The sequence below is a fragment of the Sporomusa rhizae genome (assembly GCF_041428845.1).
Taxonomy (GTDB): domain Bacteria; phylum Bacillota; class Negativicutes; order Sporomusales; family Sporomusaceae; genus Sporomusa; species Sporomusa rhizae.
Genome location: NZ_CP156925.1, coordinates 787,361 through 845,031, shown reverse-complemented (window position 1 = coordinate 845,031; position 57,671 = coordinate 787,361). Strand labels below are relative to the sequence as shown.

Below are 57,671 nucleotides of genomic sequence, written 5' to 3'. Positions count from 1 at the left end.
TTGATGTAAAAATTGGCTTAAATAATTCTGACTTTGTTAGTAAAAGAATTGTCGTATTTGATGGATTTTCCAAAGTTTTATATGCTGATTTATTTTTTGAAGTTCGAGTATGTCGCATACCTTATAAAATAAACCTTGACAGAATAGAAGTTATGCTTAATCAAATAAGAACTTATGCGACAACAAACAGCGTTCAAGCTAAATTGATATTTATTAACGCTATTTATGACGACGATAGATCCGATAACGAAACCATATTTTTGAGAAGAACTCTAAACCACCATTTAGAGCCTGCTATAAAACAGGGCTTGTTAGAGATTGATACATTTGAAGCAACGCAAAGTAATATTCTTGATGTTTTTAGGCTAAACTGCGAAGCCGCAGCTACCAATCTAAAGTAAATCAGAATAGAACGATACATCATAGCCATAGGTATGTCAAAATATAATCGACTAAAGAAAGGGATTACTCTCTCGTCTTTAGTCGATTATTGTTCTAGAGAATACCAAAAGGTACCGTCAAGATAGTTTCGCACGCTTACTGTCTAATTTCATTTCGGGACTAAAGAGTTAGGCATAAGAAAAACTGCCCTTTTAAGTTGGGCGGTAAATAATTTTCTCCACTTTAATTAATGACAAATGTGCTTCTATGTATAAAAATTTATTTTCCTTTTCCTCTTGTAAAAACCATCATAACAACCGGGGCGACTGCTAATGCAATCTTACAAGCTTTTTTTATTGCTCCACCGGCTAAGTTTCCCTTTTTCGTTAAACAATGCTTACAGATAACCCCATCATTTTCTTTTTGACAAAAGATACATCTACTCATCTCGGTCCCTCCAACAGCAGTTTATTTCCAGGTATTTCAAACATTACATTTTCGACGTTTTGAGGTATGTTAAATCGGTTAACTAGACTTATGTCCCCAAAAGCTTCTTAGGGTTATCATACCAATATTCATTAGTTATGTTCCCATCGTGAACTAATCCAGACATTACTTTCATTTTTTCATAACTAATTTTTATTATATCTTTAGCAGGTTCTAATACTTTTTTAAGTGTATCTTTATACCCAATAACTGAATAAGCTAATATCAATAATCTTGTTGCCTCAAAATATGCATACATTCCTTCTTGAATTGTAGAGTATCGCCCCTCGACTTCTTTATAAAAATCAGAATAAAAAAAGGACTTCATAAAAAGCATAAATTTGCTTTCAGGAATAGCAATTTCTGTTATTTTATGTTTCCACAAAAAATATTTTCTGAAAGATTAAAACACTTACGCACCGAACGCAAGGTTTCTATGCAGAAACTTGCTGAAGAAATCGGATTAAAAAACAAAGGAACAATTGGACAATTTGAAACTGAGATAACAGCACCATCTGCAGATACGCTTATTAGACTCGCAGATTATTTTAATGTGTCACTTGATTACTTAGTAGGGCGCTCCAATAACTCTATGAGACGATAAATAAGTGAAAAAACAATATATCCGCTATAATAAAAACGCCTAAAGCATTTTAAACCGGGAAAGTTCCGGTAGCTTTAGGCGTTTTTTATGTTGGAAAAGGTTTCACCAACAGTACAAACTAAATTTCGTGACACGATAATTGCGTCATGCAATCAACTCTACCGTAATGGAAACCATCCCATACACTTTTTCCCTGACACATATGAATGGGCTAGTAATATGTTTGTTTGTTAACGCGTTATATTCCTGGCAGGTTTAATGTGCAAGTTAACACCCTGTTGCTTGCATAGTAGTTTCAATTCCTTATAGGTAGCCTATCAATTGGTTACGCCCTTTCGTGTCGTGTTCGGCGGGTTTCAAATCCTTAAGGTTGCCTAACAACGAACAGAGTCCAGGCCATGTTGCAGAACGTTGTGAGGTTTCAAATCCTTATAGGTAGTCTATCAACATAAGAGATGTATCAGATACATTAAACCCGAGTTTATCGTTTCAAATCCTTATAGGTAGCCTAACAACTCTATAGCAAAACCTAAAGATATAGTCGCAAAGGTGTTTCAAATCCTTATAGGTAGCCTAACAACAAAGAAAAACTTCGCCGGACAAGAGAAGAATACGGGTTTCAAATCCTTATAGGTAGCCTAACAACTTTTTTAGTGTTTCATAGTCTAGCCCCCATTTATCAAAGTTTCAAATCCTTATAGGTAGCCTAACAACGCGACTTCTCTTAGACGCCTGGTGCAGCTTCTTTGAGTTTCAAATCCTTATAGGTAGCCTAACAACGCGACTTCTCTTAGACGCCTGGTGCAGCTTCTTTGAGTTTCAAATCCTTATAGGTAGCCTAACAACCGGTTGCCGAGATAAGGAAACTATGCAAATTACAAGGTTTCAAATCCTTATAGGTAGCCTAACAACTTTGGACCTTCGATTCCGCTTATAGTTAGTGGAAATTGTTTCAAATCCTTATAGGTAGCCTAACAACTTTGGACCTTCGATTCCGCTTATAGTTAGTGGAAATTGTTTCAAATCCTTATAGGTAGCCTAACAACGCACCGCGCCCATCCTGGTAGCGCGGTACATAGTGAGTTTCAAATCCCTATAGGTAGCCTAACAACCAGCCTGTAACTATTAATGGAGCTATTCCTAACACAAGTTTCAAATCCTTATAGATAGCCTAACAACTGCTGGTTAGAAATAACTGGATTCACTTGCGATTTGTTTCAAATCCTTATAGGTAGCCTAACAACGTTTCTAAGCCGCTCGGCAAATCGGCTTCGTTATTGAGTTTCAAATCCTTATAGGTAGCCTAACAACATGTTAGCAATAACTCAGTTAATGTAGACATAGCGTGTTTCAAATCCTTATAGGTAGCCTAACAACGTACAGCAACTATTAGAAATACCTTCACAAATGCGATGTTTCAAATCCTTATAGGTAGCCTAACAACAAATCTGGTACTGAATTAGTTGCCGGTCTTGTACCAGTTTCAAATCCTTATAGGTAGCCTAACAACGGGATATTTATTTCGCTGGCAATGATGTTGTTTAAAGTTTCAAATCCTTATAGGTAGCCTAACAACCAATTTTGAAATCAAAAAACATTTTATAGATTGCAGTAAGTACAGGATTTCTAGCCTATATAGTATTAACATGATAAGGCGATTCTCATCGGTATATAAAGCAATCCTAAATTTGCAGAAGTACTACTGAAACCAGGTAAATTCTAGGAGTTCAGGCTTTTTTTATTTGTCGTCGCCCCCCCGGCATTTTTACGCTATTATAGGTCGACAGCAAAAAACTGAATTATATTACTTGTGGGCATTCGTTCAAGTCCGATAATTTCCCGGCTTGAGTATTTCGTTGTCCACATGCTGTACACAAGACTTTAGGAGCACTTTAGTTGCCAAAACAGGAACGTCACTTAGTATCACCTTCACAACTTTTCTTTTTAAAACACAATCCTATTTGAGTTTGACAATATAAGGTTTCTTTCCTTTTTCTACACTTAATTAGGATCAATTTAGGTAGCAAAATAGAAATGTACTTAAGCAATATAGCTTCTAACAAAACCGTCCATATTCAACTTTTCCTTAATTACCTTTAAAGCTGCAAAGTGAGCGGCTTCCGCAATACTTACAGATTGAGCATGCGGACCGATATCTAAGCAGGTAATAGAAATATTGTTAAACCATTTCTTTTATCATAGGCGATTCTAACATTTTCTATCGGCTGTGGAATGGACCGTAGAAATTTTGCTTGTTTTGATCTTCCATCCAAATCTAAACTTATAAAAGCCCCTCCACATGCATCTAGCATTTGGTTTCCATGTTGTGCTTTTCTTCTTAATTCGCTACATTTATCCATTGCTGCTTCGGAAGCTTTCTCTAAAGCCAGTTTCATAACAGATTTTAATGTTTCTTCTGTAAGATTATTCATTCCTTGCCCTCCTATTTATTATGATAATTATTCCAACTACTTCATACGTTTAATGTCCTAAGGATTTTTAGCAGCATATCTAGCTAAAGATTCTTCTTCCATAACTCGCGGATTTATAAAAACCCCTCCATACTATAACCTATTGAAATTACACTTCGTTTCGAAATTATCAAATCCTTCCTAATATGACAAAGTTTTCTTTTTCTAATAAAAGAATGAGTCATTTTATGTTATACTTATGGAAAAAGTTATATCTTCAGGGTGTATTTTCCACGAAAAGAAACAAACGATAACGATGTATTGTCTTACTAATCTGAGTCACCCGTTTTATCATCCAAAACTAGATTAATAGCCGGATTATAAAGTAGTAAAGCTTTAGTAATTTGAAAGAAAAGGTAGCTATTTGATGTTCTCAATTCCTCGATCGGAGATCATCAAGATACAAATTAGTAAAGGTGGAACTATGAACTTAAAGACACTACAGTATTGGCATAAGTTGGAGCATTTTTATCCATATATTTTGAATGAGCAGAACAGCCCTTATATAAAGACTTTTTCGGTCAGCGACGAATCCCAATTTCCAGATTTACAAAATCCTGCTGTTTCAGCTACTAAGATAGTTAGACGCTATGCTGTTTATCTTGGAATTTTTCGGATGGACAGCGCACTACGCGCCTTGGAAAATGGTATGCAAAAGCCGATGAAATTTCAGGACGCCGGAGATGATGAAAGCTGCTTTTGCATGTTCACATTATCATCTGATGGTGTTTTCGAACCCGAGAGTTTTCGTATCTCGTCTTTCCCTTGGGCCATACACAGAGTAAGCGATGGCAATATTACCATCGACAAGTGGGATGACGACTTTAATGCTTTTGAGCAAAAGCTTTTCCACTATCTTAAGGACAACAAAGAGCCATGTACTTATACTTTTTTAGAGACCACTCGGGATTACTTTGCGTCACAAATAAACTGGAATCTTGACTTTTCTGAATGCTGGCTGCGGGTTGATATGATTTTAGGCGATGCTAACCTAACAAATGAACAAGACGCTGAAATGACTTCCGATGGTAATGAAGACAACACCTCTGAGGACTTATTCGAAGAGGCAAAGTCTGAAAATGAAAATACTGATGAATTGGTCAAACAAAATGACCTGCTTAATAGTTTCTATGTCAGAGATCTCGAGCGAATTATTCAAGCCCTGCAAGAAAATAAGGATGACTATGGGCAAGCCTTTGAGAAATACATAACACACGACTCAGAACCAAAAGTAAATGTTGAATCTGACACTAAGGTTTTGTTTGACTTAATGTCTCCCGCACATCTACCATTTGGTCGATGGCCCAGCAAATACGGTATGCGTTTTATGCAGCAAGTGGATGTCAGCACGTTTTTGTGTAAAGATTCCAAATATCAACAGGCTCTCTTTTCGGTAAATGGCCCTCCGGGAACTGGCAAAACGACGCTGCTCAAAGATATCATTGCAGCAATTATTGTAGAACGCGCCATGGATATGGCTAAGCTCGACACACCAGATTCTGCTTTTGGAAAAGAAATTTGCCAGATTACATATAGAGGCTTTACCAACCGGGTGCGAGACATTATCCCCCCGATTAAAAACCACGGGATTGTAGTAGCATCAAATAATAACGGTGCGGTTGAGAATATCACCAATGAACTGCCTTCCATGGAGGAACTGCCGGAAAAATACCGCGGCGGAAAGTATCATTATTTTTCGGAAGTCTCTGACATGATTTTGGGTAAAGAAAAAACCTGGGCACTCAATGCTGCTTCCCTCGGCAATAAGCGTAAGCGAAGCGCTTTTATTGAAAAGTTTTGGCCACTCTCCGGCAAAGGCGATGAATATAACTTAAATCAGGACCTACGTGAAAAGATCAAAAGCTCGTCACCAGAGAGATGGAATAAGGCAAGACAGTCTTTTGCGCAAGCACTGGAGGCTGTAAAAGTTGAGTATGTGCATATCAAGAAAGCATATTGTCAGACACGCCTGTTGTTGAAGAACAGAGATAAGCTAGCTACATTGGCTGAAGATCTGCGAAATTTGGAGTCACAGATTCGTACCATGGAGGAACAGGTTAGTACCTATAAAGATGCAATAGCCAATTATACACAACGAAAAGAACTTCTAATCCAGCAGAAAGCGGATCTGAACAGCACTGACCAATTTTTGTGGTTGAAAAAGCTGGTGTTTCCTAATCAACCGCTGGTTCAAAAATATAAAGAGATTGTTAATGCACTGACACAAAACAGTATCGACCTGGTAAATACTCGAGATAAACTTGCTTCCGCCAAGCAACAGTTGCCTCCCTCAATCGAACAAAAACAGATTTTGCTGAAAGAAATAGAGAAAATCCGACAGATAATTGCTCTATTTGAGGCGGACTTGGAGGTTTTCCGTACTCAAACAGACTCCCCGTACCGGATTGATGAATATTTTACCGGCAATGCTAATGATGGAGTAAGCAAGTCCTCCCCATGGGGATATTCCGCGTTGAATATACTGAGAGAGCAACTCTTTTTGGAAGCGCTTCAACTTCACAAAGCATTTATATACAATTCAAAATATCTACGGGAAAATCTTGATGCTTTTGGAAAAATGATGCGTGGAAAAATCCCAGCAGGGCAGCTATCCATTGCGTCACCAATTCTACTTCAAAGCCTATTTCTGATTGTTCCCGTCGTGTCGACCACCTTCGCGTCAGTTAGCAGCTTTTTAAGAGATATTCCTAAAAATGAAATCGCCTATCTTTTTGTGGATGAGGCTGGACAGGCTACGCCTCAATCAGCCGCCGGAGCTGTGTGGCGAGCAAAGAAAGTGATTGCTGTGGGTGATCCACTTCAAATTGAACCTGTCGTAACCCTGCATGACACTGTGATTCAGGCATTAGCTGAATATTACCATCAAAGCCAGTTAATTGCTGACAAATATACCAGTATGCAAAGTCTTGCAGATCTCGCTAACACTTTCGGCGGGTATCGAGAATTCGATAATAACAAATTGTGGATTGGTGCGCCACTTGTGGTTCATAACCGTTGCCAACGGCAGGTTTTCCGCATTTCCAACAAAATCGCCTACGACAACAAAATGGTGTACGCCACAGAGGATCATCAAGATGCCGTTTGCCAATGGATTCATGTGTCTGGAAGCAGTCAAAACGGCCATTTTGTAATAAATCAGGCTAAAGCAATAACAGGAATTGTACTTGATAGCTTTAAAGTGTTTGCACAGACTGATAAGAAAAAGACGAAACTGCCTTCCCTGTTTTTGATTACTCCTTTTAGAAGCGTCAGGGCTGGAATGGCTAATCACTTCCGTAAAGTACTTCCAGATTTACTAACGCAAAAAGGAATAGACATCTCAAAGGAAGAGCTACGTAAATGGATTAGTACATCTATCGGCACAATTCATACATTTCAAGGTAAACAGGCGGATATCGTCATACTATGTTTAGGTGTAGGTTCTGATGGCAAGAACATAGGAGCTGTAAACTGGGCCAGCGAGCGGCCTAACATCCTCAACGTTGCCGTTACCAGAGCAAAAGTACAGTTATACATTGTAGGCGATAAAAATATTTGGAGTAATAAATCTTACTTTGATATAGCATATCGGTATTGTTGTGATATAAAATGAGAAAGAAACTCATACAATAGCTTCATTTAATCTCATCCTTTGGGCAGTAGGAAATGCCATTCACAAAACCCTTTACGCTTATTATGGTCGGACTGGCACATCTTATGGAGCGGCTCAAACTACCGCATGTCCAACTGCTCGCGCAACGGGTAGTCAGCGTTATGCAATGAAACCACTCTCCAAAGAAGAAGTTGTTTTTGCTGCAAGCCTCGGAGGCTGGGCTTTAAATGTTAATCACCCCGTATCACAAAAGTTGTGTCTGGGGTGATTTTTTGTGCAAAAAATTTTGCATATTAGCCGCAGCAATTTGCAAAGTTTCTATCGGGGATACGGTTTTTTGCAAACTTCTCACAATGCATCTGATTCCCGGTAGGTTTAATGTGCAATGAGAATACCGTTTTAACGCGCAAATTAACACCTGCTACTTGCATAATAGCTTCAATTCCTTATAAGGCCCTAACAACCCTCCCTTCAGATGCAACACTTCGACACTAACCAAGTGTCAAATCCTTATAGGTAGTCTAACAACGAGCAGGTGAACTGGCTATTTACCACCCTGCATTATAGTTTCAAATCCTTATAGGTAGCCTAACAACCCTAAACGCAATTCGTAGTACTTTATATCCGGTTCGTGTTTCAAATCCTTATAGGTAGCCTAACAACGTCCTCTCCCCTTCTCGCTCAAGGACTTATAAGCCCGTTTCAAATCCTTATAGGTAGCCTAACAACGTTTTAGATTTGTCACCCAGCCTTCTGCCGGCGCAGTTTCAAATCCTTATAGGTAGCCTAACAACATAATTCTGTAATCTTGGCAATCCCACGGCGTTAAAGTTTCAAATCCTTATAGGTAGCCTAACAACTAAATTCCATCATAATACTTGGCAGGCTGTAGATAGTTTCAAATCCTTATAGGTAGCCTAACAACGATTGTTACCGAGACTGGTCAAACACTAAAAACTGTGTTTCAAATCCTTATAGGTAGCCTAACAACCCATATAATGCCTGAATCTATCGGCACTTTACGCATCTGTTTCAAATCCTTATAGGTAGCCTAACAACATTGATTGTTTTTACAAGGACTTCTATTCTGTCTCTGTTTCAAATCCTTATAGGTAGCCTAACAACACACTCACATTCATGCAGTAGTCACCGGGTAACTGTAGTTTCAAATCCTTATAGGTAGCCTAACAACCTACGGCACCTCTGGTCAATGCATCTGCCGGAGTACCCGGGTTTCAAATCCTTATAGGTAGCCTAACAACCTATTAGCGGCATGAGCATACCGCGTAATTCTTCTTGTTTCAAATCCTTATAGGTAGCCTAACAACCTACGGGGTAAACTCGAAGCTGTGCTTGGTGGTCCGGTTTCAAATCCTTATAGGTAGCCTAACAACGAAGATGCAATCCAGGAAGCCGCTAACTGCCGCGAAGGTTTCAAATCCTTATAGGTAGCCTAACAACCCCCAGTCGGAATTTTACTCCATTGCCAGAGCAAAGTTTCAAATCCTTATAGGTAGCCTAACAACCAATTTTTAAATCGAGAAAACATCTTATAGATCCAGTAATTACGATGCTTCTGGCCTATAAAGTATTAATGCGGAAAATGCTCCTTCTTAACAGTATATAGCGTAACCATAAATTTCCATCAACGCTGCTGAGACCAAGTAATTTCTAGGAGTTCAGGCTTTTTTTATTTGTCGTCGACCTCCCGGCCTTTTTACGCTATTATAGGTCGACAGCAAAAAACTAAATTATATTACTCGTGGGCATTCGGATGATACAACCCCAGCATTTTCATTTATTGCTGCTTTACCTAAAAAACAAGCTTTTCATCAGATATTGGTCGAAATACAGCTTCTCCGTCCTGAGGGTAACGGGGGTATCAGGGGAACGGGATTACTGACTTTAGGTAGCCTATCAACTGAATTCTTGCAGATTTGGAAAAATCCTGCAGCTTAGGTTCCAATTCCTTATAGGTAGCTTAACAACTTAACGTTCCAAATGTTTATTCCTGACGGTTATCTTGGTTTCAAATCCTTATAGGTAGCCTAACAACTCCATAGCTTGTACTGTAGCAGGTGATATTTTTGCATGTTTCAAATCCTTATAGGTAGCCTAACAACCTTGATTATATTATACCGTACATTGTACGTACAGTGTTTCAAATCCTTATAGGTAGCCTAACAACTGCGGGATATATATGCATGGGGGCCGGAAGATGATGTTTCAAATCCTTATAGGTAGCCTAACAACCTTGTGATCGTCATTATTTATGTACCTCCATCCCGTGTTTCAAATCCTTATAGGTAGCCTAACAACAAGAGGTTGCAAGGGCGAATATGCTGCTGAATCACATGTTTCAAATCCTTATAGGTAGCCTAACAACTGTGCTACCCTTGCCGACGGGAACAGGAGTATTTGGTTTCAAATCCTTATAGGTAGCCTAACAACGATGGCAGGAAGCTAATTGACATGAATATATCAAGGGTTTCAAATCCTTATAGGTAGCCTAACAACTTTAGCCATTTTCTTTTCCTCCATCTTCCGAGCTACGTTTCAAATCCTTATAGGTAGCCTAACAACGCAGTTGTACCGGCTTGGATGCACTCGGCCAAAATAGTTTCAAATCCTTATAGGTAGCCTAACAACTCCGGCAGCACTCCTGTACCGACCTTCATTTTTGTGTTTCAAATCCTTATAGGTAGCCTAACAACGTGCCGCGCTGCTGGTATCTGTATTGTGGCGGCTACTGTTTCAAATCCTTATAGGTAGCCTAACAACACATGAGTCAAAATAGCACTGGCTTCCCTATAGGTGGTTTCAAATCCTTATAGGTAGCCTAACAACGCAGTCTGCTTGAGTGGCGTGGGCAGTCGGTTGGTAGTTTCAAATCCTTATAGGTAGCCTAACAACCTGCATGCTAACCGGCATTGACTATGAAAAACTGGGTTTCAAATCCTTATAGGTAGCCTAACAACGTCAGCAGAAGTGAATTTGACAAGGTAGCCGATCAATGTTTCAAATCCTTATAGGTAGCCTAACAACGGAAGGCGCCATTACTTTATGGGTTGATTTATGGGTGTTTCAAATCCTTATAGGTAGCCTAACAACCAATTTTGAAATCGAAAAAAACATCTTATAGATCCAGTAATTACGATGTTTCTGGCCTATAAAGTATTAATGCGGAAAATGCTCCTTCTTAACAGTATATAGCGTAGCCATACATTTGCATCAACGCTGCTGAGACCAAGTAAGTTCTAGGAGTTCAGGCTTTTTTTATTTGTCGTCGACCTCCCGGCCTTTTTACGCTATTATAGGTCGACAGCAAAAAACTAAATTATATTACTCGTGGGCATTCGGATGATACAACCCCAGCATTTTCATTTATTGCTGCTTTACCTAAAAAACAAGCTTTTCATCAGATATTGGTCAAAATACAGCTTCTCCGTCCTGAGGGTAACGGGGGTATCAGGGGAACGGGATTACTGACTTTAGGTAGCCTATCAACTGAATTCTTGCAGATTTGGAAAAATCCTGCAGCTTAGGTTCCAATTCCTTATAGGTAGCCTAACAACAAGTCTCCAGCTTCTACGACTCGCCTGGCGCATGGTGAAGTTTCAAATCCTTATAGGTAGTCTAACAACTCTTCGCTTTCCCGAATCGGTACTTGCGTTATACCTTGTTTCAAATCCTTATAGGTAGTCTAACAACACTGCGGCAGATGTCGGATGATACTGGTATGTGGACGTTTCAAATCCTTATAGGTAGTCTGACAACTCAGCCTTACGAGCTAGTGAAGCTCCCCTTTGACCACGTTTCAAACCCTTATAGGTAGTCTAACAACTCAAAGTGATATATGCAAGAGTACCGCAAGACTGTAGTTTCAAATCCTTATAGGTAGCCTAACAACCAAATAGTATTGATTTTGTTGAGTTATTAAAAGAGCGTTTCAAATCCTTATAGGTAGTCTAACAACGGAAGGAGGCATTGCATGAACGTAAAACAAGAAAAGTTTCAAATCCTTATAGGTAGTCTAACAACACGTGCAAGGTCAGGCAGATATTGAATCCCAAATGATGTTTCAAATCCTTATAGGTAGTCTAACAACGACTAATACAGGCACCATCTTATCACCCCTTTTCTAAGTTTCAAATCCTTATAGGTAGTCTAACAACATATGCCATCCTCGGCATACTGCGTGAGATACCATCGTTTCAAATCCTTATAGGTAGTCTAACAACCCGGGGTTGGAATTTATACCCGGATTGGTCAGAATCAAGTTTCAAATCCTTATAGGTAGTCTAACAACATATTGACCGTCTTGGCCGTGGCGATATGGAAGAGGTTTCAAATCCTTATAGGTAGTCTAACAACCCCAACGATCTAGCCATTCACCGGTTGCGGTTCTGAGAGTTTCAAATCCTTATAGGTAGTCTAACAACCCGTCAGGTGTTGCAATCTTTGTACCTGCAACAAAGGTTTCAAATCCTTATAGGTAGTCTAACAACACTTCCCGCAGTTGGAAAGGAGCAAGTTCATAATGGTTTCAAATCCTTATAGGTAGTCTAACAACGTAACCCGGCCTAGCCGGGGTCGTGCTGAAAGGAGCGGTTTCAAATCCTTATAGGTAGTCTAACAACTAACTGTATGTTTCTTCAGCATTGTCAGTTAAACGCGTTTCAAATCCTTATAGGTAGTCTAACAACGTGACGAAGTAGCTGAAACACTAAAAGTAAAAAGAAGTTTCAAATCCTTATAGGTAGTCTAACAACGTATGGGCAAGGGGTTTGGTGATGTCCGTAGTGCCTGTTTCAAATCCTTATAGGTAGTCTAACAACTCTGGTGCCGACTTTGCGATTGTAACTGATCCGAAAGTTTCAAATCCTTATAGGTAGTCTAACAACTTCCTCGTATGGAGATATAACCAAAGTAATAGAGAAAGTTTCAAATCCTTATAGGTAGTCTAACAACGCCCTGATTCGTCGGCGCGTCGAAAGCTTTGACGCAATAGTTTCAAATCCTTATAGGTAGTCTAACAACGCAATATGGTCATGGTGCAAACGTAGAGGATTGACGGGTTTCAAATCCTTATAGGTAGTCTAACAACACTGAATCAATTCCATATACAGAAGATATGTTGGCTCAGTTTCAAATCCTTATAGGTAGTCTAACAACACGGACTGTCTGACGGTGAGAAACTAGAAGCCGCTTTGTTTCAAATCCTTATAGGTAGTCTAACAACATGACCTATCGCAACCCCCGCGATCAGGCCAACAATGTTTCAAATCCTTATAGGTAGTCTAACAACGAATTGTACATATCGTGGTACGGAGTGCTGTACCGGTTTCAAATCCTTATAGGTAGTCTAACAACAATATGAGGAAAGATGAAATGACTGTCGCGAAAATGTTTCAAATCCTTATAGGTAGTCTAACAACCCATGTATTTGTAACTATTAGCAGTTTTTGAATAGGTTTCAAATCCTTATAGGTAGTCTAACAACCAGCACAGAAAAAGCAGTTACAGCTGCTGATTCATCAGTTTCAAATCCTTATAGGTAGTCTAACAACGGTGTTAACCAGAGTCATTACAACAGATGGGAGAATGTTTCAAATCCTTATAGGTAGTCTAACAACCCATCGAACACAAGAAAACATGGGGCTTTATACTTTTTTTTGTTTTGACTATATCCTTCTCACTTGAGCTTAAAGCCCAGAAAAGCTGAACTGTCTTGTCGTCGGCCTCCTGGCATTTTTGCGCTATCTTATATCGACGACATGTTTTAATCCTGGCTAGGTTTATGAAATATATTCCGGCATAACCCAATGTTTTCCTGCTGATTTTTTTTGTTTTTTACTGGTAGCACCCTATAACCCTTGAGTTATTTAAGGTTGTCTGAGGGGACGGAATTCCAGCCCCAGATCCACCTCCTATCTCGCTGCTCTCTAGGAATGTCACCAACTCCGTCATCTGACATCCCCCGAAATACGCAGTGGCGAAAGTTTAGATAATCAAGTCCTGCCCTCCCTTGCAAAGTCCCATAATCTCCCGCTGAGAATAACGAGTGGTCCGTAAGGTATAAAAGATTACTGAGTCTTCGTTGTCAACAATAATCCTGTCCAGTTCCATTTTTAGCTTAGCCAGATTCGTCTCTGATATTTCACCTTCAAACACAGAGTTTTGCACCCAGTTTAAGTATTTCCGGCAACGTTTCAAAGCCTTTGTCACCCGTTTTTCTCCCACATCATAAACCAGGATTACAAACATAACAGTCCCCCGCTTCCGCGTATTTATCTCAGTTATTAGGAAGATCATCGGCTATATCGGCGACAATCGAAATACCATCCTCTCAAGCTCTCAATAATGCAATGTTCACATTTCTGCTGTGTATAAATCATACCGTGACAATGCGTTTTATGTGAAAGGCCCCTCTGATCTCTACCATTGTGAAACGAACGGCTCATAGGCCGTCTCCCCCATCAAGTGTTTTTCCAGCTTGTACAGTTCCAGCCGGATTAGACGCCGGTAGGATACCGGACTGCCGATATCGCGATGAGTTATGGTAGTTTTCAACCGGCTTTCCATTTCTTCGACAAACACCCGCCGTCCGCTCTCCTTAAGCAGCAGACCGCCTGACTCTTTTTTAAAATCTTTCTTGCTAATCATTTTTTTACCGATTAAGGTAAAAATTACTCTATCCACCAGAATGGGCTTAAAGATTTCGGCAATATCAAGATTCAGGCTGAACCGCCGGAAATTGGTCGAGTGCAGGTAACCGATCCGCGGATCGAGATGGGTTTTGTAAATTTCGCTCAATACAGTAGAGTAGACAATCGAGTTACCAAAGCTGATCAGCGTATTCATTTCATTCTTTGGCGGTCGCTTCGACCTGCCTTCAAAAATAAACTCTTTCAATCCGTGGATGGCATCGAAGGCTTTATAATACTGCTCTCTGATGTTACCCTCAATCGCCATTAGTGTCGGAATTTCCTGCGTATCTCCGATCTTTCCCCTGAGTTCCTCAATAGTTGCCAGTTGCAGAGCAACATCTTTGTCGCGGTTCTGGTAATATTTTAAGACCTGGCGAATATTTTGCGCAGCGCCGGTGACAAATTGACGAGCCAGTTGTATTCTCGCCGTTTCATCCAGATATGCTCCGGCCTGACGCAGGATCATGTAGCCGGAATTATAATGTTCTCGCGGATAAAATGTACCGCTATAGTAGCCGTAATTATTAAAATAGTGAATCATGATTTCCTTTTGCGAGCAAAACTCCAGAAAACGCTTATTGATGTCCACCTCGCCGAATACCATCAATTCGGAAGTGTCTTCAACCGGAATATATTTTTGTTCTCCCTCTTCATTCATGAAAAAAATTGTATTGTCCTTGCGCCTTAGCTGTCCGCTCGAAAAGATATACAGCGTCTTTTTCATCACTTGTCCTCCACTATGCCCAGCAGAACTCTTTATAGGCACAGTTTCTGCAAAGGGCTATTTTTTTTGCCTGCGGCGGTCTTGTCTCGGTGGCAAGCTTCCGGATGGCCGCTGTCGTTTCCGCCAGTTCCTGCTCAATATCCGCAGTCAATATAACCTCTTCCTTTTTCTTTTCTTTCGGAAAAAGCAGTTCGCCCCGTGCCTCAATGCCGCGTCCTTTTAACTCCAGCAGATAAAATGCCAGTTGCATCCGGGCACTGGTTATGTATTTAGAACTTTTTTTGACTTCGCCGATAACCATGCCATCTTTCTCCTGCCGCACAATGTCCAGACGGATATTGCCCAGGGTAATTTCTTTACTCCGGTCCCTGGCATAGGTTATTTCGTGTAGAAACCGCCCCAAATCCATGTTGGCGTCATCTTCATCCGGGTTCACCTGATGCAGCATCAGCCAGACTTCTCTTTTGCAGCAGTAATAATACCAAATATGGGTGCCAGTAACAGCAAACTCCAACGCATCCATCCTTTTCGCCCCCTCTTCCATCCAGTGTTAAATGAATGAATCAAATCCTTCCACTTTGCGTTTAGCTAGGCCGCAAACCGGATGATAATCACTTTTATTCAGCAGACAGGGTATCCGCTTCTCGATGTATGCTTCCCGCCCTACAAGCGAAAGAGCTAAATCGGGCGGCACGTTGATGACATAGTGATTCATCAAGATCATAAACTCTTTTTTCTCTTGAAATGTCATGCCGGTATAATAGTCCCGGTCTGCATAACGTTCATAAATTTGTTCCGGCGTCTCCAGGCTGAGACGATGCTGTAAATCGACAAAGTGTGAAGGAAAGAAGGCTACATCTTCGGCTGTCGCCTGCCAGGGAACAAAGACCGGTAGACGGTAGGCGTCCTCGTTGCCAAACGGCTTGAATTTCTGACCCAGTTCGGGCCAGTTCCCCTCATAAGCGGCTTGAATAGCCTGCGTGCCCGCTCCATAGGTATTGTGGGCGAACATGCGCCGGTAATATTCTTTGATAAGTTCCAGCAGTTCCGACTCCTGCCACACCTCCTGCTGCTGCAGCAATTCATCCGTTAATTTCTGCAGGAAAGGGGCATAAATGCAGCCACGGGTATTTTTTTCACCGTTACGCAGAAACAGCATCAAGGTCAGCAAACCTATTGCTCCGCTGAAATTACGGTTTACCCTCCCTGCCGCCTGTATAATCGACGGCAACACCGGCAGCGCCCGCATAATATGGTGAAAGCTGAGATCAACACCGGCCTCAAGGATCTGCGTCGACACCACATATAAACGCTTTTCTTTGGTCTCTTCCCGCTCATGGAAGGTTTTGATTTTTTCAATCTCCACCCGTTTATGCAAAGGAGCCATCATGCCGTGCAGAAGCTTCAGTGTGGTCGCGTCCACTTTTTCCGCCAGCTTCTGATAGACAAGATAGGCATCGGCAATGGTATTGACAATAACTGCCTGCGATACGGCCTGTTCCGGCAAATAGCCGGTCATATAGTTGGCAACCACCTGTTCATCCATCTCGCCGGCCTGCTCCACCCGATAACGTTCGACCCTAGCAGCCGGGGCAACAACCAGACGACCGGGGCGATTCTCCTGAGAAAGGCCGTAATCGAACGGCGGCATCGTAGCCGACAGAAAAAGAACCCGCAGATTGTATAGTTTCGTCGCTGCTTCCAGCCCGTGTAAAAAGACGTTCCAGCTTTCCGGTGCAAAAATCTGCGGTTCATCGATAATCACCACGCTGTTAGTCAAAAAAGCCCGCCGTAGGGTGTCCTGCGCCCTGCCGGGAAACAGAGCCTTGGAAAACTGCTGAAAACTGGTGCAGACAATGGGCGCAGCCCAGGACTCCATCACCAGTTGACCGTCATGTAGTTGCCCTTCCTCTTCCGCTGTTTCCGCTTCGTATTCCGGTTTGTTTTTCTGACTGCCGTTTAAAACGGCCAGCGAATGATGTTCCAACACCGGTTCGTTTAACACTTGCTCAAAGACACTGCTGGTCTGTTCCAAAATCGACAAATATGGCGCCACATAAACCACTTTCCCGTAGTTATACTGTCTGCCCAGCCAGACGGCCAGCCGTAGCGCGGTAATCGTCTTGCCGTAACCAGTCGGCATTTCCAGCGTATATACCCGGCGCAAAGGATCGGCGGCCAGTTGCTGCAGAATCTGCTGCTGCGCCTGACTGCGAACAGCCGTCAACGCCGCCTCACCAGCCGAATGGCAAAAAGCATCGATTAAGCGGTCATGTCGTGCATGCCCGGCCTGGTCAAAGCTGACACCGGTAATAGGTGCCACATGAAATCGATCGCCGGCAATCAAAGCTGTCGTCAGCTCCCGCCAAAACATTAAATGCCGCATTAATTTCCTTGTTTCAGGAAAGCGGCCTTCATCCAATGTTTCCGCCGCCTCGTCCTGAACATCCCCTAGCTGAGTCACCCACTGCCGCAGCACTGTTGCCGAAAGCTCGGACTCAACAAAATCAGGATAAGTCTGCTGCAAAAAAGCTGCTATTCCCGGCAAATCGATCTGCTTCCACGGCCCGTTTTTCATCCATAACTTATCGCCAAAGCTCTTCAGCGCACCGTGATGATCGGCAATATCCCGCGCCAGCCACAGCCAAACCTGCGCATACTCCGGCCACCGCTTGTGCGACTGTAGCCAATGATAGCCGAGATAGGAAAAAAGGAAAGCTCCTTCCGGAGCATGGTTAGGGCCCTGGCGACGCTTTCCCTTGATATATTTCTGCCATTCATGGTGACACTTCACCATATCATGGCAAACACCGGCCAACCCGGCCAGCAGTATGATGACCGTATCATCGGTTATTTTTTGCAGCCGGGTTTCCATGGCCGCCTTGACCGCCAGCAAATGATCAATCAGCCAATGTTTTCTCTCGCCCTCATCCGGCCGGGCGATGCACTCGGCAAACGGCACTATACTAAACATATCAGATCCTCTCCAAACGCCGCCAGTTGAAAGTCCACCGGCTCCCTCCCGGGAACAAAGCGAATCGGTTTGCCGTCTTTCTCATAGAGAAAATCCACCGACTGTTCAAAACGGCGGCTACCCCTGTACTGCCGCAGATATCCGCCCGCCCGGCAGTAATAGCGGTCAGGTCTGACAACGAGACGACCGATCATAGCAGTCGGCACCACCGACTTACTTTCAATTTCATCTGCCGTTGCGACCGGTTCTACACAGGGATATACCCGGTAGAGCAGCGGCTTAGTCAGTGCATAGGCAGCCCCCAGATAAGTGGCATATACCGTCTGTTCCGCCGCCAACGCTGCGATTAAGGCTTCTGTATACTCTTCGCCTGTGTAATAAATACGATAGGCAGGATTGACCAGCAGTTCAATCGTAGTCGGACGGTTGAACGCCGCGCCGGCGTCTTTGCCCAACATCGACATCTGCTGCGCCACTGTCCGCACCGGCTGCAACAACTCGATCCCCACCCGATCGGCGGTCACGAAGTCCTCAATGCCCAATATCGCACCCACCAGGCCCTTGGCCGCTGTCGGCGTAATAAAGGGATAGGTCAGTTGCGTCGCTGTCGTATCCGGGCGGCGAAAGTGGCCGATGCTCCCTTTGACATCAAATGCAATTCCTCTCATGGCGTTCTCCTTTTACCATATCGGCTGAACAAACGGTTGGATATCGCCGCTGACGTTCACGCCGGGATGCAGCCAGATCCGGCAGCGAGCAATTTTCTCCTGTTTTTCAGCCATAACCGCCAGCAGTTTAGTCAAGTCAAATGAAACATCCCGCAGAGAGGACGGCTGCTTACCAGTCGCTTTCCAGGCCGCCGCATCGGGCGACATGGCAATCAGTTCTTCCGGGTAGCCAATACGGTAGAATGGATCGCTATACTCAATATGCACCATAATTAACGGCTGCTGCTGACCCCGGCCTCTGGCTTGGCGGTGCTGCGTCCCCTGCCACAAAGCTCGCAACAGCAATTCCTGATCCTCTTCCGTCATTCCCGAATGCTCCGCTGCCTTAGCGTTAATTACCGCCGGCATGGCGAACACGGCAAACGGCAGCGTGTAGGTTGTCCAGATCGTCCCCTGGGTCTTTCCTTCACCCTCATCGTTGGAATCGGAACTAGGCATCACCACCGTCCCCTGTACATACTGAGTATCGACCGGATGCAACGAATGCGCCCAGCCGAACTGTACCGGACCGGTCAGGTTAAACTTCGGTTTGACCGAATAAACAATTCCGAATATGCGTACATCAAAACAATGCGCTTTCAGCACACTCTTCATGTCATCTTTAGCCTTTTTCTCCTCACCGACGCTTTTGGCAATCTCTTCTGCTAAACTGCCCCGCCCTAAGAGCTTTCCCTTGTCATTGACCTTTTCCTGAACAAAAATATGATTTTTCTGCGCCGCACCGCCATTTGGTTCATAAGCGATAATAAAATCGCGCACATCCCGCTTGATGCTGACATCGCTCAGGGAAATACGGCCGTCTTCCTCCGGAAACAGCCGTCTGGCATCGCTGTCATTTAAGGGATCGCGGTTGGGGATGCCGTCCTTTACCGATTTAACAAAGACGATTTCACTGCTATTCATTGTCGCTGCCTCCATTTTCATTCTTTTTATCGGTTTTATAAAGCAGGTATCCGGACCAGAAAGCGGTCATAAACGCGTCCTTCTCCGGAACCAATTTTTCCTGACATGCAAGGAGGCCAAGCAAAGTCTCCGCCATCACCGGCCGGAAATTCGCCGCCAGCTTCATACTCCATTGTTGCGCCAGTTCTTCGCAGCGCAACAGGCCATTCTTCCAGATCATTTCCGGCGTCAGCTTGCTGCCGAATTTCATCACCCGCTGTTTGACAAAATCCTTGCCGGTTTTTTGATAATAAGAATTAGAAAATTGTTTAAGCAGCAGTCCCGCCGCGAAACCCAACTGCTCGACTGATGCCAAATGCTTCAACTCCAGCTTGCCCTGACCATATAACGATCGAAAATCATTCCAATCCGCCAATATGCTCACTCCTCCCTGCTTCTCTAAAATCTCCGCTTCATAACGCTGCAAAAAGTATAAAAAACTGTAGAAAAAAACCAGTTCCTGCGCCATTTGCCAGTATTCTTCCTTATTCGCCAATTCATTCAGCCGACGGGCCGTCGTCAACCGCAGCCGGTGAGTCCGCAGCGGTTCTTTGTGAAGAACCGCCTGTAACGTTTCCCAGGTATAACCCGGACCAAAGGCATTGGCAAGCAAAGCCGGCAGGGTCTTCGTCTTATAAACATCAGTTCTTGGAACACTAAAGGCATCCTGTATTTCACCTGTTTCATCCCTGACAAGCGCTTCTACTATCTTTTCAATCCGGCTGGCTACGCTGGGTATTACATCCTCAATCATTGCCCGGATATGCATATTGCCGCGGGACAAATCGCCGGAGTAATACAGTATCGTCAGCCGGTGCTCATCACTGAATTCAGGAATAATTTTTCTGGTCAGTCCGGCCAGTACCTCCAGGTGAAGATCGCTGTCGCTTTGCTTTTTATCCTCTTTTTGCAACATGCGACGATATTTGGCAAAACGCTGCTGCGAATCGCCGTCCGTGAGCGGCAAAACCATCGGTATGCCGTAAATTGCCTCAAAACTGGATGTTTTCATATTCTTTTTGGCTTCCACGCTGGTAACCGGGGCGAACATTTCCTTCAGCACAGCGCTGGAAACCGGCACCTGAATTTCCTTTAAAAAGTTTACGCCGTAAAGATAAGAAGCATAGCTTTCCGCATCAATCTTGATGCCTTTCGTCCACTCATTATCCGCCCAATAAATAGAGCGAGGCATGTCCCAGGTGGGCGACAACCACAGCCAGGATTTATTGTAAATAGAAACGACCTCATCTTCAACGCGGTTCGTAAAGGTGGAAACCGCATTCTGCTCTTTGCCTAGTTCGGCCGCTTCGTAAAACTTGGCCAGACCGATATTCTTCAGTGTTTTCTCACCGTCAATGTACAGGTAGTTTCCGGGATACAGTTGGCTCTCGCCGATCAGCAGCAAATTGGCGTCGTTATCCAGGCATTCTGCTCGCTGTTGGAATACCGGCAGCGTCGCATCATAGAGCATCAGGATGCCCAACTGCTTCTCCTCAGTAATCAGTTCGGCTGCTTTGGCTGCCAACAAGGCGGCAACCCGGTCCGCCAGCAATTCCCTTTTCGCCGCCGGCCACTCTCTATAATGCAAGGTAGACTGCAGCCGTGGCAGAAAAAATTCTTTCTTAAACTCTTCCACAGTTCCTAATGCTTTAATATGCGGATCATACAACAAATAACAAGGCAAGGCATAAACTCCCTGCGCATGCAGCGGATTGCCGCCGTTGGGGTAAAAAATAGGAAATGCCGTGCTTTTCTTGCCGTAAACCTCAAAGTCTTCTTTGTTCTTCTCGGGTTTCACGACATTGCCTAACTCCATTTGTTGAAGGCGAAGTTCCGTCTCAGCCACTTCTACTAAAAGCACATGGCGGAAAAAGTTCTTGCAGTTTGGGCTGAGGTTGTCCGTAAGCAGCGCAATTTTTTCTCTACAAGGCATGTTCCCGTTTTTGATCGGCCGGCCTATACGAATGATGGATTCGGCAAGCATTGCTTCACCTCCTGAAAGTTAAAACTTTATAAACTTTGTCTTTTAGTATATTTCATCTTACAGCAGAGCTAGTCTACCTAAAAGGAGCTAAAATAGGGTAAGGATGCGCTTGCACATCCTTACCCTATTTCGACCAATCATTTCCATTTCCTGCATAAATCTACAAATTTAACAGAAAATTTCCTATTTTACTTCTTTATATCATCTAAAAATTCGTACGATTCCATCGGCTTGACACAGATTTCATAGAACCCGATCATTAACAACCTTAACTTCCAGATATCTCTTCACTGATATTCAATACTCCATAAACGGCCAATCTTTTCTGCCTTACCTTCCTGTCAGTTCGACACAGCCAAACCCCTGGCTGTTCTTGCCGCCGATACCAGTATCCACTGCCAGTTGCAGCAATGGCTGCGGGCCATTCAATACCAGCGTGCCGGCATAGGCTTTAATGATCGTCTCCTTATAGACAATCAGCTTCATCTTTTGCAATCCCAGAGGCTTAACGTCGACAGTACCCTCCGGTGAATCGCCGCCGAACAGTGCACCGTATTTTTTGTGAAGATTTTCATTGAACAAACGCCCATAATCCGACTCCCCAGGCTGAAAATAAACAGTATATTTTCGCTCATTAGGCCGGAGCATTGTGCTGTAAAGTACCGCCGGTGACAAGGTTCTGACAACCGCCCTTTCCCCGTTAACCGTTAATTGGCGGGTTTTCACCTTTTCGATCATCACATTTTGCGATCCCAGCCGCATGCTGCCCCTAGTCATCAGCACAGTGACCAGCGACTGGCAGAAATCGGGAAGCGGCGAGGAAATCGTCAGTTTGACCTCTTTGTCAAATTCGATTGTCTTTTTAACCTTGTCCATGCGATAAGGTCCTTGTAGCAGCGAAAAACTAAACAACTTAAATGTCCGGCTGCCATTCCTATAGCCTTTTTCATGCAGAAACTCGGCCAGATCTATATCAAGGGAATGATATAATGCACTTTGCACAAGGTAATTGTAACTGACCGGCAAAACCAGCCCTTTTCCATCGGCAATACGAAAATAGATATCCAAATGCATAGCTTGTCCCCCTATGCCACTGCACTGCGGAGCGGCCTTTTCTAATTCTGCTAGAAAACTAAAAGCAATGGCATCTGTGAAGGGTTCGCCCCTTACAGGTAGGCTAAAATGCTATCCTGTGCCACAGTCACAGATTTCGATTCCTTATAGGTAGCCTATCAACCATTTCTTGAGAAGGTTCGTAAGTTCCTCTCTCAGAAGTTTCAAATCCTTATAGGTAGCCTATCAACCAAGACCCCGATGAGAGGGCAAGAAACGTAATCCATGGTTTCAAATCCTTATAGGTAGCCTATCAACTAGGAATAAAAATTGCCAGTCCTTTAATAAAATATAGTTTCAAATCCTTATAGGTAGCCTATCAACATACGTTATCGCCTGTCTGAGTGCGCCGGTATCAATGTTTCAAATCCTTATAGGTAGCCTATCAACGTGCCAATCAATCTTTGACCGAGTTGACCAAAGCAATGTTTCAAATCCTTATAGGTAGCCTATCAACGGAGCAGGCGATTAAAACCATAGACCTAAAGAAAGCGTTTCAAATCCTTATAGGTAGCCTATCAACCCATATCCGTACATACTGACACTGGGAAGGTCTACGTTTCAAATCCTTATAGGTAGCCTATCAACGTTGAGGCAATACTCACGGTAATCTAGTTGACTCGGTTTCAAATCCTTATAGGTAGCCTATCAACATGTTGCGAAAGATTTGGCCGAGGTCTTTTCTAGAAGTTTCAAATCCTTATAGGTAGCCTATCAACCAAGAGGCTAAAGATTTTATCGACAGCTATAAGAAGGTTTCAAATCCTTATAGGTAGCCTATCAACAATCGGGCTAAATGGGATAATCTTGCCCTCAGTGTGGTTTCAAATCCTTATAGGTAGCCTATCAACATCGTAGAACGCAGTTAATTGCCCGAGACCAAATAGGGTTTCAAATCCTTATAGGTAGCCTATCAACGTTCTAAAAGCCTTGGAAAGTGGCCGGGATTACACAGAGTTTCAAATCCTTATAGGTAGCCTATCAACGTTAGAAACACTGATGCCATAGAAGGTATCGCCATAAAGGTTTCAAATCCTTATAGGTAGCCTATCAACGAGGTGGACAAGGCCAAAACAACGTTGATTTTGTACGTTTCAAATCCTTATAGGTAGCCTATCAACAACGAATGGAAAGAAAAGAAAGTCCAGGATTACTACAAGTTTCAAATCCTTATAGGTAGCCTATCAACATCATTACCCCGGCAGTAATAACATTATGTCTGGTGTTTCAAATCCTTATAGGTAGCCTATCAACGCTATTTTGGTCTTTGGTGCTAATGGATGGGATCAGGTTTCAAATCCTTATAGGTAGCCTATCAACATAGTCTCGGATTTGAACGAGGCTATTTTTTATGAGTTTCAAATCCTTATAGGTAGCCTATCAACACCGCAGGAAATCCATGAGCATCACTACCATATACAAGGTTTCAAATCCTTATAGGTAGCCTATCAACATAGATACGCCTATTGCATTAGCGAGGCAAATCCGTGTTTCAAATCCTTATAGGTAGCCTATCAACGCGCCACGTCCATAGATACCGCCGTCAGCATTTTGAGTTTCAAATCCTTATAGGTAGCCTATCAACATATGCTCATAGGCGGGGCGACGGGAGCCGGGAAAAGGTTTCAAATCCTTATAGGGAAGAATACAACGGGACGGTTCTACTGTTTCCTTTTTCTTACTCCGTTCCATTTTTGTTGAATATCTTCTTATCACATCAGCGGAAAATTACTCTTCTATAAAATAATCCGAATCAATTCGTTTAATTTCATACACAGTCTCCGTTGCTACACCTACACCATAGTCAATCATCAACTGAGCCAGTTGCAAGCCATCGATCAGCACGATGCGGGTGCCCACTCTCGCCGCTATTTCTTTGGCTGCTTGGGTAAAGGTGGAGGTAGTGATAAAGATTCCTTTATGGGCCCCCTTCAGTTGCAGGGCACCGATAAATCCTTGTATTTCCGGGCTGCCGACTGAATTTTTCCAGCGTTTGGCCTGTACATAAATGACATCAAGACCAAGCCGGTCTTCTTTGATGATGCCGTCAATCCCTTCATCACCTGATTTTCCTACTACCTGGGCGGCATCTTCCCGGGAACCGCCATAACCCATTTTGAGTAATAGATCCAGCACCAAATGTTCAAAAAATGCCGGGGAACGATCGGAAATTTGTTGCAATAAGTCTTCCGCCAACGTATTCCGAAGTTCCTGATAGTAGCTATGGATCATTTCACTCGGTGTTTTATCGGCTTCTCCGCTATCTTCCGTTTCCGTTTGATCCGCTTTGACCTGGTAATGCGATTTAAATTCCTTAAACTCAGCAAACTGAGTTAGCAACCGATTATCAATCCGGCTGGGGTTAGTTTGCAGCACTTTCCGCCCGCGTTCGGTAATTTGAAACCGGCCTGATGCGATTGCTTCAATCAACATAGCCTTCTTTAAATGCGTCCGCGCCCAACCTAAACGATTGTAGAATATAGACTGCAAACCCGAAGGTAATTGTCTGGTCCGTTCTTCTTCGGTTAACTGCAGTTCATCCGCCAATACCTGACGTAATTCTTGCAAAGAATGTACTTGTCCATCTGACAGCCGCTTCAAAAACGGCAACATAATATCTTCATAAGTTGGCATTGCCAAACGAAAAACCTCCCAACGCTCACGCTTGTTTACAAATTATTATTAAGTACCTAATTCCCACAAAAATACAAAAATCCTGCAAGATTTTACTTTTCTCGCAGGCGGAAACGTCGAAGTTCATCGCGATTGTTAAGGTGCTCTTTTTAAGCTTATTTAACGTCTTAAAACTATTAGTTTTTTACATACACTAATGATTGCGGAGTAAAGTTTATCCCAAAATCACTTAGCGTCAAAGGATTTTTATACTTAATGACTTTTGATAACTTATAAGCAACAGCTTGGCATTTTCCTTCAAAATAACTGTAAAAGAAATCCTCATTTATTCCTGCATAGTCTTGAGTTTTTTCCCATACCCTTGAAGGCTCATCCACAATTATTTCATCAATCACAGCTTCTCCCACTACCATCATAACTGGAGATGTTGCATACATAATTAATTTTTCAACATTAGATTGACGACAGCGTGTTTTTCTAAACTCATACCTTTTTGTACCTTGAAAAATGTTATTAATGTGTTCTGGATTTATTGGCAATAAGATTTGTTGCATTTTTACCACCTAACCTAAATATAGTAACCAAGTTTTCCGGAGTCAATTGGATATTATATGGGTAACCTTGAAAAAGACCTGATTCAGAAAGTGTTTTATAGTTTACATTTTTCCCTTTACCAAAAAAGCCATTATAAACCATTTCTAATAGAATAAGATTCTTTTTTGTCAAATAAAAGTCCTGCAGTTGTTCTCTAGAGAAAACTGTTTTATTTGCAGCTAATTCTAAAAACTCAGCCCTACTAAGTTTATGTGAATTGTTTAGGTTAATGGGAATTACTTTTGTTAGAGTACAGTATGATGTTGCCACCGATTTATATATTTTACCAGTACCCATATACTTTCGATAAACAATAACTGGCTCTCCAGGACGATGGTGCATTTGTGATAACGGAGACGCAAGAAAAACTTTGGTTATACCATTAGCAGCAGCGATTTCCTCGGCCTCTTGATTAGTATTATAAAGCTCTGAGTAGGGAAACAAAGTGTCATGGAAATCTTGGTTAATAGGTAAATATCCCGCTTTCTCAAAATTAGGCAAAAGATAGGGAAAAGCTTTAAATGGAGAAGAGAGATCGAGATTTTGTTTATCTTTTAAAAATACAAGCTCTCCTCTCTTATTTTCGCCTACAACGCCGAAGCCAAATTTAGTTATTAGCTCAATTAATGTAGTATGTCTAGGAAAAACAGTCAAGTAAATTTGATTTGAGTTTGATTCCTGCCAACGCCACAGCGCTGTACCTAATGCGCCTTCTCCCATACGCTGTCCGTATATTGACTCACTTAGTTTTAAAGTCCCTATTTTTATTCTAGATATTTTTGGTAGTATACCGGTAGTAAGCTGAATATCTTCTTCTTCGCTTTTTAGATACATAAAAGCGTGGACTAAATTGTCATTATCACGAAATACATAAGCTGAATCTCTAGAAATAGCTTTACCCGTAAACCATTGAGAAAACTCAGGATAGTCACCTTTCAGCGAATCAAAAAAGGGATCGTTTAGATTACATGAAGAAAACAACATTAAGCTAAATTTGCCTGGCATCTTCTCTCCTCCCAATATGTTAAAATTTGTTTTATATAAACAGCTTTGCATAAACCGTGATCATTCTAATAAATCCCTTCCCTCATTCTGTAATATTTGCCACATAAATACAATGTCCTTCCAAATTAATACAAATAACAAAAATTTTGGTATTCTAAGATAGTATTTAATCGGAAGACTCAAAGAGTCCAACTAAGCTTTTTGAAAACCACATACATAGAATGTGACATTCGCTTACGCAAAAAAAGAAACAGACGAGAAACCTTAACGGCTTCTCGTCTGTTTTTTGATTTGCTTAGTCACTATTTCTCAGCCTATAAGTTTGACTTAATTAAGGTCGATAAATCCGATAGGCTTTATTACCTCCTTTAACCTCCCTAGCAGCTACTACTATAGCACGCCGGAATCAACACACTTCTTAAGCAGTCCGCTTGCGCTGTTTAGTACGTCTTTCAAACAATTGATATCTCCGAACACAAAAAAGTTATCTTTGGCACGGGACACTGCGACATTCATCAGGCTCTTGTTTGCATCAATAAAGAAACAGCCATCCAGTTTCCCATATACCGTAGACAAAATGATAATATTACGGTCTGCTCCCTGAAAGGTATGTATCGTACCAACGCTGATGAACGAATAATGCTGGGGCATCTGTTTTTTCAGTTCCGCCTCTATGCATTTAACCTGAGCCTTAAACGGAGTAATAATTCCAACTAGGTTTTCCTTTTTCTTTTCATCAGGATATGCTGCTTCAATAAAACTAAAGTTATTTTTCAGCCACGCAACGATCTGCTCTGCTTCCAATTTGTTTAGCCGGCTGCTGCCTTTCCTTATTGAATTATCTGAATCGATTTGTTTAAATCCCATTTGCGGCCATTGTGGTATGGCCAGCTTCTTGTCCTGCTTTCCCTTTCCTCTCATGGGCTGAAGGTTACCTTTGTAGATCAGTTCATTGCAATACTCTATTATTTCATTATAACAGCGGCGATGCTCGCTAAGGAACAATCCTCTGTCATCAAACTTCTCATATTTACAGCATTTGGCAGCCACTTTCATGACACTGGAATTGGAAGTGTTCAGTCCGGTCTGTTCCAGCAAAGCAAATTCCTCTAATTCTTTTATCGCCCCATTTGCCATCGCTAACGCTTTGTCCAGTGCCCGGTTCACACTCCATACCGGTTCTATCTGATAAATGTCACCAACAACTATAGCCCTTTTCGCCAGGGAAAAAGCACCGGCGGCAATTTCCGGGGAAACCTGTCCGGATTCATCCACAATCAGCAAATCAATGTAGTCATATAGATAAAACTTTTTTTGATCCCCATAGGCTAAAAACTGTTTCGGTAACATGAAAAAAGTCATAACCAAGCATGGTGCCAGCATACTCAGCCGGTTATAAAACTGTTCTAATACATTCTTGAAGTTTCTTCCCTTCTGCTGCTCAGACAGTGTGTCTTCCCCTCTGACCCACCGGCATTCAAAATAATGAACTGCCAGCCAAAATTCCACATACCGGATCTTTTCATCGATTAAATTATTAATGTAGTCCAACTGGAGTTTATATTTTTTGTCTTCATCATTTTTATGTAGAATGATATGATGTTGTTGCAACTGCGTCAACATGTCGTCATATTGTTTTTTGATTTCTTCCACTGCTTTTTTCTTCTTTTCAACTTCAGAAAGTATGGTATTGAAATCAATAAGCCGCAGGCTATATTTTTCTTTAATCTCATCCAAACTCATATACTCGTTTATAAAGCCCAGTTCTTCATTGTTTATAAATAAACGAAACTCCGTTTGAATTTTTTTCGAAAAGCTCTTGATAAAGTTTAGAAGCCTATAGAGAAAAGGAATCTTTTGATAGCATTGCTCCCATTCGCGCACGCGCTGTCGAAGCTTTGCGATAAGTGTTTTCCGCTCTTCGATTTGAGCTTCTAAACTGCGAATGCAATTATTTATATCTTCTTCGTCTAAACTGTAAGGGACAAATTCATGTGCCAAGGACAGCAACGTATCTTTACTCTTTTCAACAAATAGTAACTCCTCGTGCAGTTTATTCTGACAGGCACTAATATCTTGGTATTTACTGCGAAAGTATTCATTACAGCTTTTGACTAGCCTAGTTCTGGACTTCTCAATATTCTCTTTGTTGTCAACATCCGCAACGAAAAATTCACCTTTTTGGTTGGTATATTGGTACCCCTTTTCTTTTGACTCCTTTTCTTTTCTCGCTGATGGAAAATAAACGGCAAAACTTTTGACTCCTTCAATCCATCTTTCTTCTAAATTGGCTATCCCTGTAGGTTCGATTTTCCCGAAAGAATCAATAATATTAGTTACTGCCTGATTATTAGTGGATGCCGCAATTATAAGCGGTGCTTTCTCTTTGTTGATTGCCCGTTTAACATACATATCGGCAACAATGGATTGAAGCAAGGTGGTTTTACCAGTTCCCGGCGGGCCATTGACCGCGAGTATATCACCGTCACGCATAGCATTAAAATGGTTCACGACTTCTCGCTGTGACGGGGATAAAGGATACTTTCCGCCCATTTGTCCGCAATGGCTCTGCATGGTCGCCAAAGTATTGTCGAAAAGCGGAACAGTAGCTTCCACCTTGGTCGATACAAAGTTTTCGTACAGCGCATTAGGCTGATCATTTTCCTGTAGATAATTATACAAGTTTAATATATGGTAGGTCGCAATTACCGTCTTGTCCAGAAAAACATACATATTATTTTCCAGCTCAAAGTACGGTTCTTTGGCATCCAAATTCCGAATGGTCTTTTGTTCAAACTTGGAATCTGTTACAGATTCATAAAGTTCTTGGAAAAACGCCACATAATCCGACCAGGACTGAATCTTCTCAATCTGGTCCACATGATTACTCATAAACTTGTCAAGTGAGTCAGCATCCCCTATGGCAAGTTTAGGCTCAATCATTGGCTGTAAATATTCTCTGGGAAACCAGGGAAGCTTCTTATCCCCATCATCAAATTTTAGCTTGCCATCCTTCTCAAGTACTGCCGGGATGTAAAACAGTCCCGTTAATTCTTCTATTTCATCCTGTACTTTACTATTTGCATCAAATATTGTTTTGATAGTTTTTGCACAAATGATGACATGAAGCGAAGATTTTTTTCTGGCTTCGTCTTCATCATTAGAGGTATTTTTCTGAGCATCTACAAAAATTTCTTCGCAAATAGCCGCAGTAACCTCACCCCGCAGCAGTTCTTCCAGGTTAATAATATGATAGTTGTCCACCTTAAAATCAACACCCATATTAGCCTGAGCGGATACAGCACTTCTAAAATATTTCGTAATCTCTTGTGTTCTACGCTTCATCTAATTCTCCTTAAATATAAAAATCCCAGGTTATTTTTAAACATATCAAATACATTTCTCCTCAATTTCTCAAAGACTTTCGCAAATAATCATACACCAGGCTTCTATAAGATATTTGTTATAACACCATAAAACACCTGCCAAATTCACACCAAATTTAGCAGGTGTTACCTTTTTTTATAGGAGCATTTTAGTTGCCAAAACAGGAACGTCCCTTAGTGTCACCCAAACACAAGTATGTGAAAGACCTGTCAACTTAATATAGTGACAAAAGTTTAGTTAGCTGGATTGTATGCCATTTACATGGTTTCATAATCAATCCATTTTTTATCTTCAAAGCCGCATCTTAAGCATTTTAAACTAATGGTTATCCACTCAAAAGCATTTACCCAGTCATCTTCAACAAATCTGGTATCCTCACTATTTTCTAAAACCTCAGCAATAAAGTCTGCCTGCCCTTGGGAAGAAATAGCTACGGAAACTTTATGAGAATCATTAGTGCATTGTGGACACGACCATAGTTTTTCTTCCACTGGAAAACTATCAGATCCAATTAATCCACTCTCATCACTGCAAACAAATCCATCCCAACCATGCAGGTTGCTATCAAAAATCAGATGAAGTTTGCCACATTTTTGGCATTTGCACTTTATAACTAAATAAAAAACACCCTCATACTCGCATAACGTTACGATACCATTTTGATAATCCCCAATAAAATTGATTGTAAATTCGTCATTTCCGCAATCACATCTAATATCGCCGGTTATCTCAAATTCGTCATTTTCACCCTTGGGAATAAGTATATGCTTAAGATGCGTTGGTATTGGCAGGATGTTCTTCATTGTACTACTCCTTCCAAGAAGGCTCATTCAATTCTTCTGAATGCGCAAAACCTTCCCCGTTTCAAATAATTAATTTACCATAAAAAGACAAAGTTCCTGCAAATTGTAAAAACATTTTGCAGGAACTCCTATAAAAAAGAGATAACAATTACGTTACCTCTTAAAAAACATAAATTTAGAATTTGTATGTTACCCCATACCCCATGCCTTTAATTGTATAGTCTGCATCATTACCAAATCCTGCGGCAATGACATTATTATATTTTACCTTGTCATATCTGTTCTGAGCGTAAAACAAATTAAAATCTAGGTTTTTATCAATAGCATATGCTGCACCAATTTTCCATGCATTACTATCTCTACCGGTAGCAACCGTAGCATATCCCGTGATTTTATCACTTAGTTTAGTTTGCCCAGTTACACCTATTTGCCAGTTTGTTTTAGAATCTCCATCTAAGTCATGACCAGCAATATCATATGATGATTTTACTTTATTAAACCCAGTAAAAATCGTGAAATTATCATCTGCTTTGTAAAGGATATTAAACTCTTGAGTATTTAATTTTCCATTAGCGGTTCCCAGTATAGTATTGTAATCCTTGGATTTAGGGTTGAAATTTTTATATTCAAAGGCAAATTTATTACCTAAGCCAACCGTTAACCCATATTCCCAATTCGTTTTAGCATCATAAGTTTCACTGCCAATACTATCACTTACTTTAATGTCACCACTTGGTCTTGCAGAAATATCAATAGCTACTTTTCCTTGTGAAAAGTCATTAAGCGGTGCAGCACAAGCAAGAGAAGTAACCAATGATAAACCTGCAACAATACCTACGATTTTCTTTTTCATATAAACCTCCATTAATCAAAAATATCATGAATATTATACCATTTTATATATTTTTTGTCTATTTTATGAATTTTTGTAAAGCTCATTAACGTCTTAACCCATTAATCTAAATACTATCGGAATATCCACAGCAGAGACAATTGTTTGACCATTATCTGCTCTTGCTGGAATAAAACGCCATTTGCTTACGGCATTTACTGCTGCTTCATCAAGAATATCATGACCGGAACTTTCAGCAACTTCTACATTAGATACTTTTCCTTCGACCGATATTGTTATTCTCAATAATACGTCCCCTTCTAAATGATTTGCCCTAGCTTCCGATGGATACTCAGGATTGATACTGTAAAGAAGTACAGGTTGTTTTTTCTGGCTGTTCCTATCAGAGTTAGTAGTATTATCATTTGCATAGACAAGCCCAAATGTAAAAAGAAACAATACTGTAAATATTATTATTTTCCTCATTTTACCCCTCCAATGTATTATAGCATGACAATAGGGACCCCGAAGGGAATTGTGGACTTACCCATCTGACAGCCGCTTCAAAAATGGCAACATAATATCTTCATAAGTTGGCATTGCCAAACGAAAAACCTCCCTACGCTCACCATTTCACGCTTGTTTACAAATTATTATTAATTACCTAATTCCTACAAAAATACAAAAATCCTGCAAGATTTTGATTTCTTGCAGGGGAAGATCATGCAAGGGGGTAAGTAGACCGGTATCCCATCTAGTATGTACGAGGAGAAAGGGATATTGGCACGATAAGCTACTTTATATTGGAATAAAACTATAAATGTGCTAAAATGAAGTTTAAGCTTTATACATTTTGGGTCTTTTTGGAGGAAATCAATGTTTAAAGACTTTAGCACTTGGAAAATCTATGATGGGGCCCATGAAGGTAGCGGTAGAAGTGAAAAAATTTGGTTAAAAGATCCTATAATAGGTCAAATAGGTTTATTTAAGTTTAAAAAAGATTTTGAAACCAAGGATCATGTATCAGAAAAACTGGCATCGGATTTAGGAGCGTTATTAGAAATACCCTGTGCTAAAGTAGAAATTGGTCTATATAAAAATCGCGAAGGTTCCATGAGCTATTTGATCAATAATGATACTGAAGAACTTATTGAAGGAATCTCGCTTATTAATCAATACTATCCAAATTATAGTGCTGAAAAAATGTATGATAGTTCTTTAGACCAACAATACTCAATCCATATGTTAGTCAAATCAATTAATAAGTATGGTTTGCTTCAAGATTTACTAAGAATGCTCATTTTTGATTATCTTATTGGAAATACAGATCGGCACCAAAATAACTGGGCAATTATTAAAACGGGTACTGGGACTTATAAATTTTCTCCTTTGTATGACAATAGTTCGTCCCTATGCTGCTATATATTGGAAAGAGAAGTAAAAAATTATTTAGGCAATGATTTAAAGAGACTATATTCGCTCGTTCGAACTAAATCTAAATCAATTGTGAGACTTGATGAAAAAAATAAAAACAAGCCCCTCCATGAAGAAGTACTTAAATATATAAATATAAACTACCACAGTGAAGTCAATGATTTTATTAAAAAACAAGGACAAAAGTTACTTCTGAAACAATAGACACTTTATTAGCCGATTACCCGGAAGGCTTATTGAGCAATGATAGAAAAAAATTAATAAAACGATTTTTACTTGAAAAGATAAAATTAATGGTTACAATTATCGAAGGAAAGGAGGCATAAAATGTCTATTAAAGAAGGCAGGGATTATCTTCTGCTTGTTTGGAAGGAACCTGAAACAAAAAGAAGATATATTGTTGGAGAATTATCAAAAAATGGGCAATTTGAATTTTTATATGGTTATGAGGTTCACAAAGCTATATCTGCAGGCTTTGAATTATTAATTGCTTTTCCTGACATTAACACAGTATATAAAAATGACCAATTGTTTCCGGTATTCGCAAGTAGACTACCTGATCCAAAAAGAAAGGGCATTGAAGCTATCCTTGAAAAGTATGGATTATCAGAGTATGACTCATATAAACTTCTAAAAAGTAGCGGTGCTAAATTACCTATTGATAAATTGGAGTTTATTGATCCTATATTTTATTTTGAATCAGGTAAGCAAGTACGAAGATTCTTCATAGCTGGTACCGGATTTTGTCTTGGTTGTAAAGGCGAAATTTGTGATAAATCTATTGAAGTAAAATTACACGAAGAATTAAAATTAATTCCGGAACCGGAAAATGAGCATGATCCGTATGCAGTTAAAATTGCCAATGAAAAAGGAACTTTAGGATATTTGCCACGATATTATTCTGAAGGTATTAGTAAACTAATTAAAAGTAATGCAAGTATTACCTGCAAAGTAATTGAAGTTAATCAAGATAATATGTGTTTGGAATGTATTCAAGTAGAACTATCAATTCAAAAATAAATTTGTTTAAGTTAAATTAAAGCATCTGCTAAGCTCAGGTGCTTTTTTACTGCCCATTTTTAGGAGGTGATTCTTTGCGCAGGTACTGTTAAGATTTTTTTGCAAATTAGTTGTAAGCGTCCTTTGACAAGTGTTATCATATTTCTGACCTCAGCAATATGATTAGCAGCCGTATAACCACTTTTTTCACAAACCAGCTTGAACTCAGCGAACTGAACCAGTAAACGGTTATCAATCCGGCTGGGTTAGTTTGTGAGGACACTAAGGGACATTCCTTTTTTGGCACTTTATTTTAGGAGCATTTAGTTGTCAAAACAAGATCATCCCTTAGTGTCACCCCTTTTTAGTTTCCACCCATTACCAACAGCAGTATTATTTGGCATAAATTACAAGTAGAAGAAACAAAAAAAGATTTGCTAGAAATGTCAGTCTACATTTATTTAAAAAATTTATAATCCTGTACCTATATATTTTAGTCTAAGCTGCTCGTTATCTTTAATAAGACGAACATATATAGATTTATTTAGTATCCAGCCAAAACTATCAATATGTCCATTCCCTGCTTCCCAATAAGGGCTAAATGACCTAACAGAATATACTACACTATAGATTGAATCATCTTTTGGGTAATTCACCTTTCTAACTTCTACATCTTTATAATCAAATATTTTTATGTCCGAAAATATAGATCTATCTTTGCAATGTTCTAAGTCCATAATAAATAGCTTTTCTACTATTTCCGTATCGGGTAAATCATTCACTTCATTTAAAGAAATTATTGGTTTAAAAGCCTCATCAGTAGTACTTCCGCTCCCATTTAAAATGATTCCTGCTAAAACTAACACAAATAATAAAACAGAAAACTTCTTACCTCTTTTCACGAAACAACTCCTTCAGAGAATATCTCGACAAAAGCATTGCCAAACGAAAAACCTCCCTACTCTCACCGGTTCACGCTTGTTTACAAAATTATTATTTAAGTACCTAATTCCCACAAAAATACAAAAATCCTGCAAGATTTTAGTTTTCTTGCAGGTGGAGGCGTTCTAAACTCCTATAAGCAAAACTAGGGGACGGTGGTAGTGTCTTATCAACTCAAATCAAGACACCACCACCGCCCCCTAGTCTCTTACAGGTTTATCAAATTTACGTAACTCCCTTGCCGCAGAATTCAGTACAACCAATTCATACATTTTCGTTCTCTCTTTTCAAGTCGGAAAGCGAAACATATTCTTTTTTGCTATACTCCTGTTCTGCTTCGGCAACTAAGCTATCCAATGCCTTATTTAACTGTACCTGATACTCTTTTACCGTCTGCTCTGTCACGATTTTTCCGTCCTTTGCTATATCGGCCCGAATAAGGTCTTGTAACTCGTCCGAGATTGTACGGGGCTTCAAAATTATCTGCTCCCCCTCAATTATGATTTTAACTTTACTGCCTACTCCAAGTTTGAATTTATCCCGAACCTCTTTAGGTAAAACGAATTGTCCTTTACTGCTCATTACAACGTCATATTCCATATTACACCTCTAAGTACGAAGTAAGATTTCCTACTTTTATTATACCAATATACACCGAAAGCTCAAGCAGCAAAAAAAACGCAAATCAACAACCTCAATTATGCGTGGAGTAAGCAGTAATAAGCACGCTCCAAGCAGCAACAAGATGATTCGTGCTAATTTTTTCAAGTTAATGCTCCTTGCCAATAAAGTTGATTGTTTTTCTTAACCATATTACACAGTATATTGTAATAATTCCGATATTTGTAAAACCGGTTAAGGAAATAGGTAAAATACTCGATTTTCTTATTGTGGCGTATTCTAGAGGAATAAAATGGGAAGCAAGGGGGCAGTAAGAGCTGGCTTAAGTCTTGTGAAATAAACGTAAAATGATATAAATACTTGTCATCAACTCAAACAAGACTTACATCTTGCTCTCTTTATATTTTTCGACATCATATTACTAAGAGAGGTGCAGTAAAAAATGGGGAATTTATTTTCAGCGATAAACCGTCTTAGCCTGGTGCTGTTGGTGGTTGGTGCCACGCTCATTAGCGTGAGTTACAGTGCTTTTATTACTTCTTTCCGGCCGCCGGTCAGCTTTGAAGCTTTGCTGGAGGGGCAAGCGGTAAAACCAGGCAGTCATGTTGCAGGCAATGTAGTGAGTGCCTTCCCGCCGTTCGCTTCGCAAACCACCTATACAAAATATAAAAACGGCAGTCGAAGTACGGAGCGGGCTTCGGGTAGTTTTTATGTCATTCCAACTGACAAGGGCTTCATTGGCTTGAAAACCAACGAGGATCAGGTTGTTGCTATGGATCAGCTGGTTGAAGAGACATTACGGTATTCCGAAGAAGGCGGTACGCCGCCGACAAAGAAGGTATACATAGAAGGAGAAGTTCTCCCGATGGAGCCGAAGCTGGTCAAGTATTACAAGGAGTACCTGAAGGAAAGCGGTTTTTCGGCAGCGGAAATTAAGGCTATGGGCGAGCCGCTGGTCATACAGTATACAGTATTTCGAAATGTCCAGCTTATGGTTGCCGGCGGCATTATTGTAATTCTGGCGGGCATTGGCTTGATAGTTAGAAGATACAAACAACTTTCCGCCGAGGAGTCGGCGGGAGATAACGTTGTCTCCTAGTGCCAGGCTATTGCCGATGTCATCACCCGGAATAGGCCTTCCCTGAGCCGTTTTCTTTCGCGCTTGAAACCGACGAATATCGCCAATTTCACTAACGATGATGGCCGCTGTCATCATCCCAACGCCTTTGATTTCAAAAGGTAGTTTCCTACTCGATGGTATATATTGCAAAAATTTCGTCTAAAATATAATATACATAAATAATAGCCGAAATTTTATTGATTACAAGATGTATTTCGGCTATAATATAATAAACTTTAATTTTAGACGATGAGGTAATTCCATGAATTATATAAACAGAGCGATGGAGAATACGTTTCTCCGTCTTAGCAAGGAGTTTCCAGCATTGCTGCTCACCGGTCCAAGGCAGGTTGGCAAGACAACCATGCTGCAAAAACTAGCTTCGGAGGAAAACATAGGGCGGGAGTATGTGACACTGGACGATTTGACGGAACGCCAAATGGCGAAGAACGACCCGAAGATGTTCCTGCAAATCCACAAGCCGCCGGTGTTTATCGATGAGGTACAGTATGCGCCGGAGCTGTTTACCTATATCAAAATACATGTTGACCAGAACCGACGGGCCGGTGACTTTTGGTTGACTGGTTCGCAGGTATTCAAATTGATGGAGGGAATACAGGAATCGCTGGCTGGGCGTGTCTGCCTGCTGCATATGGCTCCCATGTCACAGGCGGAAATCTATGGTGCTGCCAATGCCCCTTTTGTGCTGGATTTGGAGCAGCTGTCACAGCGAATAAAGGAGCGCACTCCTATTGATACGCCTGCACTTTATGAGCGTATTTTCAAAGGCGGTATGCCTGCCCTCATCAGCGGACAGTATAGCGACCATCGGATAGTTTATTCCAGCTACATCAGTACCTATATAGACCGGGATGTAAAAGAGATCTCCGGCACCATAGATTCGCTCAAGTTCATGGATTTCATTACGGCCGCCGCTGCCCTATGCGGGCAGATGCTCAACTACAAGACTATTGCTGACGCTGCCGGGATTGACCAGATTACCGCCAAAAACTGGCTGGGGATTCTAGAGCGACTGGGTATTGTCTTTTATCTCCACCCGTATTCTAACAATATGCTGAAACGCATGGTAACCAAGCCAAAGCTCTATTTCTATGACTGCGGGTTGGTGGCATACCTGACCAAATGGAGTAACAGTGATACCCTGATGAACGGTGCCATGAGTGGTGCGATTCTTGAGAATTTTGTGGTATCTGAGATTGTCAAGAGCTATCAGAATTGCGGCTGGGCAGCCTATATTTATTACTATCGGGATAAGGATACTAAGGAGATTGACATTCTCCTAGAGGACAGCGGTAAGCTATACCCCATGGAAATCAAGAAAACTGCCACGCCGCAAAAGCAACTCACTCGTGTGTTTGGTGTGATTGACAAGGCTACTTTAGAGCGTGGAACAGGAGCTGTGCTTTGTACGACTGATCGGTTGTCGGCGTTTGACAGCCAGAATTTGATTGTGCCTATTTGGGGGATATAATTTAAATGCCTTTGGCCGTTACTTTTGTAATGGCTAAAGGCATTTTAGGTTGAACGCCGCGGTTTTTCAGGCCGTTAAGATAAATTATTTATTAACAACAAAGTTTGCCGGCAATACAAAATCATAGATGCATTAAAATAAGAACCGGCAATAGGCAAAACTGCTTATTACCGGTTCTTATCTCCATTGGGAGAACTCTTTAGATATAAATTATTGTCAGATTTTAAAAACCGTAAAAGAATGAAGCTAGATTAATCCGGTTGCTTGGCAGATAGCAAAGGCAACAAAGGAAGCGATAAACGGTCCAACGATTGGAACCCACGCATAGCCCCAGTCGGAACTGCCCTTGCCGGTAATCGGCAGAATGGCATGCATGATGCGGGGGCCAAGATCACGGGCAGGATTCAAAGCATATCCACTTGGCCCGCCTAAGCTTAAGCCCACTGCCCAAATGGTCATGGCAGCCAAATAATTGCCAAAACCAGCCGAGAAACCCGCGGCACCTGTCACTAATTTACTGCCAAAGGAAGTAAGACAAACAAACAACAGTGTAGTTGCTATAATTTCGCAAAGACAAGCAGCTATATCATTTTTAATCATGGCTCCAGAGGTAAAACTTCCTAATATATTGCCCTGGTCTTCCGTAACCTCCCAGTGAGGTAAATAGGCCAGCCAGACCAAAAAGGCACCAAGCATGGCGCCAAGCAATTCGGCAATCATGATGGGAATAGCTGCCGCAACCGTATATGCCCCCGCAAGTACTTTAAATAGAACAAGAGCCGGATTTAATTCACCCGCACCACCGAGAGAGTTGCTCAAAAAAGCGCCCAGCATAACAGCAAATGCCCAGCCTGCGGTGATGGTAATCCAGCCGCCGCCTAACACGCTGATGTTTGCTCTTGATTTATGCAGGTTAACGTTGGCACACACACCACAACCAAATGAAGTAAGAATCGTCGTACCGAGAAATTCAGCTACTACCATGGACATAATTCTCATTCCTCCTTAATTATTCTTTCCTATCTTCCTGCTATCCCCCATTACACTTTCGTTTTTCACCAGCCTTTCCAAATTAGGTTTTTAGAAAAAAGAAGTCCATTTATGCCCAACCTATCTGTAGATATAAGTCGGGAATAAACGGACTTCTCTTATCTCTCGTCCCAGTATTCATTTTTGAATCCCATACCGGATAACTGCCAATATAAAAAGCAAGTTCCATGCCAACTGTAAAAAAAGCAGCAAGTATCTGCCAGTTCCAGAATTTTAGCTTATCTGTTGACTCCTTTTGATTGCAAATTCAATTCATTATTGAAAGCAGCGGGGAATAATTCTCCAAACACTGGAAATTATTCCCCACTTAGTTCCCCTAATGGCAAGTAAGGGACAATCGGCACATTCCTTTTTCGGCACTTTACTTTAGGACGCGCCGCACCTGTTCCCACGAAACCTCATTAATAACTCCAAGGAGTTAACTTTCCTTTCCTATCTACATAGCCCCATTTGTTATTAACTTTTACCGGTGCTAGCCCATTTGCAAATGGCAATGCATAGTCATACTCCGATCGAATTAATTCGGCACCATCTTGTTTATAAAACTTCCATTTTCCTTCGTTAAATACCCTGAAGGTTTTATTCTCATCATATTGTATATATTCATATACTTTGCTTTGTATCGGTATAATAACTTTATCTGTTTTGTCAATAACACCATATTTAGTATTTAATTGCACTTTAAATAATCCGTCGCCAATTGAACTTATGGATTCATACTTTAAAGGAATAATTTCTCGACCATTAATATCAAAAACGCCTTCCTTGTCTCCCGATTTTGCAATAATCAAGTTATCCCCAGCATACATTGTCGAGCCATTATAAAGCTGTGCTAAATAATAAAGGTTATCATACTGCAGTGGAATGATGATTTTATTTTCTTTGTTAATCAAGCCTTGTCTTTTATTAAGCGAAACAACTGCTAAACCGTCTTTAAACGGATATCCATTATCATACGCAAAAGGAATCACTGTTCTATCCTTTTCATCAATATATCCCCATTTCCCAGCAACGGAAACTGCAGCCACCCCTTCGCTGAAATAATAGAGCCCGGCATATCTCCAGTCCTCATCATATTTTAGCGGAATTACTTCTTGTCCTTGATAATTGCTAAATCCAAACTTCTTATCTTTCTGAACTCTAATTAAATTAGCTCCCATGCTTACCCGGTCATATACTACCGGAATAATTTCTTTTCCGTTTTGGTCAACGATACCCCATTTACCCCCTAAGCCTACCGTGGAAAGGTTCTTTACTGGCTCTTTTTCATCCCAGTGAGAAGAACTGAAAATAAAACTATAACCTACAGGGATGAGTGTGCGTCCGTTTTTATCCAAAAGTCCTACTTTGCTATTTAGGCTCACATTAATTGTTCCGTTAAAGTTAATTTCGATTTTGTCATAATATACCGGAACAATTTCTTTTCCAGACCGATCGTAAACACCCCATTTACTACCCTGCTTTACCGCGAGAAGCTCGTTCTGAGGCCTATTTCGCCAATCTTTGCTATAAGTTATTTCTTCATATTGGGCAGGAATAATTTCCTTTCCCATTGTACTGATTACGCCATACTTACCTGCCATTTTAATGATTGCAGTTCCTTTGTAAAAACTTATACTTTCATATGCGGCCGGTACAACAAAATTGCCCTTTACATCAATAAGTCCCCATTTCCCATTCACTTTGACTGCCGCTAGATTCTCAGAAAAAGAACGAGCCGCCTCAAATTTCGGATCTGCTTTTTCATCCGCATAAACATTTATTCCGACGCTTGAAATAAGTAAAAATAAAATAAGACCAAAACATAATTGATATATTCCTTTGTTATTAAATTTCAAAACAATCACTTCTTTCCTATACTATTTGCCGTATTTGCTAACAGGAAATCCTCTACGTTTTTTCGTATCTTTGCGATGCGGGTTGGGCTTATACTTTCGTCATTTTTATAAAAATCACTATCCGCTTCATCGAGTTCTGTATATTTATATGAATTGCTAAAAGCTTCTAACGTTCCTATTTTTTTGGTAGTAATGTGAAGATCTATTTCTTTAACTGCTATCTCCGCAGCTTTTACGGCAATTTCAGCTATTTGGGGAAGTCCAAAATAATGAAATGCCTCTATTGCTTCATCAATGAACTCTCCACCAGTGTTATAAAAGTATTGATTGAACCCACCATTATACACTTCATTTTCCAGTTGAATTGAAGCAAATAAATACTTTAATCCATTTGGAAGTTTAGTAACAATTTCGTATTCCTTATCGTAGTCCTCTCCTATTATTTTGTTGAGAATATAGATATATAGTTCGTATTCCAATTCGTCATCGGTTAGTGCTTCCAACGAAACTCGTGTTAACTCCAAAAGCTTTCCTTCCATCTTTATCATTTCCTCCTTAAGATTGACCACTATAAATGGGTTCGTATTCTTTCCACGGTTGATTTTGAAAAATATCAAAGATGCTAAACATTAAACCCTCCCGAATCATTACATACTATAGTGGCTTATTATTTTATTCATCTTCGGATGTTGTATTTCCTTTGCTGGAATCCAGCCTACGGTTTACAAAAGGCCATGTTCAGACACCTAAAAAGTGCTAGGCGTCTAATAAATAAAGCCGTTCTGAGTGCTTCTTTTCTAAGGAGCAGCCAGAACGGCTTTTCGTATTACAGGTATGTCATCCCTCTATGCTTTGTTCATATTTACTGCGGACAAACCGCATATGTTCAGCCATCGTCTGATTTGCGCCAAGTACATTGCCAGCAGCAATAGACTCATAGATTTTTAAATGCTGTTCGGCCAAAATTTTTGAATTGCGTGGGTCTGAAATAATCAAATATCGCATATCCACGATGTGATGGCTGACCACCTCGTGAATGGAAGAATACAGATAGTATAACAGCGTATTGTGACTGGCTTTGGCAATCAAAGTATGAAAGTTCTTGTCAACCTCCGCCAGGCGGGGTCCTTCCTGCGAATACTGGAAATCCTGAATGCAAGCCCCTAAAAGGCTTAATTCTTCCGCTGAAGCTCTCTCGGCAGCCAACGCCGCACACTGGATTTCCAGCATGGCTCTCACTTCTGCCAATTCCTCCGGGTTGTCCTCCAGCATAAAAATCAGGGATAGCGGTTCAAAGAGTTTTTCTTCCGGAAAAGCTGAAGCGACAAAAGTTCCCTCGCCGTGACGGCTGACGATAAGTCCCAGCATTCCAAGAGAGCGCAAGGCTTCTCGCACCGCCGTGCGGCTTACGCCAAGCTGGCTTGCCAGTTCCCGTTCCGAAGGAAGCTTATCACCCTTTACCAGTTTTTTATGATAAATCATCTCTTTGATTTGCGCAATTACCAATTCGTAGATTTTTGGGGTAAAAATCTGCTGAAATTCCATTGTCATATCCCTTTCGATTCTATCTCATTTCACTATTGTATCGTTAATTTCGACACGTAGTCCGATCATTCCTGCGAATTTCAGAATTGCTGGTAATTTCGCCCCGCCCCGCTTCTTTACTGACTTACAATTACAGACACGCCGTCAGGGATGACGGTAATCTTCGCCTCTTTAGCCACAAGCTGTCGAGCCATGGCGAGCGCTTCATCAAGCGTAGCAGCGGCTCGCATGTGCATATTTTCAATCAGTTGATGCTCACATTGATCGGTCACGATAATAATGTTATGTTTTAATTGAATGCGCGCTAAGATTTGCGCTTCCCATTGGTCGGCAATCGTTGAAGCCGCATCAATCGCCATAATTTTGTCCATGATCTCTTTCGGACCGGCTGCGTCAGCAAACCAGCGGTAGAAAGCCTCACCACCATGTCCGTCGTTGCAAGCCGAGCAAATAATGATAACCCCGCCTTCCTTGCAGGTCGCTTCCGCTGCCGACATGCCTTTTACACTTTGGTAAATATTCTGATCGAGTGGATAACCGCCGTTGGAAGTAATGACAATTTCTGCTGGTTTCGCCCCGACGGTAGCCAACTCCCGGACAAAGGCAACGCCTTCGGCATGCGCTTTTTCCATATCGCCGGCAAAGGCTTTGATAACTTTTTTCTCGGCATCAATAACAACATTGACGATAAAAGCCAAATTAGCCTGCCGGGCGGCGCTGATCATATCGATATGGATGGGATTGCCGTCCAATACGCCGGTTCTGGCTTTATCGGAAGCAATAAATTCGGCACAATGATTAGCCAGCACCGTTTCCTTACTGACAACCCCGGGCAGCACACTTTTACGTCCGCCGGAAAATCCGGCAAAAAAGTGCGGCTCAATAAAACCTTCGGCCAGCAGCAAATCGGCAGAAGCCGCCACCTTATTCAGAAGAATGTCGCCACCTGACGGCAGCTTGCCGATATTCACCATGTCTGCCGCTTTACGCGAGTCATGAATAACGATGTTCTCTTCACGTACAATCTTTTCACCGAATTTCTCGATCAGTTCGGCTTTAGTGGTAGCACGGTGAAATCCGGTGGCAATAAGAATTGTGATATCAGCCTTAGGATTGCCTTTTCTGATTTCCGCCAGCACCAGCGGGGTAATGACTTTACTGGGCACCGGCCGGGTATGATCGCTGGCAATCAATACAATTCTCTGTTTACCTTTGACTAACTCGCAAAGTTGAGCTGAACCAATAGGATGCGCCAAAGCCTGCTGCACCAAGTCCGTTTCCCCGGCTTCCGGAGTAAAATCATGGGCTTTGGACATCAAAACCCCTGCCAATTCCTCATCAGGCAGTTCTAAAGTCAGAGCTTGTTTGCCGTAAGGTATTTTTATCACATTCACAATAATCCTCCTAACTTTTCACATACAGGATGAAACACCTCTGAATAAACTTTTTTACTCAGAGGTGTCAGTATCTATTAGCCTATGTCAATTACTTTGCCAGGATTCAGGATATTTTTAGGATCAAGAGCTTGTTTAATCGCCTTCATCATTTTTAGTTCTACCGGATTTGCATATTGTTCCAGCAGTTTGACCCGTTTATAACCGATACCGTGTTCGCCGGATAATTTACCGCCGACTTGATATACGGCTGTATAAATTTCATTCTGCAGTTTTGGCAGTTTTTCGTTCCATTCTTCATCAGAAAGCTGATCCTTTAAAATATTGGCATGAATGTTGCCATCACCGGCATGTCCGGCACAATGAATGGCAATATTATATTTCTCACCCAGTTCGGCAATTTTTTCTACCGTCTGTGGAATCTTATCCACCGGTACAACCAGATCTTCCATTGAGAAGATCAGGCTGCGGGCGCGGTCGGCTTCGGCATAAGCCTTTCTGGCCTTCCAGATACGCGCCGGATCGGCTGCGAGTACAGTCATTGCGCCATGTTCCGTTGCCATTTCGTCAATCGTAACACATTGGTCTTCCAATAACTCTTCGTTGTCGCCTTCAATGGAAATGATGATATAGTACCCATTTTCGCTGTTTGGCAGCTTTTCATTCAAGAATTTTTCACAGCATTTGATCGACTCATTATCCATAAATTCCACACACATGGGCATGATGCCTGCAGACATAATCTTGGGTACAATGCCGATCGCAGTTTTCAAATCGGGGAATACGGCCAAAACATCCATAACGTTTTTAGCCAGCGGCACCAGTTTTAAATAACATTTTGTAATAATGCCCAGCGTACCTTCCGAACCAATCACCAGATTTAAGAGGCTGTAGCCTGTTGAATCTTTTTTGCATTTTCCACCAAAGGTAACAATTTCCCCTTCGGCAGTGACAATTTCAACTCCATTCACCTGGTGCCGGGTCGTACCGTATTTTACGGCTTTATTACCACCGGCATTGGTCGCCACATTGCCACCGATAAAGGAGCTGTCGCCGCTGCAAGGATCGCCTGCATACAAAAAGCCCTGTTCATTGGCCGCCTTCTGTACATCGCCGGTTGTGACACCTGGCTCCACTTCCATAAACATATTTTCCTTGTCGATTCCGATAATCTTATTCATGCGTTCAACCGACAAAACAATACCACCTTTAAACGGTACCGAAGCACTGGTAAGACCCGTGCCGCCGCCGCGTGCAATCACAGGTACATTGTTTGCCGCAGCTAATTTAACAATTTGCGAAATCTCCTGTGCGTTTGCCGGTAAGACAACGACTTCCGGCATCTTTTTGTATTTAGGATCTGTCACTTCATCATGAGAATAAGGGTCCATGCGATCAGGATCGCTTATTACATATTTGTCCCCAATAATTTCTGCAAGTTTCTTAATCAAATCTTGTGATACCGCATTGTAATTACTCATTGTCACTCGCTCCTTTAATTTTAAAATTTGCTTAACTCAGGATTTATCTGATGACTAACCCGTTCTAATACCCCTCCTCTGTAGGCGGGAGTAACGAACGGCTAAGTCGTACGGATAATTCGACTAAGATTCAGGTGGGTTAAAACCTCATCTGAATCAAGTCTCATTTATAAGAATAAACGTGTGTAATTTACGAAATATACCCAAGCTCCCAACAAAAGCGTGTAAACAAGACAATACCCCGCCGTCTCGCGTAAGATATCCCCTTCAATACCTGCCTGGTTGGTAGCTGACGTAGCAATCGCAATACTTTGCGGTGAAATCATTTTACCGGCGGTAGCCCCGCTGGTATTAGCCGCTGCAATCCAGGTCGGATCGGCCCCAATCTGCAGCGCAGTTTGTTTTTGCAAGCCGCCGAACAATACGTTGGCATTCGTATCGCTGCCTGTTACAAACGTGCCCAAAGCCCCGACCAGCGGTGCAATAAAGGGATAAAAACTTCCTGTTGTCTGTGCTAAGGCAAAAGCAATATCAGATACCATGCCGGAATATCCCATAACTTTAGCCAATGCTACAATAGATACTACGGTTATGGTTGTTTTTTTAAGCTGCGAACAGGTCTTTTTAAATACTGTCCCCATATCACCAAGCGCAGCACCTTGCAATAGCCCACCGATAACAGCCCCGATAAGAATCAACGTACCAGGTGTTAACAGCCATTGAATGGACATCGGTTTGCCACCAGGCCCGAAATAGACCTGTATGCTTGTCTGTACCGTCCCCAGCCATTTACTTAACGACGGCAGCACTGCATTATTAGTGCCCAGAATCAAGACAAATAACAATACATATGGCGACCAGGCAATGCTTTGTTCTTTTAAGGAGGTTTTAAAAACCTGCCCGTTAGGCTTAGCTGTCTGCTCTCCAGGGAAATACCACTCTGTTTTGGGCGGTGAAATTTTATTCCAAAGTACAATCGTAATCATCGAAACCACAGAACCAACAATCGAAGTCAGTTCAGGCCCCATGTAAGCGGCAATGATAAGCTGGGGAATTGCAAAAGCAATACCGGCAGCAATTGCCATGCCGATAACGCCTTTTAAACCGGCTAGGCTTTTGGTCATAATCCAAATCAGCGCCAACGGAATGATCATTACAAATGGAGTCAGTTGAATCGCACAATCAAGTGTCAACCGTAATAAATCCAGATCAGCTACCTTGGCCAGGGTAATAACGGGAATACCGACTGCGCCGAAAGCAACAGGCACGGTATTGGCAATCAGACAAATCACCGAAGCAAAAAAAGGATTGAAACCCAGACTGATTAAGATAGCGGCAGGAATCGCCACGGCTGTGCCGAACCCGGCGGCTGCCTCCAAAAAGGCACCGAAGCCCCAGGCAATCAAAAGTGCCTGCACACGGCGGTCACTGGAAAAACCGGCCATCAGCCCTTTGATTTTATCCATAGCACCGGTCTGTAACGTCATGTTGTAAGTAAAAATTGCTGAGAAAATGACCCATAGGATTGGCCATATGGCCAGTATCGCACCATCCAGAGCACCTGTCGCCACTAAGCCTGGCGGCATTTGCCACGCAACGGCCGCTAGCAGCATAGTCATCAGCATAGCGATGAAACAAGTCCTATGCGCCGCCATTTTAAATACTCCCAGACTCAACAACAACCATAGTAAAGGAATGAAGGCCACAAATGCAGATAATCCTATTCCCAGCGGATGTTGAACTACTTGCCACACAATAGTGTCCCACCTTTCATATTTTGGTATAACGCAACGTAACTTAGTTCGTCCAAAGATAAGAAATAGGCTGTAAACATTATTTTGCTTCCTGGGATTACGAACTATTCTGGTTATTTCTCTCACTTACGTCCCAGCCCTACGCTATTCCTAATATCAGGACCAGTCACCTAGTGGTCATACCAGTAATCCAGTTCTTATTATACGTCTTTTACTATTGAAAATCTATACTTTTCATATTTGAGAAAAAAATAACTATTCCGAATACAAAGAACACAGTTTTCAAGAAGTCCCTGATTTAATGAATGGCATCAGGCTCTTTCAAGGTGTTCCCTTAGTGTCATCCAAACGAATTGCAAGTAGAATGAACTACTTAGGTAGGATCTTTTCTCGACTGGTTGCATATTTTTCCGTCTATAGGTATAATATAAGAAAAGGACTGACGTGTTACAACCACGCCAGCCCCACAGGCTGTCTAACCGGAAAACGGTTAGCCCAAACGTTGTTTAGTTATTCAAGAAATAACCGCCCACTATTTGAGCTGAGGGGCGGTTATTTCTTTTTGGTTGTGACCAATACCATAAGCGTGGCAAATGCAACCGCAAATGTCAATGCTTCGTAAATTAAAAGGTACGTAGAATGGAAACATGTACATCCTCTGATTCCTTGTAAAACTAGAAATTTAGGCTTTGCTTTTACGTATAAAACAATAGATTTATTTCGTTATGCGTGTATTCTGTCCCCAGAATGTCCCCAACTCAAAAACTAGTCCCCGACTCATGTCAGGGACTAGTTTTTTTCTGCTTACTTATGTCTAATCACCGAAATGCAACGCGGACATCCTGGCTGCCGTTTAATAAACCCTTGATTTTCTAATCTCTGAAGATACGCATGTACTGTAGAACTGCTATGAAACCCAACAGCCTTTCCGATCTCGCGAATTGATGGCGAATACGAATGCGGATACTCGCATAGATAGGTAAAAATTTCCGATAATTTTGACACAGTAAACACTCCTTCACGGAACATCTGTTTGGTTATATTTTAGAACAAATGTTTGATACTGTAAAGTGGGGATATAACAAAAAGCCGCCCAGGTTTCCCCGAGCGGCAACAACTATCTAGTCAGCAGATATGCACCTGCTGCACTACCAACAATCCAACCTAACCGCTCTTTCTTCCGAGCGGCTTTTTCTTTGTCCATTTCTTTTTTGTGTACTACAGCCTGTTTTTCAAGTTCCTGGTTCGCTATCAGCCTCGCTTGTGCGTTTGCCATATCGGTAACATCAATCCTGGCCGTAGTCGTCTGAGACATTCGTAACTCGCCATTCTCCCCCAGCTTGACTGCCGGCTGTCCGGTCTGATTTGGCACCTCTATTTCCTTGCCATTCACAACAGCAATAACTTTTCCTTGACGCTCCACAAACGACAACACGGCTCCAGGCTGAGAAGGAGCTTGTACGGCTACTTCCCGGATAGTCTCAGTGTTGGTATGGATGACTTGAGGCGGTAGCGTGATAGTCTGGGTTTGCGGCGCTTCCTGTCTCTGTGCCTGATCGATGATATGCTGCTTCCACTGCAGGTATTCCTGTCGGGCGAAAAACAATAGGGCCAGCAATACAGCCAGCCCCAAGAGATATTTCCAATTATTTTTTACAAACTCTTTCATTACATCCACCCGGCCAGATAGCACAATCCTATGACGGCCAATATACCTATTACCACGCCTAAGTAAATCTTCCACTTCGGATAGTTATGCTTTATGGCAGTGTCTTCAGCCCAATTATCAACTTTCTTACCAGTTTCATTTACCTTGCTTTTGATTTGTTCTTTATTCATGTTCTTTCCTCCATGTTTTTGTTATTCCATATAGGAAATATTTGGTTTTTGTCGAATTTTCACCCCGAAGGGAGGTGATAACTATGTGGATGGAGCAATTGCAAAGCTGGCTCAATATAGCTATAGTTTATTTAATTGGAATAGTTGCAACCGTGACAGTTAAGATTTTGCTGGAAAAGATTATATTTATGAAAAAGTTTTTTGAATTCCTAGGGCATTTTTTTCCTGCCAGTTTATTCCTTATAGCCAGTTCTTCAAAAGAAGCTTGCGAAATCATCGGAAGAAATCTAGGAGGAACTACTACGGAAGGATTTATAGTGTTAGCTATGTTTGGGATTATGTTTAGTGGAACTACAATTCTTTTTCTTAGTGAAATAGTTAGGGATTATCCACTTCACCAAAACAAGGCCAGACACACACCCAAGAAAAAAACTTACTAAATATTTCGGCGGTATATCTATAAACAAATTGAACACATCCTTTTATTGCCGCTATTTTTTATAGCGGCTTTTTTACCCATCTTTCATTCCTGCACGCGCCCCTCACTCTTTATCCGTACAAAAAACAGCCAAAATAGATAGTGCTTTTTAAAGAAATATTAACCACTGCCAACCAAAACTAAAAACTGAGCCAATCTGTGACGCCTCTCGCGATTGCTGCAGCAAAATCATCTTGATGGTTAGTCAATAAGGCTGCATCTTCGTCGTTGTCAATAAAAGCCAGTTCCGATAGCACCGCCGGCATATCCGTATTCGTAAGCACATACAAACCGTTAACGCCGGGAGTGCGCGGTTTAAGGCCGCGATCCACGGTACCTAAGCTTTTAACAATTTGAGACTGAATGTATTCGCCTAGCTTTTTGCTACACGGTGACGCATATTCAAGTCGTGCACCAAACGAAGAAAATACGCAAGTCTCCGTCCCCTTGGCTGCCGTATTAAAAGCATTACAATGGATGCTAATAAATAAATCTGCTGGCCAGCTATTAGCGGCGTCGCAGATTTCAGAGAGTGAATTGGATTGCAATACTTGAACTTCATAACCTACATTTTGTAAATACTCGGCGACCATGTTTCCAACTGCTAAAGCTACATCACATTCCCGAAGGCCAGTATTGGGATTGGACGCACCTGGATCAGGTTTGCCATTTGGCGCGTGCCCTGGATTAATAAAGATTTTAACCATTCACTACACTCCTTTTTCTTTTCTAATCTGAATAAATGCATTTCGCAAAAATTCCGGAATATATTTACCCCATCCGATTCTGTCAATGTTTTCAATTAGGCTGAATACCTCTATTCCTGCAAAACCACATATAGCCATATGCCTCGCCGTATTTATCGCAAAGGCATTGTCTACCGTGTTAGCAAGCATTACCGCACACAAGATTGCTATTTTTTTGAATAGACCTGTTGTTCCTTTTTTTGAACCTATGGTCTTTGTGCGGTATGCGGCAATTAAACCGGTTGTGTAATCAGCTATCATTAGTTTGAATAAGGCGGTAATTTGAATGTCTAAGCCGCCTATCGCATCAATAAAAATAGCTCCTAAAATGGAGCTAAATGCAATAATCTTTAATTCTGTGGCAGTATAGAGGTTTACTAGCCAAATGTAAATATTAGTTAATGTATTATTTATCAAAATTTTACCTCCCATAAAATAGGCATAAAAAAACCGCTATCAAAAGCAGCACGGCTCTCTCGGCCTATGCATAGCATCACCCCACAAAAAATAGAGCCCTGCGGCTCTTACATAATAAAGGCATATCCTCGTTTCAAAAGGGGAGTTATGTCGATGTCAATAGATTTCAAATAAGCCATTTTTGGGCCACCATATACTTGCATTGTTCCTATATACCCAGATAGCCCTGAAGCCCTAAACATATAAGCTCTCCTGTATCTTGCTGCTACTTCACCAAAATCTTCAGTGAAAGGGCTGTTTGTGTTAGAAGCTTTATAGTGCATTTGATCAAGCACAGGAGGATTTAAATCAGAGTCTCCAGTGTATTCTACACATAGCGTTCCGGCTGAACTTGCTCCAGCAGCACCTATATTAGCAAACAATTTGCTAATGGCATATCCAGATGGAACTGTATAATCACCTATGTTTCCCCCGTAAAGGTTAGGCTCATACAAAAGGGATTGAGCAATATAAGGAACGTAAGAAGACAAATTATTTTCCAAATATATAGCAAAGTCTAGTGAAGTTGGTGTGAATAAATCTGCCCATTGAACCTGAGTTATGGAATTTACCTTGCTTACTTCCATTCCTTGTGTTGCAATATCATCCAATGAAACAGTTTTCCATCCTTCTTGTAAAACTGGTGCTTCTAACAATTCAGCTTCTTCTATTATAACCTGTATATATGGAGCATTAGTCACACGGAATCTGTAAGTTTTGTATGATTTGTTATTAGCGAACAAATAAGTAACTTTTTGACCTATTGTCCATGAGGTCTGATTAGTTCGTGTGTCTACGGGATACCAAGTGCCACCATCATCATTACTTCCTTCCAAAACCCACGCTGATGGCATGTATGTAGCGGTGGTGCTGCCCCTTTGAGTTAATGTTAATCCAACGATAGTTTTTTGAACTGGAAACATAACGTAGAATTTATGATCTGGTTGAGCACTGTTGCTGCTAGTCCATCCGTATAATTCAACGGTATCATTAAACATCCTGTATGCTTGATAATATAGTGATGGAGTAGCTCTCGATTCTCCTAATATTACTCCACCACTGTTTGCATATTGGAAATCACTAGTAGCAGTGAATTTAGGAACTGCATCCACTAAATTGTTGGTATCAAGCACTGTTGGAGCCCAAGCTTTCCATGTTTGTTTGCCATCCATGCTAACCAAAACTTTTGCACCTTCTGCTTTTATGAGAACACCTTTTATGTTTTCATATCCGGCTAATGGCACATTAGTTTGTGGGCTAGTGAATATTATAGTTGAATTCTTATCCTTGGGAACCATGAAGGTTTGACCAACAGAGTGAGCTACTTTACCCAGTAATTTATCTCCTAAGTATCCTCCATCGTAATTTTTGAAAGTACGCTCGACTTTATTCCTGAAATTCTCCTCTTTTGTGATTTCGAAATCTATAAAGCCTTTCTTTCCAGATGAATATTCAAACTCTAACTTGCAATAGTTCTTACCTTTTGCCAATTTAGATGGTAAAACATCAATTTCTACCAGCTGAATGTCAGTGTAACTGCCACCGTATGGGACAACCACCGCATCTCCGATTTTTAGTTGATATTTTCCAAACATTCCACCTGTATCATATTTATATGTGTTGGTTATTTTTGAAAATTGATTTTTGTAAAGGTGGGTAGGTGTTACCAATAAGTCGAATTTGTAAGCAATATTATCATCATGATACAGATTATTAATTAGTTTTCCTGGGTAGTTTGCAATGCTGTAGATTCCTGAGTTTAATAGCATTGATTTACCATCAAAGTTTGGAAATGCAGAAATACCACAATATACTAAATCAATAGTTTTTCCTGGATAATTTATGATATTTCTATTTCCTGAAACCATTTCCAAATCAATTCCTGGGCTGTTAACTGCTGATTTTTGACCTTTATCAAGCAAATAAAAGTCTTTACCTGGATAATCAGACGGAGTTGTTGAACCTTGTTTTTCTAATGTTATTGCATTGCCATAAATAGTATCAGACGGCAATGAATATGGCTCAGTTGGAGGAGTAAATTCATCTGTGTGTAAACAAACACCAGGTAATACTAAAAATTCATCATAATAAGCTGTTTGATAGTATCCACCATACCCCCATCCTAAATAATTATTTATGAATGATTGTTTCAAAGGGGAAGGACAAACCACTGCATGCTTAAGTACACCATCTAAAAATACATAAAACATTTTTGATGATTTTTTATAACATACTTCCCAATGTGCCCAACGATTTAATAAATTTGTAATTGGTTCTAATATCACTCTTTTTGCAATATCCCACGTGCCACTATTATCTGCGGATAAACATAAAGTCTTATTTCCACCTATGTTATACCCCAGTATGATAGCGCATGATCCATCATTGCCTGATCCATCACTATTAATAGTTAATGAACCGGAATATATTTGTGCATTTATCAGATATTCCCAAAAGCTAATGGTAAAATCTTTATCTGTAGATCCAAGCAAACTGGGATACATATTTATATATCCAGCAAGATAAATAGAACTTCCAAATTTACCGTTTGTAACGAGTCTGGTGTCTAAATACATATTTACTTGCGTAGAAGTTGGTTGATTTGGCGTAAAATCAGCAGTATGTTTGCAAACTCCAGCAGAGAAATCGAAATCAGCAATAGCTCCTTTAATATAATTACCGTATTGCCCAATGTAAGTGTATTTATCCGCTCCTGAAACAGGATTTGCAGCAAACGTAAATGAACGTAATAAAGTGCCATTTTTAAATATATACATCTTTTTATTTACACTGTCATATCCAGCTTCCCAATGAACCCATTGATAATAAATCGGTATTCCCAGATCAAAACCGCTTATTAATTCCCAACCAGCCCCAGTGCTGGAAGAGTAAAGATATCTGTTCGTTCCTGATACATAACCAAACGCCAATGCACAATAGTTTGGAGAAGAGGGAGCAGACAATGTTAATGACACTGAACCTTGTGGTGCGGAAGTTAAATTTTCCCACCAACTAACAGTAAAACTACCAGAATTGTCAAAATCAGTTTCGTTCTTGAATTTTAGGCTAAAACTATCAAGATTGAATGTTTTATTATTTAATTGGCTCTTTTTCATTGTTGTTATTTGAGAAGGTGGTGTTGTTGAAATTGTGTAATTAGGTGCAACATCATTATAATTGTCTACAATTGGGCCATCAAAATGCATCAATACCGAAGGCCATTTAGGTAAAACTGGCATAGGAATCCCCTCCTATGCCGTTCTCACTAGTATTACTGGGTAAGGGAAAGAACTATTGCCTACCACATGGCAAACCAATTGGTAATATGTTTTTCCATCAATAGTTATTGTATTTCCGGTCTGTGTTGCTTGATTTGGTAAGCATAGAATGCCATCTAACATTCCCCTAATGCCTTCAGTAGGAGATTGATAATACATAGCTGATTGGAAGAATAAACCCTCGTTATTTGGATTTTTCAAAATATTAAATGCTGATGATGTCATAGTGTAAGGAGCATTAAGGGAACCAATACCGTCAGAAGTATTGCAAATGTATAATGTACTTGCTGCTGTCATATTGATAGAAGAAGCAAATATTGTTCCACTACTGCCAGATTCAGATACAAATGTAGAGTCTGGAGCACCAAGATAAAACATAACTGGATTCATGTTTGTTGCAGGAGGATATTCTATAGTAAAAATAATCTTGCTGGCATCAGCATACCATTTGTATTTTACGGAAGTGTCTGCAGCTAATGATGCTCCTGCACTAACCGGAGCAATATACACATCAGTCCATGCCAGTGACGGACGTCCAAAAACACCTGCAACTCCGGCTGAACCAGGAGTATATGAGGTCTGCAATCTTATGGACATTTGGCAATACGCGCTTGTCTTAATGTTGTTTGCTGCTGTTCCAGCGGCAGGAATTGGACGAATATTCAATACTAATGCTTTGTTGCCAGTATTACCAGGAGAAGTTAAAACATCAAAATCTGTGTCTGGTTTGGATGAAACATTAGTCCATCCAGCAGCAATTAACTTGTTGATGATAGTGTCATACAATTCACTCTTAAGGCAAGTCCCACTCTGAAAGATGTAATTAGTTGGTATAGCCATGATAAAATCCCCCTTAATTATTTATTATTATTATGGTAAATGATATTCCTATGTCATCACCAGCAACAGAAGCTCTTATGATATCACCTTCTGCTATGCTGTATTGTGGCGTTATGGTTCGTTCAAGATAAACTTCATTAGCCGGAAGAGTTAATGCAGCTACATCATGCCAAACGTTTAATTTTGACATATAATCGCTTTTAGTAGCGGTTTGAACAAGCACATTTGTATCCTCAATTCTAGCTTCATTGCAGTTAACCTTAATGGTTGCAACTTTTCCTGCCCAATCATAAGGAATCTCAGCGTCTCCAATTATTTTAACTGAACGAACATCCTTATACACCAACTCCCCTTTGTACGCCAATTTTCCGCTTGCATCTGATAAATCTTTTAGAACTTGCGGAACATTATCTATATTTGAGAAATCTAACACTAAATCCATGCTTTCTTTCTCAGACAGCTTTATCCAAGTGGTGGTGGCAGCATCATAAACATACTCAGCCCACCCAGACTTTACGGTGGGATCGCCAGTGGCGTCCAGAACCCGAACCCGAAGTCCGTCATACAAATCCTCGCCGGTAATCGCATTTCTGGCCGCTATATTGGCCACAACGCGCATCTCCTTGATGTTGGCTGGTAGTTGCGAAATAGGTACCCGACCGTTGGCGTCTAGGCTGGGATAGCCATTAGCCTTACCTTTCTCACTGGTCAGCTGTCGGGCTGACAGTTCCCCATCTAAGCCGGTTATTGCTGATATAGGGTGTTGGTTCGGATATGTTCTGCCTAAAAGACTGCCGTGTCTAACCTCCCCGTTGATTTGCTGAAGAGTCCACACAATGGAACCGTCGCTTATACTGTCTCCAGGTCCATAGGGGCAGACAGGCGGAATTTCCCCACTGGTACCAGCTGTCGTACATTCCAGGTACCCCCAAGACGGCATTTCCTCCAGTCGGATAACATCTTTCAAAAAGTGCGATTTGCCAGCCGCCCAGCTGTCCCAGTGCACACTGCTGTCCTTATGCGTTTTCGGCAGCGCGTTTAAATCAATTGTTTCCATTGCAGTGTTTATTCCGTCCCGGTTGACTAGGTGATCTCCTTCCAGCAATGGAATCAGTAAATTCTCAGTATTAGCCAAGCTCCACACCTCCTTCTTTGTAAACATATAGGTTGCTGCCGCCGCTGCCGTTCCAGACATAATTGGAGCGGAAAGTATAAAATTCGCCCATGGTCATAATGTCGTAGCTACTCATGCCCGTCACGACCAGGATCTGGCCAGTGGGAAGAATGCCGGACCCGTTATGCGCAATCAGCGACCCTGGCGTGTTGGCCGGAACGCGGGTGCCCAGTACAAAAATGCTGTACTGGGAAAAGGTTCGCTGGAATTCAGCCGCATACGGGCTTTCCGGCACGGCGATGATATTGCCGTTCGCCCAGGCATTCAGGGTCGTATGGGCCTCCAGCTCAGTCTCGCAGGCGTCGATCATCAGTGGGATCTCCCAATCAAAGGTGCGACTCTGTGGCTGATGAGATTCCAGGCCGTTTTGCACCGTGAACACTTGCACTGTGGTGGAGTCGGCCAGGTTGCTGCTGTCCCGGCACCGGTCGGCCCAGGTATAGGTAAACTCCTTGCCGTCAACAGTGTACTCGGCAACCTTAGTCAAACCTACCAGAATCTTCGCTATATAATGGGCACCTGGCGGGAGTTCAAATTCCTGCTGGGTGAAATCCTCTAAAACATCACTTTGGGCCGCCACCCCATAGGTTTGTGTGATTTTATTGCGGTGCACCCAATTGAACCGCACATTCCCGGCCACTTGGGAATGCTGAATCGCTTCAGTCTTGCTCCAGCAGCTCATCATAAAACGACCAGGCGCATTCGGCCTCTCGGCCCGCCTGGTCGTTTTGAATTGTTGGACTTTATTGTTGTCAAATTCCTCGGTGACATGAGTGACTGAAGTTGTGGTTATGTTGTAAAATTCCGTAGATGTTAACCCCTTCTTGCAGACCGGACCACCGGTAGTAACATTAGCGTAAGTCTGTGGTTCCAGGAAGAAAAACAGGGAGCCGGGCGCATGGGTTTGCGGCACCGTGTCGTATGCACCCCGAATGAGTCCTTTGATTTGCCAATTGCCGCTCGGCAGACGTTCTATACTGCTCCAGGCAATCAGCTCACCATTTACGGCAATCAGCTTGCTGCCGTTTCTGGCACCGGCGATATCCGGCGCTCCGCTTGGCAACGTGGCCGACTCTAAATCTTTTAGCCCAAAAATATCGATTAATTCCACGCCAAGCAGGTCGATCTGATCGGCAAATTCGGATAGCGCGTAAATCAGCCTGCCTGTTGGCGTCCACTTGCTCAGGCTTGTGGTGGACGTCCAG

44 protein-coding genes, 2 pseudogenes and 5 CRISPR repeat arrays (2 of these 51 running past the window's edge) are annotated in these 57,671 nt (G+C 41.5%); of the genes and pseudogenes, 8 read left to right on the top strand and 38 right to left on the bottom strand.

Annotated elements, in window-relative coordinates:
* Window positions 1-401 carry the 3' end of a hypothetical protein gene (locus SRRS_RS03855; protein WP_371366393.1) on the top strand. 670 nt of this gene lie to the left of the window's left edge, so the window shows 401 of its 1,071 coding nt (coding positions 671-1,071); the start codon falls outside the window, past its left edge; the stop codon is at window positions 399-401.
* A gap of 259 nt (window positions 402-660) precedes the next feature.
* Here SRRS_RS03855 and SRRS_RS03850 read toward each other — a convergent pair whose 3' ends face one another.
* Both SRRS_RS03850 and SRRS_RS03845 read right to left on the bottom strand, forming a co-directional pair.
* On the bottom strand, window positions 661-828 hold the full coding sequence (locus tag SRRS_RS03850) for a hypothetical protein (protein ID WP_371366391.1): 168 nt from the start codon (window positions 826-828) through the stop codon (window positions 661-663).
* Between the two features lie 88 nt (window positions 829-916).
* The gene (locus tag SRRS_RS03845) at window positions 917-1,252 is read right to left on the bottom strand and encodes a hypothetical protein (protein ID WP_371366390.1); all 336 of its coding nucleotides are present in this window, start codon (window positions 1,250-1,252) and stop codon (window positions 917-919) included.
* Here SRRS_RS03845 and SRRS_RS03840 point away from each other — a divergent pair.
* Window positions 1,241-1,471 carry a helix-turn-helix domain-containing protein gene (locus SRRS_RS03840; protein WP_371366388.1) on the top strand — a complete coding sequence of 77 codons (231 nt, stop codon included), beginning with the start codon at window positions 1,241-1,243 and terminating at the stop codon, window positions 1,469-1,471. The genes SRRS_RS03845 and SRRS_RS03840 overlap by 12 nt on opposite strands.
* A gap of 292 nt (window positions 1,472-1,763) precedes the next feature.
* Window positions 1,764-3,047: a CRISPR direct-repeat array (repeat unit 30 nt; unit sequence GTTTCAAATCCTTATAGGTAGCCTAACAAC).
* A 580-nt stretch (window positions 3,048-3,627) separates the two neighbouring features.
* Here the strand turns inward: SRRS_RS03840 and SRRS_RS03835 are convergent.
* Window positions 3,628-3,903, bottom strand: coding sequence for a hypothetical protein (locus SRRS_RS03835; protein ID WP_371366387.1), 276 nt, complete (start codon window positions 3,901-3,903; stop codon window positions 3,628-3,630).
* A gap of 463 nt (window positions 3,904-4,366) precedes the next feature.
* Between SRRS_RS03835 and SRRS_RS03830 the strand changes: the two genes are divergently transcribed.
* A complete protein-coding gene (locus SRRS_RS03830; RefSeq protein WP_371366385.1) occupies window positions 4,367-7,555 on the top strand; it encodes a DEAD/DEAH box helicase in 3,189 nt (1,062 codons plus the stop codon).
* Window positions 7,556-7,990: 435 nt separating this feature from the next.
* A CRISPR array of direct repeats spans window positions 7,991-9,081; the repeat unit is 30 nt; unit sequence GTTTCAAATCCTTATAGGTAGCCTAACAAC.
* Window positions 9,082-9,514: 433 nt separating this feature from the next.
* Window positions 9,515-10,666: a CRISPR direct-repeat array (repeat unit 30 nt; unit sequence GTTTCAAATCCTTATAGGTAGCCTAACAAC).
* Window positions 10,667-11,100: 434 nt separating this feature from the next.
* Window positions 11,101-13,191: direct repeats of the CRISPR family, unit length 30 nt; unit sequence GTTTCAAATCCTTATAGGTAGTCTAACAAC.
* 367 nt (window positions 13,192-13,558) lie between these two features.
* Here the strand turns inward: SRRS_RS03830 and cas2 are convergent.
* The 16 genes and pseudogenes from cas2 to SRRS_RS03750 form a co-directional block, all read right to left on the bottom strand.
* Window positions 13,559-13,822, bottom strand: coding sequence for a CRISPR-associated endonuclease Cas2 (gene cas2, locus SRRS_RS03825; RefSeq protein WP_371366383.1), 264 nt, complete (start codon window positions 13,820-13,822; stop codon window positions 13,559-13,561).
* Between the two features lie 171 nt (window positions 13,823-13,993).
* Window positions 13,994-14,989 carry a type I-B CRISPR-associated endonuclease Cas1b gene (gene cas1b / locus SRRS_RS03820; protein ID WP_371366381.1) on the bottom strand — a complete coding sequence of 332 codons (996 nt, stop codon included), beginning with the start codon at window positions 14,987-14,989 and terminating at the stop codon, window positions 13,994-13,996.
* A 13-nt stretch (window positions 14,990-15,002) separates the two neighbouring features.
* Window positions 15,003-15,512 (bottom strand): CRISPR-associated protein Cas4, encoded by a 510-nt coding sequence (gene cas4 / locus SRRS_RS03815; protein WP_371366379.1) that lies wholly within the window; start codon window positions 15,510-15,512, stop codon window positions 15,003-15,005.
* A gap of 27 nt (window positions 15,513-15,539) precedes the next feature.
* The gene (gene cas3, locus SRRS_RS03810) at window positions 15,540-17,963 is read right to left on the bottom strand and encodes a CRISPR-associated helicase Cas3' (RefSeq protein WP_371366378.1); all 2,424 of its coding nucleotides are present in this window, start codon (window positions 17,961-17,963) and stop codon (window positions 15,540-15,542) included.
* Window positions 17,951-18,460 carry a hypothetical protein gene (locus SRRS_RS03805; protein ID WP_371369954.1) on the bottom strand — a complete coding sequence of 170 codons (510 nt, stop codon included), beginning with the start codon at window positions 18,458-18,460 and terminating at the stop codon, window positions 17,951-17,953. Before SRRS_RS03805 ends, cas3 begins: the two co-directional genes overlap by 13 nt.
* A 42-nt stretch (window positions 18,461-18,502) precedes the next feature.
* Window positions 18,503-18,631 (bottom strand): annotated as a pseudogene (gene cas5 / locus SRRS_RS03800) (CRISPR-associated protein Cas5); the annotation flags it as partial.
* A gap of 12 nt (window positions 18,632-18,643) precedes the next feature.
* Entirely contained in the window at window positions 18,644-19,594 is a 951-nt protein-coding gene (locus SRRS_RS03795; protein ID WP_371366376.1) for a CRISPR-associated protein, read from the bottom strand.
* Window positions 19,587-21,617: a hypothetical protein gene (locus SRRS_RS03790; RefSeq protein WP_371366374.1), complete on the bottom strand. Its 2,031-nt coding sequence runs from the start codon at window positions 21,615-21,617 to the stop codon at window positions 19,587-19,589. Before SRRS_RS03790 ends, SRRS_RS03795 begins: the two co-directional genes overlap by 8 nt.
* Window positions 21,618-21,947: 330 nt before the next feature.
* Window positions 21,948-22,691, bottom strand: coding sequence for a CRISPR-associated endoribonuclease Cas6 (gene cas6, locus SRRS_RS03785; protein ID WP_371366372.1), 744 nt, complete (start codon window positions 22,689-22,691; stop codon window positions 21,948-21,950).
* A 133-nt stretch (window positions 22,692-22,824) separates the two neighbouring features.
* Window positions 22,825-24,382: direct repeats of the CRISPR family, unit length 30 nt; unit sequence GTTTCAAATCCTTATAGGTAGCCTATCAAC.
* A 76-nt stretch (window positions 24,383-24,458) separates the two neighbouring features.
* Window positions 24,459-25,364 carry a restriction endonuclease gene (locus SRRS_RS03780; protein ID WP_371369705.1) on the bottom strand — a complete coding sequence of 302 codons (906 nt, stop codon included), beginning with the start codon at window positions 25,362-25,364 and terminating at the stop codon, window positions 24,459-24,461.
* A gap of 176 nt (window positions 25,365-25,540) precedes the next feature.
* A complete protein-coding gene (locus SRRS_RS03775) occupies window positions 25,541-25,918 on the bottom strand; it encodes a hypothetical protein (RefSeq protein ID WP_371366371.1) in 378 nt (125 codons plus the stop codon).
* On the bottom strand, window positions 25,878-26,963 hold the full coding sequence (locus SRRS_RS03770; RefSeq protein WP_371366369.1) for a hypothetical protein: 1,086 nt from the start codon (window positions 26,961-26,963) through the stop codon (window positions 25,878-25,880). The genes SRRS_RS03775 and SRRS_RS03770 overlap by 41 nt, the downstream gene beginning before the upstream one ends.
* A 390-nt stretch (window positions 26,964-27,353) precedes the next feature.
* Complete coding sequence (locus tag SRRS_RS03765; protein WP_371366367.1) at window positions 27,354-30,308, bottom strand: DEAD/DEAH box helicase; 2,955 nt, start codon at window positions 30,306-30,308, stop codon at window positions 27,354-27,356.
* Between the two features lie 299 nt (window positions 30,309-30,607).
* Window positions 30,608-31,153, bottom strand: a complete 546-nt coding sequence (locus SRRS_RS03760) for a hypothetical protein (protein WP_371366365.1) — start codon at window positions 31,151-31,153, stop codon at window positions 30,608-30,610.
* Window positions 31,154-31,328: 175 nt separating this feature from the next.
* Window positions 31,329-32,006: a hypothetical protein gene (locus SRRS_RS03755; protein ID WP_371366363.1), complete on the bottom strand. Its 678-nt coding sequence runs from the start codon at window positions 32,004-32,006 to the stop codon at window positions 31,329-31,331.
* A gap of 93 nt (window positions 32,007-32,099) precedes the next feature.
* Window positions 32,100-32,471, bottom strand: coding sequence for an energy transducer TonB (locus SRRS_RS03750; RefSeq protein WP_371366361.1), 372 nt, complete (start codon window positions 32,469-32,471; stop codon window positions 32,100-32,102).
* 390 nt (window positions 32,472-32,861) lie between these two features.
* On the opposite strand from SRRS_RS03750, the gene SRRS_RS03745 reads away from it, so the two are divergent.
* The gene (locus tag SRRS_RS03745; protein WP_371366359.1) at window positions 32,862-33,623 is read left to right on the top strand and encodes a HipA domain-containing protein; all 762 of its coding nucleotides are present in this window, start codon (window positions 32,862-32,864) and stop codon (window positions 33,621-33,623) included.
* A gap of 123 nt (window positions 33,624-33,746) precedes the next feature.
* Window positions 33,747-34,439, top strand: a complete 693-nt coding sequence (locus SRRS_RS03740) for an HIRAN domain-containing protein (RefSeq protein WP_371366357.1) — start codon at window positions 33,747-33,749, stop codon at window positions 34,437-34,439.
* Window positions 34,440-34,888: 449 nt separating this feature from the next.
* Here the strand turns inward: SRRS_RS03740 and SRRS_RS03735 are convergent, their stop codons facing one another.
* Both SRRS_RS03735 and SRRS_RS03730 read right to left on the bottom strand, forming a co-directional pair.
* Window positions 34,889-35,320 (bottom strand): hypothetical protein, encoded by a 432-nt coding sequence (locus tag SRRS_RS03735; RefSeq protein WP_371366355.1) that lies wholly within the window; start codon window positions 35,318-35,320, stop codon window positions 34,889-34,891.
* A gap of 304 nt (window positions 35,321-35,624) precedes the next feature.
* Entirely contained in the window at window positions 35,625-35,960 is a 336-nt protein-coding gene (locus SRRS_RS03730) for an AbrB/MazE/SpoVT family DNA-binding domain-containing protein (RefSeq protein ID WP_371366353.1), read from the bottom strand.
* A gap of 463 nt (window positions 35,961-36,423) precedes the next feature.
* Between SRRS_RS03730 and SRRS_RS03725 the strand changes: the two genes are divergently transcribed.
* Window positions 36,424-37,080 (top strand): DUF6709 family protein, encoded by a 657-nt coding sequence (locus tag SRRS_RS03725; protein ID WP_371366351.1) that lies wholly within the window; start codon window positions 36,424-36,426, stop codon window positions 37,078-37,080.
* Between the two features lie 60 nt (window positions 37,081-37,140).
* Here SRRS_RS03725 and SRRS_RS03720 read toward each other — a convergent pair.
* Window positions 37,141-37,251 (bottom strand): annotated as a pseudogene (locus SRRS_RS03720) (transposase); the annotation flags it as partial.
* Window positions 37,252-37,363: 112 nt separating this feature from the next.
* On the opposite strand from SRRS_RS03720, the gene SRRS_RS03715 reads away from it, so the two are divergent.
* Window positions 37,364-38,593 carry an ATP-binding protein gene (locus tag SRRS_RS03715; protein ID WP_371366350.1) on the top strand — a complete coding sequence of 410 codons (1,230 nt, stop codon included), beginning with the start codon at window positions 37,364-37,366 and terminating at the stop codon, window positions 38,591-38,593.
* 246 nt (window positions 38,594-38,839) lie between these two features.
* On the opposite strand, the gene SRRS_RS03710 is transcribed toward SRRS_RS03715, so the two are convergent.
* The 10 genes from SRRS_RS03710 to SRRS_RS03665 all read right to left on the bottom strand — a co-directional run bounded on the left by SRRS_RS03710 (window position 38,840) and on the right by SRRS_RS03665 (window position 49,494).
* Window positions 38,840-39,583 (bottom strand): MIP/aquaporin family protein, encoded by a 744-nt coding sequence (locus tag SRRS_RS03710; RefSeq protein WP_371366348.1) that lies wholly within the window; start codon window positions 39,581-39,583, stop codon window positions 38,840-38,842.
* A gap of 461 nt (window positions 39,584-40,044) precedes the next feature.
* Window positions 40,045-41,481 (bottom strand): WG repeat-containing protein, encoded by a 1,437-nt coding sequence (locus tag SRRS_RS03705; RefSeq protein WP_371366346.1) that lies wholly within the window; start codon window positions 41,479-41,481, stop codon window positions 40,045-40,047.
* Window positions 41,482-41,486: 5 nt separating this feature from the next.
* On the bottom strand, window positions 41,487-42,020 hold the full coding sequence (locus tag SRRS_RS03700; RefSeq protein WP_371366344.1) for a DUF4375 domain-containing protein: 534 nt from the start codon (window positions 42,018-42,020) through the stop codon (window positions 41,487-41,489).
* A gap of 298 nt (window positions 42,021-42,318) precedes the next feature.
* Window positions 42,319-43,026: a FadR/GntR family transcriptional regulator gene (locus SRRS_RS03695; RefSeq protein ID WP_371366342.1), complete on the bottom strand. Its 708-nt coding sequence runs from the start codon at window positions 43,024-43,026 to the stop codon at window positions 42,319-42,321.
* A gap of 116 nt (window positions 43,027-43,142) precedes the next feature.
* The gene (larA, locus tag SRRS_RS03690) at window positions 43,143-44,420 is read right to left on the bottom strand and encodes a nickel-dependent lactate racemase (RefSeq protein WP_371366340.1); all 1,278 of its coding nucleotides are present in this window, start codon (window positions 44,418-44,420) and stop codon (window positions 43,143-43,145) included.
* A 77-nt stretch (window positions 44,421-44,497) separates the two neighbouring features.
* On the bottom strand, window positions 44,498-45,901 hold the full coding sequence (locus SRRS_RS03685) for an FAD-binding oxidoreductase (RefSeq protein WP_371366338.1): 1,404 nt from the start codon (window positions 45,899-45,901) through the stop codon (window positions 44,498-44,500).
* A 167-nt stretch (window positions 45,902-46,068) separates the two neighbouring features.
* Window positions 46,069-47,655, bottom strand: a complete 1,587-nt coding sequence (locus SRRS_RS03680) for an L-lactate permease (RefSeq protein WP_371366336.1) — start codon at window positions 47,653-47,655, stop codon at window positions 46,069-46,071.
* Between the two features lie 804 nt (window positions 47,656-48,459).
* Window positions 48,460-48,660, bottom strand: a complete 201-nt coding sequence (locus SRRS_RS03675; RefSeq protein ID WP_371366334.1) for a LexA family protein — start codon at window positions 48,658-48,660, stop codon at window positions 48,460-48,462.
* Between the two features lie 112 nt (window positions 48,661-48,772).
* Entirely contained in the window at window positions 48,773-49,324 is a 552-nt protein-coding gene (locus SRRS_RS03670) for a hypothetical protein (protein WP_371366332.1), read from the bottom strand.
* On the bottom strand, window positions 49,324-49,494 hold the full coding sequence (locus SRRS_RS03665; RefSeq protein ID WP_371366330.1) for a hypothetical protein: 171 nt from the start codon (window positions 49,492-49,494) through the stop codon (window positions 49,324-49,326). The genes SRRS_RS03670 and SRRS_RS03665 overlap by 1 nt, the downstream gene beginning before the upstream one ends.
* Window positions 49,495-49,577: 83 nt before the next feature.
* On the opposite strand from SRRS_RS03665, the gene SRRS_RS03660 reads away from it, so the two are divergent.
* Window positions 49,578-49,934 carry a hypothetical protein gene (locus SRRS_RS03660; RefSeq protein WP_371366328.1) on the top strand — a complete coding sequence of 119 codons (357 nt, stop codon included), beginning with the start codon at window positions 49,578-49,580 and terminating at the stop codon, window positions 49,932-49,934.
* Window positions 49,935-50,112: 178 nt separating this feature from the next.
* Here SRRS_RS03660 and SRRS_RS03655 read toward each other — a convergent pair whose 3' ends face one another.
* The 6 genes from SRRS_RS03655 to SRRS_RS03630 all read right to left on the bottom strand — a co-directional run.
* The gene (locus SRRS_RS03655) at window positions 50,113-50,679 is read right to left on the bottom strand and encodes an N-acetylmuramoyl-L-alanine amidase (protein WP_371366326.1); all 567 of its coding nucleotides are present in this window, start codon (window positions 50,677-50,679) and stop codon (window positions 50,113-50,115) included.
* A 3-nt stretch (window positions 50,680-50,682) separates the two neighbouring features.
* Window positions 50,683-51,135 (bottom strand): holin family protein, encoded by a 453-nt coding sequence (locus SRRS_RS03650; protein WP_371366324.1) that lies wholly within the window; start codon window positions 51,133-51,135, stop codon window positions 50,683-50,685.
* 107 nt (window positions 51,136-51,242) lie between these two features.
* Entirely contained in the window at window positions 51,243-54,413 is a 3,171-nt protein-coding gene (locus SRRS_RS03645; RefSeq protein ID WP_371366322.1) for a hypothetical protein, read from the bottom strand.
* A 12-nt stretch (window positions 54,414-54,425) separates the two neighbouring features.
* Window positions 54,426-55,292: a hypothetical protein gene (locus SRRS_RS03640; protein ID WP_371366320.1), complete on the bottom strand. Its 867-nt coding sequence runs from the start codon at window positions 55,290-55,292 to the stop codon at window positions 54,426-54,428.
* 13 nt (window positions 55,293-55,305) lie between these two features.
* Window positions 55,306-56,427 carry a hypothetical protein gene (locus tag SRRS_RS03635; RefSeq protein ID WP_371366318.1) on the bottom strand — a complete coding sequence of 374 codons (1,122 nt, stop codon included), beginning with the start codon at window positions 56,425-56,427 and terminating at the stop codon, window positions 55,306-55,308.
* On the bottom strand, window positions 56,420-57,671 hold the 3' end of the coding sequence (locus SRRS_RS03630; RefSeq protein ID WP_371366316.1) for a phage tail protein. 1,850 nt of this gene lie beyond the right edge of the window; only the last 1,252 of its 3,102 coding nucleotides appear in the window; its start codon lies beyond the right edge, outside the window; the stop codon is at window positions 56,420-56,422. Before SRRS_RS03630 ends, SRRS_RS03635 begins: the two co-directional genes overlap by 8 nt.

What these genes read in the sequence shown, in the direction of transcription:
- SRRS_RS03850 (WP_371366391.1), bottom strand. Translation starts at nt 828, where the DNA reads ATGAGTAGATGTATCTTTTGTCAAAAAGAAAATGATGGGGTTATCTGT.
- SRRS_RS03840 (WP_371366388.1), top strand. Translation starts at nt 1,241, where the DNA reads ATGTTTCCACAAAAAATATTTTCTGAAAGATTAAAACACTTACGCACC.
- SRRS_RS03835 (WP_371366387.1), bottom strand. Translation starts at nt 3,903, where the DNA reads ATGAATAATCTTACAGAAGAAACATTAAAATCTGTTATGAAACTGGCT.
- SRRS_RS03830 (WP_371366385.1), top strand. Translation starts at nt 4,367, where the DNA reads ATGAACTTAAAGACACTACAGTATTGGCATAAGTTGGAGCATTTTTAT.
- cas2 (WP_371366383.1), bottom strand. Translation starts at nt 13,822, where the DNA reads ATGTTTGTAATCCTGGTTTATGATGTGGGAGAAAAACGGGTGACAAAG.
- cas1b (WP_371366381.1), bottom strand. Translation starts at nt 14,989, where the DNA reads ATGAAAAAGACGCTGTATATCTTTTCGAGCGGACAGCTAAGGCGCAAG.
- cas4 (WP_371366379.1), bottom strand. Translation starts at nt 15,512, where the DNA reads ATGGATGCGTTGGAGTTTGCTGTTACTGGCACCCATATTTGGTATTAT.
- cas3 (WP_371366378.1), bottom strand. Translation starts at nt 17,963, where the DNA reads ATGTTTAGTATAGTGCCGTTTGCCGAGTGCATCGCCCGGCCGGATGAG.
- SRRS_RS03795 (WP_371366376.1), bottom strand. Translation starts at nt 19,594, where the DNA reads ATGAATAGCAGTGAAATCGTCTTTGTTAAATCGGTAAAGGACGGCATC.
- SRRS_RS03790 (WP_371366374.1), bottom strand. Translation starts at nt 21,617, where the DNA reads ATGCTTGCCGAATCCATCATTCGTATAGGCCGGCCGATCAAAAACGGG.
- cas6 (WP_371366372.1), bottom strand. Translation starts at nt 22,691, where the DNA reads ATGCATTTGGATATCTATTTTCGTATTGCCGATGGAAAAGGGCTGGTT.
- SRRS_RS03780 (WP_371369705.1), bottom strand. Translation starts at nt 25,364, where the DNA reads ATGCCAACTTATGAAGATATTATGTTGCCGTTTTTGAAGCGGCTGTCA.
- SRRS_RS03775 (WP_371366371.1), bottom strand. Translation starts at nt 25,918, where the DNA reads ATGCAACAAATCTTATTGCCAATAAATCCAGAACACATTAATAACATT.
- SRRS_RS03770 (WP_371366369.1), bottom strand. Translation starts at nt 26,963, where the DNA reads ATGCCAGGCAAATTTAGCTTAATGTTGTTTTCTTCATGTAATCTAAAC.
- SRRS_RS03765 (WP_371366367.1), bottom strand. Translation starts at nt 30,308, where the DNA reads ATGAAGCGTAGAACACAAGAGATTACGAAATATTTTAGAAGTGCTGTA.
- SRRS_RS03760 (WP_371366365.1), bottom strand. Translation starts at nt 31,153, where the DNA reads ATGAAGAACATCCTGCCAATACCAACGCATCTTAAGCATATACTTATT.
- SRRS_RS03755 (WP_371366363.1), bottom strand. Translation starts at nt 32,006, where the DNA reads ATGAAAAAGAAAATCGTAGGTATTGTTGCAGGTTTATCATTGGTTACT.
- SRRS_RS03750 (WP_371366361.1), bottom strand. Translation starts at nt 32,471, where the DNA reads ATGAGGAAAATAATAATATTTACAGTATTGTTTCTTTTTACATTTGGG.
- SRRS_RS03745 (WP_371366359.1), top strand. Translation starts at nt 32,862, where the DNA reads ATGTTTAAAGACTTTAGCACTTGGAAAATCTATGATGGGGCCCATGAA.
- SRRS_RS03740 (WP_371366357.1), top strand. Translation starts at nt 33,747, where the DNA reads ATGTCTATTAAAGAAGGCAGGGATTATCTTCTGCTTGTTTGGAAGGAA.
- SRRS_RS03730 (WP_371366353.1), bottom strand. Translation starts at nt 35,960, where the DNA reads ATGGAATATGACGTTGTAATGAGCAGTAAAGGACAATTCGTTTTACCT.
- SRRS_RS03725 (WP_371366351.1), top strand. Translation starts at nt 36,424, where the DNA reads ATGGGGAATTTATTTTCAGCGATAAACCGTCTTAGCCTGGTGCTGTTG.
- SRRS_RS03715 (WP_371366350.1), top strand. Translation starts at nt 37,364, where the DNA reads ATGAATTATATAAACAGAGCGATGGAGAATACGTTTCTCCGTCTTAGC.
- SRRS_RS03710 (WP_371366348.1), bottom strand. Translation starts at nt 39,583, where the DNA reads ATGTCCATGGTAGTAGCTGAATTTCTCGGTACGACGATTCTTACTTCA.
- SRRS_RS03700 (WP_371366344.1), bottom strand. Translation starts at nt 42,020, where the DNA reads ATGGAAGGAAAGCTTTTGGAGTTAACACGAGTTTCGTTGGAAGCACTA.
- SRRS_RS03695 (WP_371366342.1), bottom strand. Translation starts at nt 43,026, where the DNA reads ATGGAATTTCAGCAGATTTTTACCCCAAAAATCTACGAATTGGTAATT.
- SRRS_RS03685 (WP_371366338.1), bottom strand. Translation starts at nt 45,901, where the DNA reads ATGAGTAATTACAATGCGGTATCACAAGATTTGATTAAGAAACTTGCA.
- SRRS_RS03670 (WP_371366332.1), bottom strand. Translation starts at nt 49,324, where the DNA reads ATGAAAGAGTTTGTAAAAAATAATTGGAAATATCTCTTGGGGCTGGCT.
- SRRS_RS03665 (WP_371366330.1), bottom strand. Translation starts at nt 49,494, where the DNA reads ATGAATAAAGAACAAATCAAAAGCAAGGTAAATGAAACTGGTAAGAAA.
- SRRS_RS03660 (WP_371366328.1), top strand. Translation starts at nt 49,578, where the DNA reads ATGTGGATGGAGCAATTGCAAAGCTGGCTCAATATAGCTATAGTTTAT.
- SRRS_RS03655 (WP_371366326.1), bottom strand. Translation starts at nt 50,679, where the DNA reads ATGGTTAAAATCTTTATTAATCCAGGGCACGCGCCAAATGGCAAACCT.
- SRRS_RS03645 (WP_371366322.1), bottom strand. Translation starts at nt 54,413, where the DNA reads ATGCCAGTTTTACCTAAATGGCCTTCGGTATTGATGCATTTTGATGGC.
- SRRS_RS03640 (WP_371366320.1), bottom strand. Translation starts at nt 55,292, where the DNA reads ATGGCTATACCAACTAATTACATCTTTCAGAGTGGGACTTGCCTTAAG.